The sequence below is a fragment of the Leifsonia sp. EB41 genome (genome assembly GCF_041262565.1).
Taxonomy (GTDB): domain Bacteria; phylum Actinomycetota; class Actinomycetes; order Actinomycetales; family Microbacteriaceae; genus Leifsonia.
On record NZ_JBGCCJ010000001.1, the window covers coordinates 2636715 to 2691927 of the forward strand.

General features: G+C 71.9%; 53 protein-coding genes and 1 pseudogene (2 of these 54 only partly in view). 30 read left to right on the plus strand and 24 right to left on the minus strand.

Annotated features, from left to right (window positions below; all coding sequences use genetic code 11):
• The 5 genes in view from ABH923_RS13010 to ABH923_RS13030 are tightly spaced (each overlapping or abutting the next) and all read right to left on the minus strand, a layout consistent with a single transcriptional unit that may run on beyond the window.
• On the minus strand, positions 1-918 hold the 5' portion of the coding sequence (locus ABH923_RS13010) for a lysylphosphatidylglycerol synthase transmembrane domain-containing protein (RefSeq protein ID WP_370057361.1). 72 nt of this gene lie to the left of the window's left edge; the window shows 918 of its 990 coding nt (coding positions 1-918); the start codon lies at positions 916-918; its stop codon lies off the left edge, out of view.
• The gene (locus tag ABH923_RS13015) at positions 915-1766 is read right to left on the minus strand and encodes an SAM-dependent methyltransferase (RefSeq protein ID WP_370055797.1); all 852 of its coding nucleotides are present in this window, start codon (positions 1764-1766) and stop codon (positions 915-917) included. The genes ABH923_RS13010 and ABH923_RS13015 overlap by 4 nt, the downstream gene beginning before the upstream one ends.
• Positions 1763-2824: a glycosyltransferase family 4 protein gene (locus ABH923_RS13020; RefSeq protein ID WP_370055798.1), complete on the minus strand. Its 1062-nt coding sequence runs from the start codon at positions 2822-2824 to the stop codon at positions 1763-1765. The genes ABH923_RS13015 and ABH923_RS13020 overlap by 4 nt, the downstream gene beginning before the upstream one ends.
• Positions 2821-3219, minus strand: coding sequence for a 6-pyruvoyl tetrahydropterin synthase family protein (locus tag ABH923_RS13025; RefSeq protein WP_370055799.1), 399 nt, complete (start codon positions 3217-3219; stop codon positions 2821-2823). The genes ABH923_RS13020 and ABH923_RS13025 overlap by 4 nt, the downstream gene beginning before the upstream one ends.
• On the minus strand, positions 3219-4202 hold the full coding sequence (locus tag ABH923_RS13030) for a zinc-binding alcohol dehydrogenase (protein WP_370055800.1): 984 nt from the start codon (positions 4200-4202) through the stop codon (positions 3219-3221). Before ABH923_RS13030 ends, ABH923_RS13025 begins: the two co-directional genes overlap by 1 nt.
• Before the next feature lie 124 nt (positions 4203-4326).
• Here ABH923_RS13030 and ABH923_RS13035 point away from each other — a divergent pair, with 124 nt between their 5' ends.
• From ABH923_RS13035 to ABH923_RS13045, 3 genes are all read left to right on the plus strand, one after another.
• Positions 4327-5061 (plus strand): CDP-alcohol phosphatidyltransferase family protein, encoded by a 735-nt coding sequence (locus ABH923_RS13035; protein WP_370055801.1) that lies wholly within the window; start codon positions 4327-4329, stop codon positions 5059-5061.
• A gap of 136 nt (positions 5062-5197) precedes the next feature.
• Positions 5198-6451, plus strand: a complete 1254-nt coding sequence (locus ABH923_RS13040) for an ATP-binding protein (RefSeq protein WP_370055802.1) — start codon at positions 5198-5200, stop codon at positions 6449-6451.
• 79 nt (positions 6452-6530) lie between these two features.
• Positions 6531-7094 carry a YbhB/YbcL family Raf kinase inhibitor-like protein gene (locus ABH923_RS13045; RefSeq protein ID WP_370055803.1) on the plus strand — a complete coding sequence of 188 codons (564 nt, stop codon included), beginning with the start codon at positions 6531-6533 and terminating at the stop codon, positions 7092-7094.
• 51 nt (positions 7095-7145) lie between these two features.
• On the opposite strand, the gene ABH923_RS13050 is transcribed toward ABH923_RS13045, so the two are convergent.
• Complete coding sequence (locus tag ABH923_RS13050; protein ID WP_370055804.1) at positions 7146-10025, minus strand: alkaline phosphatase family protein; 2880 nt, start codon at positions 10023-10025, stop codon at positions 7146-7148.
• Positions 10026-10297: 272 nt separating this feature from the next.
• Between ABH923_RS13050 and ABH923_RS13055 the strand changes: the two genes are divergently transcribed.
• Positions 10298-10516, plus strand: a complete 219-nt coding sequence (locus ABH923_RS13055) for a hypothetical protein (RefSeq protein ID WP_370055805.1) — start codon at positions 10298-10300, stop codon at positions 10514-10516.
• Between the two features lie 47 nt (positions 10517-10563).
• Here ABH923_RS13055 and ABH923_RS13060 read toward each other — a convergent pair whose 3' ends face one another.
• Positions 10564-11124: a hypothetical protein gene (locus tag ABH923_RS13060; RefSeq protein WP_370055806.1), complete on the minus strand. Its 561-nt coding sequence runs from the start codon at positions 11122-11124 to the stop codon at positions 10564-10566.
• A gap of 202 nt (positions 11125-11326) precedes the next feature.
• Between ABH923_RS13060 and ABH923_RS13065 the strand changes: the two genes are divergently transcribed.
• Complete coding sequence (locus ABH923_RS13065; RefSeq protein WP_370055807.1) at positions 11327-14353, plus strand: FAD-binding and (Fe-S)-binding domain-containing protein; 3027 nt, start codon at positions 11327-11329, stop codon at positions 14351-14353.
• A 217-nt stretch (positions 14354-14570) separates the two neighbouring features.
• Positions 14571-14834, plus strand: a complete 264-nt coding sequence (locus ABH923_RS13070; protein ID WP_370055808.1) for a DUF1905 domain-containing protein — start codon at positions 14571-14573, stop codon at positions 14832-14834.
• Positions 14835-14843: 9 nt separating this feature from the next.
• On the opposite strand, the gene ABH923_RS13075 is transcribed toward ABH923_RS13070, so the two are convergent.
• Positions 14844-16250, minus strand: a complete 1407-nt coding sequence (locus ABH923_RS13075; protein ID WP_370055809.1) for an MATE family efflux transporter — start codon at positions 16248-16250, stop codon at positions 14844-14846.
• A gap of 57 nt (positions 16251-16307) precedes the next feature.
• Positions 16308-16778, minus strand: coding sequence for a MarR family winged helix-turn-helix transcriptional regulator (locus ABH923_RS13080; RefSeq protein WP_370055810.1), 471 nt, complete (start codon positions 16776-16778; stop codon positions 16308-16310).
• A 61-nt stretch (positions 16779-16839) separates the two neighbouring features.
• On the opposite strand from ABH923_RS13080, the gene ABH923_RS13085 reads away from it, so the two are divergent.
• Positions 16840-17766, plus strand: a complete 927-nt coding sequence (locus ABH923_RS13085) for a LysR family transcriptional regulator (protein WP_370055811.1) — start codon at positions 16840-16842, stop codon at positions 17764-17766.
• Positions 17767-17787: 21 nt separating this feature from the next.
• On the opposite strand, the gene ABH923_RS13090 is transcribed toward ABH923_RS13085, so the two are convergent.
• Genes ABH923_RS13090 through ABH923_RS13105 form a run of 4 tightly spaced genes read right to left on the minus strand, consistent with a single transcriptional unit; the run spans position 17788 to position 21642 of the window.
• Positions 17788-18708, minus strand: coding sequence for a flavodoxin family protein (locus ABH923_RS13090; protein WP_370055812.1), 921 nt, complete (start codon positions 18706-18708; stop codon positions 17788-17790).
• Entirely contained in the window at positions 18705-19508 is an 804-nt protein-coding gene (locus ABH923_RS13095; protein ID WP_370055814.1) for an ATP-binding cassette domain-containing protein, read from the minus strand. Before ABH923_RS13095 ends, ABH923_RS13090 begins: the two co-directional genes overlap by 4 nt.
• A gap of 1 nt (position 19509) precedes the next feature.
• Entirely contained in the window at positions 19510-20604 is a 1095-nt protein-coding gene (locus ABH923_RS13100) for an ABC transporter permease (protein WP_370055815.1), read from the minus strand.
• 27 nt (positions 20605-20631) lie between these two features.
• A complete protein-coding gene (locus tag ABH923_RS13105) occupies positions 20632-21642 on the minus strand; it encodes a sugar ABC transporter substrate-binding protein (protein WP_370055816.1) in 1011 nt (336 codons plus the stop codon).
• Between the two features lie 202 nt (positions 21643-21844).
• Here ABH923_RS13105 and ABH923_RS13110 point away from each other — a divergent pair, with 202 nt between their 5' ends.
• Together ABH923_RS13110 and ABH923_RS13115 are read left to right on the plus strand one after the other, a co-directional pair.
• Positions 21845-22399, plus strand: a complete 555-nt coding sequence (locus tag ABH923_RS13110) for a quercetin 2,3-dioxygenase (RefSeq protein ID WP_370055817.1) — start codon at positions 21845-21847, stop codon at positions 22397-22399.
• Positions 22400-22424: 25 nt separating this feature from the next.
• Complete coding sequence (locus ABH923_RS13115) at positions 22425-23198, plus strand: alpha/beta hydrolase fold domain-containing protein (RefSeq protein WP_370057363.1); 774 nt, start codon at positions 22425-22427, stop codon at positions 23196-23198.
• A gap of 114 nt (positions 23199-23312) precedes the next feature.
• On the opposite strand, the pseudogene ABH923_RS13120 reads toward ABH923_RS13115, so the two are convergent.
• A pseudogene (locus ABH923_RS13120) lies at positions 23313-23987 on the minus strand (IclR family transcriptional regulator); the annotation flags it as partial.
• 42 nt (positions 23988-24029) lie between these two features.
• On the minus strand, positions 24030-24584 hold the full coding sequence (locus ABH923_RS13125) for a carboxymuconolactone decarboxylase family protein (protein WP_370055818.1): 555 nt from the start codon (positions 24582-24584) through the stop codon (positions 24030-24032).
• 50 nt (positions 24585-24634) lie between these two features.
• Between ABH923_RS13125 and ABH923_RS13130 the strand changes: the two genes are divergently transcribed.
• The 6 genes from ABH923_RS13130 (at position 24635) to ABH923_RS13155 (ending at position 30276) form a co-directional block, all read left to right on the plus strand.
• Complete coding sequence (locus ABH923_RS13130; protein ID WP_370055820.1) at positions 24635-25522, plus strand: alpha/beta hydrolase fold domain-containing protein; 888 nt, start codon at positions 24635-24637, stop codon at positions 25520-25522.
• 105 nt (positions 25523-25627) lie between these two features.
• On the plus strand, positions 25628-26425 hold the full coding sequence (locus ABH923_RS13135; RefSeq protein WP_370055821.1) for an SDR family NAD(P)-dependent oxidoreductase: 798 nt from the start codon (positions 25628-25630) through the stop codon (positions 26423-26425).
• 26 nt (positions 26426-26451) lie between these two features.
• Entirely contained in the window at positions 26452-27234 is a 783-nt protein-coding gene (locus tag ABH923_RS13140) for an SDR family NAD(P)-dependent oxidoreductase (protein ID WP_370055823.1), read from the plus strand.
• A gap of 38 nt (positions 27235-27272) precedes the next feature.
• Positions 27273-28142, plus strand: coding sequence for a fumarylacetoacetate hydrolase family protein (locus ABH923_RS13145; protein WP_345837299.1), 870 nt, complete (start codon positions 27273-27275; stop codon positions 28140-28142).
• A complete protein-coding gene (locus tag ABH923_RS13150) occupies positions 28139-28990 on the plus strand; it encodes a fumarylacetoacetate hydrolase family protein (RefSeq protein WP_345837298.1) in 852 nt (283 codons plus the stop codon). Before ABH923_RS13145 ends, ABH923_RS13150 begins: the two co-directional genes overlap by 4 nt.
• Positions 28987-30276 carry a glycoside hydrolase family 1 protein gene (locus tag ABH923_RS13155; RefSeq protein WP_370055824.1) on the plus strand — a complete coding sequence of 430 codons (1290 nt, stop codon included), beginning with the start codon at positions 28987-28989 and terminating at the stop codon, positions 30274-30276. The genes ABH923_RS13150 and ABH923_RS13155 overlap by 4 nt, the downstream gene beginning before the upstream one ends.
• A gap of 26 nt (positions 30277-30302) precedes the next feature.
• Here ABH923_RS13155 and ABH923_RS13160 read toward each other — a convergent pair whose 3' ends face one another.
• Complete coding sequence (locus ABH923_RS13160; RefSeq protein ID WP_370055825.1) at positions 30303-30794, minus strand: TetR/AcrR family transcriptional regulator; 492 nt, start codon at positions 30792-30794, stop codon at positions 30303-30305.
• 286 nt (positions 30795-31080) lie between these two features.
• Here ABH923_RS13160 and ABH923_RS13165 point away from each other — a divergent pair, with 286 nt between their 5' ends.
• The 4 genes from ABH923_RS13165 to ABH923_RS13180 all read left to right on the plus strand — a co-directional run bounded on the left by ABH923_RS13165 (position 31081) and on the right by ABH923_RS13180 (position 36933).
• A complete protein-coding gene (locus tag ABH923_RS13165; RefSeq protein ID WP_370055827.1) occupies positions 31081-33774 on the plus strand; it encodes a family 78 glycoside hydrolase catalytic domain in 2694 nt (897 codons plus the stop codon).
• Between the two features lie 61 nt (positions 33775-33835).
• The gene (locus tag ABH923_RS13170; RefSeq protein WP_370055828.1) at positions 33836-35113 is read left to right on the plus strand and encodes an MFS transporter; all 1278 of its coding nucleotides are present in this window, start codon (positions 33836-33838) and stop codon (positions 35111-35113) included.
• A gap of 114 nt (positions 35114-35227) precedes the next feature.
• Positions 35228-36121, plus strand: coding sequence for an ABC transporter ATP-binding protein (locus ABH923_RS13175; protein WP_370055829.1), 894 nt, complete (start codon positions 35228-35230; stop codon positions 36119-36121).
• Positions 36118-36933, plus strand: coding sequence for an ABC transporter permease (locus ABH923_RS13180; protein WP_370055830.1), 816 nt, complete (start codon positions 36118-36120; stop codon positions 36931-36933). The genes ABH923_RS13175 and ABH923_RS13180 overlap by 4 nt, the downstream gene beginning before the upstream one ends.
• Positions 36934-36940: 7 nt before the next feature.
• On the opposite strand, the gene ABH923_RS13185 is transcribed toward ABH923_RS13180, so the two are convergent.
• Positions 36941-37786, minus strand: a complete 846-nt coding sequence (locus ABH923_RS13185; protein WP_370055831.1) for a sulfurtransferase — start codon at positions 37784-37786, stop codon at positions 36941-36943.
• Between the two features lie 17 nt (positions 37787-37803).
• Positions 37804-37962, minus strand: coding sequence for a DUF1059 domain-containing protein (locus ABH923_RS13190; RefSeq protein WP_185275210.1), 159 nt, complete (start codon positions 37960-37962; stop codon positions 37804-37806).
• A 49-nt stretch (positions 37963-38011) separates the two neighbouring features.
• On the opposite strand from ABH923_RS13190, the gene ABH923_RS13195 reads away from it, so the two are divergent.
• A complete protein-coding gene (locus ABH923_RS13195; protein ID WP_370055833.1) occupies positions 38012-38767 on the plus strand; it encodes a BTAD domain-containing putative transcriptional regulator in 756 nt (251 codons plus the stop codon).
• 64 nt (positions 38768-38831) lie between these two features.
• On the opposite strand, the gene ABH923_RS13200 is transcribed toward ABH923_RS13195, so the two are convergent.
• A complete protein-coding gene (locus ABH923_RS13200; RefSeq protein WP_370055834.1) occupies positions 38832-39863 on the minus strand; it encodes an NAD-dependent epimerase/dehydratase family protein in 1032 nt (343 codons plus the stop codon).
• A gap of 133 nt (positions 39864-39996) precedes the next feature.
• Between ABH923_RS13200 and ABH923_RS13205 the strand changes: the two genes are divergently transcribed.
• The gene (locus ABH923_RS13205; RefSeq protein WP_370055835.1) at positions 39997-41070 is read left to right on the plus strand and encodes a helix-turn-helix domain-containing protein; all 1074 of its coding nucleotides are present in this window, start codon (positions 39997-39999) and stop codon (positions 41068-41070) included.
• Positions 41009-42979 (plus strand): Na+/H+ antiporter NhaA, encoded by a 1971-nt coding sequence (gene nhaA, locus ABH923_RS13210; RefSeq protein ID WP_370055836.1) that lies wholly within the window; start codon positions 41009-41011, stop codon positions 42977-42979. Before ABH923_RS13205 ends, nhaA begins: the two co-directional genes overlap by 62 nt.
• Here nhaA and ABH923_RS13215 read toward each other — a convergent pair.
• On the minus strand, positions 42883-43296 hold the full coding sequence (locus tag ABH923_RS13215) for a tautomerase family protein (protein ID WP_370055837.1): 414 nt from the start codon (positions 43294-43296) through the stop codon (positions 42883-42885). The genes nhaA and ABH923_RS13215 overlap by 97 nt on opposite strands.
• A gap of 123 nt (positions 43297-43419) precedes the next feature.
• Between ABH923_RS13215 and iolC the strand changes: the two genes are divergently transcribed.
• From iolC to ABH923_RS13250, 7 genes are all read left to right on the plus strand, one after another.
• Positions 43420-44388, plus strand: coding sequence for a 5-dehydro-2-deoxygluconokinase (iolC, locus tag ABH923_RS13220; protein WP_370055838.1), 969 nt, complete (start codon positions 43420-43422; stop codon positions 44386-44388).
• A complete protein-coding gene (locus tag ABH923_RS13225; RefSeq protein ID WP_370055839.1) occupies positions 44375-45295 on the plus strand; it encodes a class I fructose-bisphosphate aldolase in 921 nt (306 codons plus the stop codon). The genes iolC and ABH923_RS13225 overlap by 14 nt, the downstream gene beginning before the upstream one ends.
• Before the next feature lie 43 nt (positions 45296-45338).
• Positions 45339-46889, plus strand: a complete 1551-nt coding sequence (locus tag ABH923_RS13230) for a CoA-acylating methylmalonate-semialdehyde dehydrogenase (RefSeq protein WP_370055840.1) — start codon at positions 45339-45341, stop codon at positions 46887-46889.
• Between the two features lie 11 nt (positions 46890-46900).
• Positions 46901-47803: a 5-deoxy-glucuronate isomerase gene (gene iolB / locus ABH923_RS13235; RefSeq protein WP_370055842.1), complete on the plus strand. Its 903-nt coding sequence runs from the start codon at positions 46901-46903 to the stop codon at positions 47801-47803.
• Complete coding sequence (gene iolD, locus ABH923_RS13240) at positions 47800-49737, plus strand: 3D-(3,5/4)-trihydroxycyclohexane-1,2-dione acylhydrolase (decyclizing) (RefSeq protein ID WP_370055843.1); 1938 nt, start codon at positions 47800-47802, stop codon at positions 49735-49737. Before iolB ends, iolD begins: the two co-directional genes overlap by 4 nt.
• Positions 49738-49804: 67 nt before the next feature.
• Positions 49805-50749 (plus strand): sugar phosphate isomerase/epimerase family protein, encoded by a 945-nt coding sequence (locus ABH923_RS13245; RefSeq protein WP_370055844.1) that lies wholly within the window; start codon positions 49805-49807, stop codon positions 50747-50749.
• A 48-nt stretch (positions 50750-50797) separates the two neighbouring features.
• On the plus strand, positions 50798-51823 hold the full coding sequence (locus tag ABH923_RS13250; protein ID WP_370055845.1) for a Gfo/Idh/MocA family protein: 1026 nt from the start codon (positions 50798-50800) through the stop codon (positions 51821-51823).
• Between the two features lie 84 nt (positions 51824-51907).
• Here the strand turns inward: ABH923_RS13250 and ABH923_RS13255 are convergent, their stop codons facing one another.
• Together ABH923_RS13255 and ABH923_RS13260 are read right to left on the minus strand one after the other, a co-directional pair.
• Entirely contained in the window at positions 51908-52666 is a 759-nt protein-coding gene (locus ABH923_RS13255) for a GntR family transcriptional regulator (protein ID WP_370055846.1), read from the minus strand.
• 83 nt (positions 52667-52749) lie between these two features.
• Entirely contained in the window at positions 52750-53379 is a 630-nt protein-coding gene (locus tag ABH923_RS13260) for a LysE family translocator (RefSeq protein ID WP_370055847.1), read from the minus strand.
• Between the two features lie 31 nt (positions 53380-53410).
• Here ABH923_RS13260 and ABH923_RS13265 point away from each other — a divergent pair, with 31 nt between their 5' ends.
• Complete coding sequence (locus ABH923_RS13265) at positions 53411-54073, plus strand: class I SAM-dependent methyltransferase (protein ID WP_370055848.1); 663 nt, start codon at positions 53411-53413, stop codon at positions 54071-54073.
• A gap of 118 nt (positions 54074-54191) precedes the next feature.
• Here ABH923_RS13265 and ABH923_RS13270 read toward each other — a convergent pair whose 3' ends face one another.
• Positions 54192-55187, minus strand: a complete 996-nt coding sequence (locus ABH923_RS13270) for a sensor histidine kinase (protein ID WP_370055849.1) — start codon at positions 55185-55187, stop codon at positions 54192-54194.
• A protein-coding gene (locus tag ABH923_RS13275; protein WP_370055850.1) for a response regulator transcription factor crosses the window boundary here: on the minus strand, positions 55184-55213 show its 3' portion. 636 nt of this gene lie beyond the right edge of the window; only the last 30 of its 666 coding nucleotides appear in the window; its start codon lies beyond the right edge, outside the window; the stop codon is at positions 55184-55186. The genes ABH923_RS13270 and ABH923_RS13275 overlap by 4 nt, the downstream gene beginning before the upstream one ends.

Sequence of the window (55213 nt, forward strand, 5' to 3'; positions counted from 1 at the left end):
GAACGCCAGCACGCCGTACAGCGTGGCAGCCGAGACGCCGGCCGCGGCGCCGAAGCCCGCCATCGCGAACGCCCACCCGGCCGCGCCCTCCCGCGGACCCCAGCCGCCGAGGTTGAACGGGATGGAGGCCGCGATCAGCACCACCATCCCGAGCGCGAGCAGGCGCAGCGGCGGCACGTCAGCGCCGACGGCGACGGCCGCGATCGCGAAGGTGCCGAGGTGACACGCGCAGACGACCACGGACGCGACGACCGCCTTGACGCAGACCGACACCGAGCCGAGGCCCTCCCTGACCTCCCGCCACTCGTGCGCCAGCGCCCGCCGGACGCGCCTGCTTGCCGACGCCGTGACCGCTCCGCCGACGATCACTGCTGTGAGGGCGACGCCGAGCACCGGCAGCAGGACTCCCTCGAACTCCATCCCGACGATGCCGAGGACGACGACGGCGAGCACGAGCTGCACCGCCTGGCCGACCAGTCGCTCCAGCGCGACGGCCCGTGCCGCGGCGCCCATCCGGTCGGCGGTCCGGCCGTGATCAACCGCGCGCTGGACGTCGCCGACCACACCACCGGGCAGCACCGTGTTCACGAACTGCGAGCGGTAGTACGCGCCGATCGCCGTGGACCAGCGGATCCCGACGCCGAGCCGTCCGGCGATCAGGCGCCAGCGCCACGCGGCCGCGACCGTGGCGATCGCGGTCAGGGCGAACGCGGCGATCACCGTCGGCACGTCGAGGCTGAGGAGGCCGTGCAGGAAGGGGCCGGCGCCGACGCGGGCGACGATCGCGACCAGGATGGCGACGGGGACGAGCACGCGGAGGGTGATCCGGAGCCAGGGACGGCTGAGGACGCGGCGGAGTCCCGGCGACGTCGCCGTCGGCGTCGCCTCCTCCACCGCTGGGTTCAGCCGGACGGTCATCGCGGCCACGCCAGGACGTCGAGGTGGTACACGACGGCGGACAGCCCGCCGCGTCGCTGCTGCTCGCGGCGCAGCTCCCGGTAGCCGGCGGCCTGGTCGAGCAGCGTGCGGTCGCGGTCGACTTCCGCCTGCTCCACGGCCGCGTCCGCCCAGCCGTCGAACCACTCGCCCAGCAGCACCGGGTCGCGACGGTCGAGCCGCCACGTCGTGAGCGCCGTGCGGACGTGCCAGCCCGCGCGGGTGAAGAGCCCGCGCACGATCGGCGCGCCGAATCTCCCGAGCAGGCGGCGGCCGTCGACCTCCCGTCGCTGGTGCTCGTTGAAGGCGCGGGCGACGCGGATGTCGCGCGGGTCCCAGGGCCGCAGCTCCACGTCCCCGGTCACGCTGAGCGGCAGGAACGCGGGAGCGCCGGCGGCCAGGCACGCGTCCACGATCGCGTGCGCCTCCCGCGCGGTCACGACATCGAGGAGGGCGGAGGCCGTCACAAGGTCGGCGCCGTCGAGGTCGGCCGGCGAGAGCCGGTCGAGCGGGGTGACCCGGGAGGCGACCGCGATCGGCCGCCCGGTGCGGTCGAGTGGAGGCCGCGCCTCGGTCGCGTGGGCGGTGAGGTCGGCGTTCCAGTCGTGAAGGACCCAGCTCTGCGGCCCGGGGAGCTGCGGCGCGAGCCAGCGCATCATCGAGCCGGTGCCGCTGCCGAGGTCGTGCACGGTGACCGGTCGGGCGCGCGAGGGGACGTCGGCGCCGACGAGTGCCGCCGCCAGGCGCGCGAGCCGTCGCGACCGCGCACGCCCGTCCTCCGCCTCACGCAGCGCGAGCCAGTCGGCGCTGACCTCCAGCATTCCGGTCATGAGGGCACCGCCTCCGGGCGCAGACCCTCCACGGCGGCCTCACGCAGTGCGGAGGCGACCACCGCGATCGTGTCCTCCCAGCGCCGGCCGGGCTCCCTGGCCTCCAACGCCGCCGCCTTCAGAGTGTCCCGCCGCGCCGCGCTCGCCCACCACTGCTGCAGCACGACGCGCAGCGCCCAGGCGTCGTCCGGCGGCACGATCATCGCGGCGTCCTGGCGCGCGATCGCCTCGGGGATGCCGCCGACGCCGGTCGCGAGCACCGGGACGCCGTGCGCGATCGCCTCGGCGACGGCCATCCCGTAGCTCTCGCTGCGCGACGGCAGCACGACGAGGTCGGCCTCCCCGTACGCCTCCGAGAGGGCGCGCGAGTCCAGGACGCCCGCGAACCGGATCCGCCCGGCGAGGCCGGCGGCATCGATCACGGCGGTCAGCGCCGCGACGAAGTCCGGGTCGACCGTCAGCGAGCCGACCAGCGTGCAGGTCCAGTCGTCGCGGTCGGCGAAGCCGGCGAGGGCGCGCAGCAGGAGGTCCTGGCCCTTGTGCGGCGCGACTGCGGCGACACACAGCAGGCGGCCGCCACCCGCGGAGGCCGCCGTCGCGGGTGCGGGGTCGACGCCCGGGTGGGAGATCACGATCCGGTGCGGGTCGGCGGCGTCCTGTTCGAGGAGCTCGGAGCGGGTCCACGCGCTCGTCGCCACGATGCGGCGGACGGAGCGCAGGGCGGCCAGGTCGTCGTCGTCGAGCGTCCCGTCGCCCGAGGCCGTCGGCGCCGCGACCATGTGCGCCAGCACCACGATCCGCAGCCGCGACCGGTGCGCGACGATCGCCTCCGGCTCCCGGGACACCAGCAGTCCGTCGACCAGCGCGAGCGCCCCCTCGGGCAGCGCGGTCAGGGCGCGAGCCGTCCAGCCCGTGCCGCGGCCGGTGACCAGGAGCATGTGCACCGTCCAGCCCTCGGCCCGGAGGCCGTCACGGACGCGCTGGTCGTAGCGGTTCCCGCCGCTCACCCGCTGCGGGTCGTCGATGGTGTCCGGCACCACGAAGTACACCTCGCTCATAGCGGCCTCGAGTAGCTCGCCCACGCGATGTGGGACTCGTGGAGGGTGACGGCGATCGACGTCAGGCCGGTCGCGCGGCCGAGGGACCCGGCGGCCGCGGCGTCCGCGAGCCGGTCGGCGATCACCCGGCAGAGCACCTCCGTCGTGGTGTTCATCCCGGTGAAGGCGGGTTCGTCGTCCAGGTTGCGGTAGGTGAGCGAGCCGGTGATCTCCGCGAGCGCGGCCGTCGCCCGGCCGATGTCGACCACGATGCCGTCCTCGTCGAGCTCGTCCGCGCCGAAGGTCGCGTCCACGACGAAGGTCGCGCCGTGCAGTCGCTGCGCGGGACCGAAGGTCGCGCCGGTGAAGCTGTGGGCGACCATGAGGTGGTCGCGGACCGTGACCGTGAACGGCATCAGGCATCCCTCCAATCGATGCTGTGGCAGAGCTCGGAGCCGGGGTCGGCCGCCAGCCGTGCGAGGACCTCCGGCAGCTCCCGCCACGACGACGACCCGGTCAGGAGGGCGTCGAACGCCGGGTCCCGCAGCAGATCGAGGGCGAGCGCCAGCCGGTCGGCGTGGCTGCGCCGGTCGCGGCGGGGCGACACGCTTCCGACCTGGCTCGACCGGAGGGTGAGCCGGCGGGAGTGGAAGTCCTCCCCGAGCATCAGCGTCACCGGCCGGTCGCCGAACCAGCTCGCCTCGATCACCTCGCCGTCGGCCACGACGGTCTCGAGCGCGAGGCGCAGGCCGGCCTCCGATCCGCTGGTGTGGATGACGAGGTCGCGGTCGTGCGGGTCGGACGGGATGGCCGACGGCTCGGCGAAGTCCACGCCCAGCCGCTCGGCGACCTCCCGCCGCGACGGGTCGACGTCGATCAGCGTGACCTCCACGCCCGGGATGCCGTGTGCAAGCCGGGCGACGCAGCAGCCGATCATCCCGGCGCCGATCACCGCGATCCGGTCGCCGATCAGCGGCGCGGCATCCCACAGCACGTTGACCGCGGTCTCCACCGCTCCCGCGAGCACGGCTCGCTCGGCCGGTACGCCCTCCGGCAGCGGGAACACCGCGGCGGGCGGGACGACGAACGCCGACTGGTGCGGGAACAGCGAGAACACGGTGCGCCCGACCAGCTCGGGAGGCCCCTGCTCGACCACGCCCACGTTGAGGTAGCCGTACTTGACCGGACCGGGGAAGTCGCCCTCCTGGAACGGCGCCCGCATCCGGTCGCGCTGGCTCGGCGGCACCCGGCCGGCGAACACGGTCGCCTCGGTGCCGCGGCTCACCCCCGTGCGCAGCGTGCGGACGAGCACCTCCCCGTCGCGGGGCTCCCGCAGCGGCTCGGACCGCAGGGCGCCGACGCCGGGCTCCACGATCCAGAAGGCGGTGGCTTCTCGCATGTCCAGCTCCTCTCGCGGTGGTCGCTCGGTGGGGCGGACCCCTGTGAACCATCCGTGCACACGCTGCGTGTTAAGGCAAGATGCGGCAGCGCACGGTGCCGTTCCCCAAAGACACGAGGCTCACGTGAAAAGGGTTCAACTCGCAGCGGTCGGCTGGGCCGGCGCCGGCGTCGCGCTCGTCCTCCTCATCGGGCTGCTCACGGTCGAGTGGTGGATGACGCCGCTGCCCGCCTCGGGCTGGGCGGCGGCCGCGGCGTACCTCCTGGTCTCGAACGTGCTGCTGGTCCGCGGCCTCCAGCGCCGCCGCACGGAACGCTTCGGCCCCGCCAACATCGTCACCTCGATGCGCTCGACGCTGGTCGGGCTGGTCACGGGACTGGTGGTGGCGTCGTTCAGCGCGGCGGTGCCCGTCCCGCTGCTGGTCGGCCTGGTCATCCCGGCCCTCGCGCTCGACGCGGTCGACGGCTGGGTGGCGCGGCGCACCGCCAGCACGAGCGAGCTGGGCGCTCGGTTCGACATGGAGGTGGACGCGTTCCTGCTCCTGGTGCTCAGTGTCTACGTGGCGCCGGTGCTCGGGCTCTGGGTGCTCGCGATCGGGGTGCTGCGGTACGCGTTCGTGGTGGCGGGGTGGCTGTTGCCGTGGATGCGGGCGACGCTGCCGTACCGCTACTGGCGGAAGGTGGTGACGGCGTACGCGGGGGTGGCGCTCGCGGTGGCGTGCACGGGGGTGCTGCCCGCGGTCTCCGCGGTGCTGGTCGCGGGAGCGCTGCTGCTGCTCGGGGAGTCGTTCGGGCGGGACGTGCTGTGGTTGGTGCGGGAGCGGATGCGGGAGGGCCGCACTGTGCCGTTGGAGAGGTGACTCTTTGGCGGCCATTTCTACGAAATAAGGATGGCCATTTCTACGAGACAGTAGTGGCCATTTCTACGAAACAGTGGTGGCCATTTCTACGATCGACACGCGACGAAATCGACATTCCGCTGATACCGTAAGGGTTATGGCGCTGATCGACCGGAACGTCTTCACCTTCGCTGACTCCATTGCCGGAGCCTTCCCGGCGCTCGTCATCCAGGGTGCGCGTCAGGTAGGTAAGAGCACTCTTGCCGGCCAGCTCGCTCGCGGCAGGGATGCGCAGATCCTCACGCTCGATGACGAGCAGACCCGGGCTGCAGCGGTCGAAGACCCGACCGGTTTCGTCGAACAGAATCCTGACGGCATGCTCGTGATCGACGAGATCCAGCGGCACCCCGAGCTCACACTCGCGGTCAAAGCTTCGATCGACCGTAATCGGCGCCCTGGTCGATTCATCTTGACCGGTTCTAGCGACCTTCTCCGCTCACGACGCGCGACAGACAGTCTCGCGGGGCGCGCGATATCCGTCTCGCTGCGATCGTTCTCGCAAGGGGAACTCCACGGAAGGAGGGAGGATTTCGTCCGGGCCGCTCTCGGTAGCGCACTCAAGGCGACTGTGAAATCGGAGCTGACTCGCAACGATTATGCGCGGATGATCGCCTCTGGCGGTTATCCGGATGCGCACGACCGGACCGCCCGGCTTCGTAGCATCTGGTTCGACGGTTACGTCGATCGCCTCGTCCGTCGCGATGCTCGCGAGCTCATCAACATCACCGACCCCCACCGGTTGAAGAGCCTGCTCCGCCTTATCGCGGCGAACCAGTCCGGCGAGCTGGTCAAAGCACGATTCGCTCAGGACGCCGCTATCCCTCCGACCTCGATCACGGCCTATCTCGACACGTTGGAGATGCTGTTCCTCGTGGATCTCCTCCAGCCCTGGTCGCCTAACCTCACCTCTCGCGAGACGGGGCGAGCGAAGGCGACGATCTCGGACTCCGGTCTCGCCTCCCGGCTGTCACGCGTGACCGAGGGCCAACTCACGCCGGTCGATGGGAGTGCACACCACATCGGCGCCCTCATGGAGGGGTTCGTCGTCGGTGAGCTCTTGAAGCAGCAGACCTGGTCCGACGAAGAGTTCGAGCTCTTCCACTACCGGACGAAGAGCGGGGTCGAAGTCGACATTGTGATCGAGTTGGCCGACGGCAGCGTGCTGGCGATCGAGGTCAAGTCTGGGAGCACCTTCAAGACCGATCATTTCCGAGGGTTGCGCTATCTGCGCGACAGGCTCGGAGATCGATTCATCGCGGGGATTGTTCTCAACACGGGTCGGACGGGGTACCGCTATTCCGACCGGCTGTGGGGTCTTCCGGTCGCTTCGTTGTGGGAGCTTCCGGTCTGACGACGGCCGCCTACCAACCTCTCTGGTCGGCGTCATCTAGGCTGGCCCTCACACCCACCCCTCCCCGAAAGGCCCCACCATGCCGAACCCCATCGGACGGGCGCTGCGCGATCGGCGTGCCGGCCACGACAAGGTCGTCTGGCTGCGGGACGGGTTGCAGGCTCCCGAGTCGTTCGTGCTGACCAGCCCGGCTTTCGCCGACGGGGCGCCCATCCCCGCGCAGTACCGCGGACGGCTGTTCGGGCAGGACCTGTCCCCGGCGCTCGAGTGGACGGCGCCGCCCGTCGCCGCCGAGGAGCTGGTGCTCATCGTGGAGGACCCGGACGCTCCGCGCGCCGAGCCCGCCCTCCACACCATCGCGCGCGGCATCGACCCGACGCTCGGCGGGCTGCCGGAGGGCGGCCTCGCGCGGAAGGCCGCAGCGCCCGGCATCGCCTACGGCCGGGGGTCGCTCGGCTCCCGCGGCTGGCACGGGCCGATGCCGGTGCCGTCGCATGGGCCCCACGCCTACGTCTTCCAGCTCTTCGCGGTGGATCGCCGGCTGGACCTCCCGGCCTCGTTCGGCCTGGACGACGTCGTGCGCGCGATGAGCGGTCACGTCATCGCCCGCGCCCGGCTCGACGGCACGTACGAGAACCCGTAACGACGAGAACGCCCCCGCCCACGAGGGGCAGGGGCGTCCGCGCTCCGACGGCTACTGGTCGTCGTGGTTGATCGATCCCGGGGCGATCCCCGGCACGTCGTCCGGACCGTAGATCTTCGCGTCACCCGGGTAGGGCGACGTCCAGTGCTTGGTCTGGTACCAGGTGTAGCGGTTCATCAGCAGCGGGTTGTCGTAGTCCGGGATGGCCGGATGGCCTGCCGTTCCGGTGAAGTGCTGCTTGCCTGCCCATTTCTGCCACTCGGCCGCGACCGACTTCTCGGACGCGGGCACGGCGGTGTCCTTCTCGGCCTGGGCATTCACCGCGGCGGCCGCGGCTCCGGTCTGGCCGAGGGTGTCGAAGCCGCACGCGGGCTTGGTCGCCACGCCTTCCGTCAGCGGGATCTGGTTGGGGACCGCGGTGTACGGCGTCAGGTCCGGCTTGTTCGTGAACGCGTCGACCATCGGGGTTGCCGCGGCGATCTTCTGGTTCAGCGGCTGGGCGCCGAGGATCTGCTCGATCGTGCGGACCATGCTGATCTGCGAGTAGTAGGTGCTCACCGTCTTGCCGTGCGCGGCGTACGGGCTGATGACCTGGATGGGCGCGCGGTGTCCGTCGACGTGGTCGGCCGAGTCCTGGCTGTCGTCCTCCGCCACGAAGATGGCCGAGTCCTTCCAGTACGGCGAGTGCGAGATCTCGTCGACGATCTTGCCGAGGGCGAGGTCGTTGTCGGCGACCATCGCCTTCGGGTCGGCGGTGCCTCCGGTGTGGTCGCTGGAGAGCCAGACCATGTTGAAGTTGGACGGCCCGTTCTTCTCGAAGTCCTGCTTCCAGGTCTCGTACCGGTAGATGTCGGGCACCGCGAGGTCGAACGGCGCCGCGTTCGGGTCGGAGATCGCGTTCAGCGACGGGATGACCGAGCCGGCGTTCCACTTGATGGACGGGTCGAAGAGCTGCGCGGCCGAACCGCCGCCCATGACGCTCGTGGCGGCGCAGTAGTACTGCTGCCAGGTCGCGCCGGCCGGCTTGCCCTCGCCGTACTCGAACTCGCCGAAGTTCTTCGCGCTCTTCCCGGCGGACTGCACCGAGTTCCAGAGGAAGCCGCTGCGCTGGTGGCCCAGCACATCCTCCTCGGTGTCATAGGAGCGGGTGTACTCTCCGGCACTGGTCTGCGTGTAGGCGGTGTTGTCGCCCTGCATCAGCCAGTTGTGGCCCTCGGCCGAGTTCGTCCCGATGTCGTACGTGTTGTCGTACAGGCCGAACTGGGAGGCGAGGGCGTGCTGGTTCGGCGTTACCGTCTGGCCGAACTGGGTCAGCGACGGGTCGCCGTTGCCCTGCTTCATGTCGCCGTAGAGCTGGTCGTAGCCGCGGTTCTCCTTGACGACGAGGAACACGTGCTTGATCGCCGACGGGTCTCCCAGCCGCTTCGGGATGGCCACCGACGCGTTATCGCTCTGGTCGCCCTGGGCCTGCTTGAGGGAGTTCTCGGTCCAGCCGTTCTGCGCGAACACCTGAGCGGTCGCCTTGCGGATCGCCTGGTCGCTCGGCAGCGCGAACTTGGTGAGCGACGCCGTGGTCGAGTGCGTGCCGTGCCCGGTCACCACCGGGACGCCCGCTCCCTTGTTGACCGTGATCCCCGGTCCGCGCGCGTCGATCCCGCGCGTGTTCGTGACGACGATCGAGCCGTTCACGGCTGCGACGTTCTCGGGGTAGTAGTCGGTCGGCAGGAGGCCGATGAGGCTCGCGGGGTCGCGCGGGTCGGCGGGGTCGACCTTGTAGACGGCGATCGCGTTGGCGTTGCCGAGGGACACCAGCAGGTGGTCGCCCTGCAGGGTGACCGCGGTCGGCTGGTACCCCGTCTTGGACGACGCCCACGGCTGGGTCGCGATCGTCTGGACGACGGCGCCGGAGCGCGTGTCGATCACCGAGACGGTGTCGCTGTTCGTGTTGGCGACGTACAGCGTCGTGCCGCTGAGGTGCATCGCGGTCGGGTGGAGCTGGACCGGGATGGAGCCGACCGCGGCCGACGGGTTCGCCGTGTCGATGACGCTGACCGTGCCGGTCGTCGACGTGCCGAGCGTGGTGTCGGCGGGGACCTGCGTGCCGTACGAGCCCATCGTGGTCTCGCCGGGGAGGGCGTAGCGGCCGCCCTCGTTGGAGACGTAGAGCTTGCTCCCGACGAACGTCAGCTGGCGCGGCGCGATACCGACGGCGACGGTCTGCTTGATCGTGGCGGCGGCCGGGTCGATCGCGACGACCGTGTTCTGGCCGTTGACCGCGGCGTACAGGGTCGAGCCGTCCGGGGAGAAGGTCATCCCGGCGGTCAGCGCCTCCTGGCCCGCGGCGGAGTTCGGGATGGGGATCGCGGTGCCGGCGCCGAGCGAACCGTCTGCGTTGAACGGGTACCGCACGATGCCCGTCGCGACCGGAGCGAACAGGAACTTCCCGTCCGGCGAGAAAACCGGGCCCTCCTGGCCGACGGTGCCGTCCGAGATCTTGAGGTATTTCATCGAGCCGTAGCCGGCGTTGGACGCCGCGGTCGCGAACGAGGTCGCCGAGAGCGTGCCCGCCGCCGCGACCGGCTTGTAACCGTTGAGGTCGAAGACCTGGAGGTCGACGGAGCGGTCGGCGCTGGTGCCAACGAGGAAGCGGCCGTCGGGGCTGACGGTCGACCCCATGAGCTTGCCGAACGGCGTCATCAGGCGCGTCCCGGCCGGCTGGAGCAGCTGGTCGGACGAGATCTGCTCGCCGCCGGCGTAGTTCACGCCGACCTGCTGGTTTCCGAAGGCGAGGGTGGAGGCGGTGGCGATGCCGCCGCCGAGGACGACGAGCGCGCAGGTCGCCGCGGTGACCGCGAGGACGCGCTGCCGGGGCGTGAGGGAGGAGAAACGGCGCCTGCCGGATTTCTGGCGCCGGGGGGTGTTGCGAGGCATGGGGCGAGACCTTTCCCGAAAGTGGAGGAGCTGAGAAGGCGAGGGACCTCATAGCGAGGTCACAGACAAGACACTGGTTGTCCCTCGTCGGGGGGTCAACCAAACGGTTCATGAATGCGAGGTGACGGCCGACGTGCGGTGCCGGGCGTGTCGGCGGCGGCATCCCAGACGGCGGGCGCGAAGCGCAGGTGAACGCGGGCCGGGCGGTGGGCGGGTCGTCTGTCAGGACTCTCAGGTGCCCGCACCGCCTCCTGCGGTGGGACGATGGCGGCATGGACAATCTGGAGACCGCCGAGGACGCCATCCGCCGGGCACGCGCGAGCCTCGCGTCGGCCGCGACGGCGGGAGGCGCTGCCACCGCCGCCTGGGCCGAGCCGCTGCGGCTCGCGATCGACGCGATCGAGAGCGCCATCGCCGAGCTCAGCGAGCTGCGCGATCCGCCGCTGGAGAGCTCAGGGGAGACCGGGCCGGACGCCTCCTACATCCGCTGAGCGCTGTCATCCGCTGAGCGCTGTCATCCGCTGAGCGGACGCCCCGTTCAGCCGCCGAGCGCGGCGACGACGGTCTGCGCGTCGCCCCAGTACTGCGCGTAGTAGCCCGGGTCCGCGTTGACCTGCACCGCATGTGCGGCCTCCGTCGGCGTCATCGACTGCCAGCCGGGGAGGCGCGCAAGCTTGCGGAAGAAGTTCGTCTCCGCCGTGTACGGGTCCATCCGGTCGGCGAGGGTGCCCCACGCGCCGTTGTCCCGCTGCTGGAAGAGCCCGCGGCTGTCGGGGCCGGCCGCGTCGCCGTAGTCGAGGTTGCGGAGGCCGGACTCGCCGATCGCGGTCATGACCCCGATGGTCTCGCCGTACTGCCCGACGCCCTGGTCGCGGGCGGCCTGGAGGATCGTCGCGGCCATCGCGAGCTCCGGCGCGCAGAACCCGGCGACCGGTCCCTTCGGCACCGCGCGGCCGGCCACCGTGGTCGCCGTCGCGTCGGCGCACGGCGCGGGCAGGGCGGCGACGATCGCGGGCGCGGACACGAGCCGGGAGGCCGCGAACAGCCCGCCGGCCACGACGAGGGTGGCCACGAGGAGGGCGACGACCGCCTTGCGCATCCCGCTCCTCCCGCCCGCTCGCCTCGCGCGGACGTCCCACGCGGACCACCACCCTAGGAGCGCGCGCTTTGCGCCCCCTGAGCGCCTCCTGACCAACCTCTGGACGCTCCACCGCCTGGTGAATCCGTTCTGCCTCTTGCGCTCGGAGGCCCCAGGGCATTCCATCCGAGGAGAGGCGTCGGACGACAGGAAGGGCACCATCATGTCGAGCACCATCACCTCCGGCGGGATCGACGTCCGCACGCTCGCCGCCGCGCTCGCCGACCGGGTGGACGGGGAGGTGCGCTTCGACGACGGCAGCCGCGCCGCCTACTCGACCGACGCCTCCAACTACCGGCAGGTGCCGATCGGCGTCGTCATCCCGCACACCGTGGAGGCCGCGGTGGAGGCCATCGCCGTCTGCCGCGAGTTCGCCGCCCCGGTCTTCAGCCGCGGCGGCGGCACCAGCCTCGCCGGCGAGTGCACCAACCACGGCGTCGTCATCGACTGGAGCAAGTACTGCAACCGGGTGCTCTCCCTCGACCCCGATGCACGCGTCGCCGTCGTCGAGCCCGGCATCGTGCTCGACGACCTCAACGCGCTGCTCGCCCCGCACGGCCTCCAGTTCGGCCCGAAGCCGGCGACGCACTCGCACTGCACCCTCGGCGGGATGATCGGCAACAACTCGTGCGGCTCCAGCGCGCAGGCCTACGGCAAGACGGACGACAACGTGCGCCGGCTGGAGGTGCTGACCTACGCGGGCGACCGGTTCTGGGCGGGGCCGACCTCCACGGCGGAGTTCGAGCGCATCCAGCGCGAAGGCGGCCGGGTCGCCGAGCTCTACACCGCGATGCGCGATCTCGCCGAGGAGGACGGCGACCTGATCCGCGAGCGCTACCCGCGCATCCCGCGCCGGGTCTCCGGCTACAATCTCGACTCGCTGCTGCCCGAGGCGGGTTTCGACGTCGGCCGGGCGCTGGTCGGCTCGGAGTCCACCCTGGTCACCGTGCTGCATGCCGAGCTGGACCTGGTGCCGCTGCCGCCGGCGCGAACCTTCCTGATGCTCGGCTTCCCGAGCATCGAGGACGCCGCCGACGCCGCCCCGACGATCGCCGAGCACGACCCGCTCATGATCGAGGGCATCGACAGCGTGCTGGTGAACGACCAGAAGACCAAGCGGCAGAACGTGGAGGCGCTGCACCTGCTCCCCGCGGGCGACGGCTGGCTGGTCTGCGAGTTCGGCGGCGACAGCAAGCACGAGTCCGACGCGAAGGCGCAGCGGACGGTCGCCGCGCTGCGCGAGCGGGACGTCGTGCCGGACGACCGCGTCTTCGACGATCCCGCGCAGCAGAAGGAGATCCTGGAGGTGCGCGAGGCCGGCCTCGGCGCCACCGCCTGGATGCCCGGCCGGCCCGACACCTGGGAGGGCTGGGAGGACGCCGCCGTGCCGCCGGAGCGCCTGGGCGACTACCTGCGCGACTTCGGCCGGCTCCTCCACGAGTTCGGCTACGAGAACGTCTCCCGCTACGGCCACTTCGGGCAGGGCTGCGTGCACTGCCGCATCCCGTTCGACCTGGTGACGGAGGAGGGGATCGCCCACTACCGCGCGTTCATCGGCCGCGGCGCCGAGCTGGTCGCGCAGTACGGCGGGTCGCTCTCCGGCGAGCACGGCGACGGTCAGGCGCGCGGCGCACTGCTGCCGATCATGTTCGGCGAGGAGGTCGTCCGGCTGTTCGAGCGGTTCAAGGCGCTGTTCGACCCGTACGACCGGATGAACCCCGGCAAGGTCGTGCACCCGTACCTGGCCACCGAGAACCTCCGGCTCGGCGCCGGCTACGGCCCGAAGGTCGACGTGGAGCTGCACTTCTCCTACCCGAACGACCGCGGGCAGTTCGATCGTGCCGCCCTGCGCTGCGTGGGCGTCGGCAACTGCCGCAGCCACAGCGGCAACGTCATGTGCCCGTCGTTCCGCGCCACGAACGAGGAGGAGCACTCCACCCGCGGCCGGTCGCGGCTGCTCTTCGAGATGCTGGAGGGGCAGTACCGGGAGAGCCCGATCGCCGACGGCTGGCGCTCCACCGAGGTGAAGGACGCGCTCGACCTGTGCCTGTCGTGCAAGGGCTGCAAGACCGACTGCCCGGTGAACGTCGACATGGCGACCTACAAGGCCGAGTTCCTGTCGCACCACTACGCGGGGAGGCTGCGCCCGGCCGCCCACTACACGATGGGCTGGCTGCCGGTCTGGGCGCGGATGGCGAGTGTCGCTCCGTCCCTCGTGAACCGGCTCGCCCGCCTCCCCGGCGTCGCCCGCGTCGCGAAGCGCTTCGGCGGCGTGGAGCCCGACCGTCCGGTGCCGCGGTTCGCGCCGCAGCGCTTCACCGACTGGTTCGCCGCCCGCGCGCCGGCGCCTCCCGCGCCGCTCGGTGACGTGATGATCTGGCCCGACACCTTCACCGACAACTTCCACCCGTCCATCGGACGCGCGGCGGTGACGGTGCTGGAGGACGCCGGCTACCGCGTCGTCCTGCCGCCGGGGCACCTCTGCTGCGGGCTGACCTGGATCTCGACCGGGCAGCTCGCGACGGCCGGGAGGATGCTCGCGCACACGGCGGCGGCGCTCGCCGCGGCGCTGGGCGACAGCGTCCCGCTGGTCGGGCTGGAGCCGAGCTGCCTCGCAGTGTTCCGCTCCGACGCGCCGGAGCTGCTCCCGGCCGACCCGAACGTCGCCGTGGTCGCTAAGCGGGCGACCTCCTTCGCCGAGCTGCTGCAGCGGACGCCCGAGTGGTCGCCCCCGCACGTCGGCGGCCGCGCGGTCGTGCAGCCGCACTGCCACCAGCACGCGGTCGGCGGCTTCGGGGCGGACCAGGCCATCCTCGACGCGGCCGGCATCGAGACCGACACCGTGGAGGGCTGCTGCGGCCTCGCGGGCAACTTCGGCTTCGAGGCGGGCCACCTCGATGTGTCGGCGGCGGCCGCGGAGCACGCGCTGCTGCCGGCCCTCCGGGAGGCGGGCTCCGACGCGCGCGTGATCGCCGACGGCTTCAGCTGCCGCACGCAGGTGGAGCAGCTCGCCGACACTCTCGGGCCGGGTCAGCGACCCTTGCACCTCGCCGAGGTGCTCGCGCTGCAGCTCGGCGAGCGCCGTGGCGTCCCTGTGCGCGTCGACCGTCCAGGCCGCGCCGCCGAGCGCATCCCGGCGGCGGCGGTCGTGCGCGCGCTCGCTTCCGACCGGGTGCGGCAGCGCTCGTGAGCGGAGGCCGGTCGTCCCGGGCTCCCAGACCAAGGCGGGGACGAGGTCCCGAAACACTCGTCCCCGCCGCCTGGTCGCCCCGACTGGCATCGCCACAGTGCCGCGGGGAGGTCGGCGTTTATGCGCAGTGTCATCCGATATGCGCAGAAAGTCGATGCCCGAACCGCGGATTCGCTAGCATCGTGGCCATCCGCGCACGCGAGCAGTGGGAGGTCCGATGACCGTGTTCCGTACCGTCCTGGAGGCGACGGGTGGCAACAACGTCGGCATCGTCGTGCCGGAGGAGGTCGTGCTCGGTTTCGGCCGCGGCAAGCGCGTGCCGGTCATCGTCACCATCGACGGCGGCTACACGTACCCGAACACCATCGGCGTGATGGGAGGCCGCTACCTGGTCTCGTTCAACGCCGCGACCCGCAAGGCCACCGGCCGCGGCGCGGGCGACGAGGTCGAGGTCGAGCTGGTCGCCGACCCCGACCGCTGAGCCAGCGGCTCAGACCGCAGTCAGGGCCTCCTGCGCCTGGCTCGCCGCCTCCGCCGACGGCGCCGCCAGCGCGCGCCGCGAGCGGGCGAACAGCACCGCGCCGAGGGCGAAGCACAGCAGCTCGGTGACGGTCATCGACCAGATCACGCCGGTCATCCCGAACAGCGCGTTGGCCGCGAGCACGATCGGCACGAACAGCACGCCCTGCGCGACCGACATGATCGTCGCGTTCCGCATCTGCTCGGTGGCTTGGAAGACCGCGATGATCAGCCCGGTGAAGCCGTTGAACAGCGTGGAGACGAGCATCGCCGTCAGGATGAGCGTGCCGTCCGCGATCACCGACGGGTCCGCACTGAACAGGGCGAACACCTGGTCGCGGAACAGGAACACCACGGTCGAGAAGACCGCGACGATCCCCGCGATGGCGATCGCGCTGCCCGTGATGGCGGACTTCAGTCTGGCGTGGTCGCGGGCGCCGAAGGCGTAGGCGAAGAGCGGGATCGCGCCCATGAAGACGCCCATCGCGATCATCTCCGGGAGCTGCGAGATCCGCAGGGCCACGCCCATCGCGGCGAGCAGGGAGGCTCCGTAGCCGATCGCGATCCAGTTCATCACCAGGGTGGTGACGATGAGGAACGACGACATCAGCAGCTCGGAGACGCCGACGCCGAACACGGTCGTCAGCATCGTGCGGTCGGCGCTGAAGTGGCGCGGCGCGAGCGAGATGGTCTCGCTGCGGCGGGTGAGCCACCACACGTAGTAGCCGACTGTGACCAGGTTGGAGAGCCCGAGCGCGATGCCGGCGCCGAGCACGCCCCAGCCGAGGACGAGGATGAACAGCACGTCGAAGACGAGGTTCGCGACGGTGGAGGCGATCAGCCCGGTCATCGACGCGACGGCCGCGCCCTCCGAGCGGACGAGCTGCTCCAGCGCGAAGGCGGCGACGTAGACCGGGGTGAAGGCGAACATCGCGCCGATGTACAGAGCTGTGGGCGCGAGGGCGGCGCCGGACGCGCCGACCGCGACGGCGAGGGGCGTCGCGAAGATCAGCCCGAGCACGCCGATGACGGCGCCGGCGAGCAGTGCGCCCCAGAGCGTGAACGCGGAGACCTGCTTGATGCGTTCGGCCGCGGCCGCGGGGTCCGCGTCCTCCTGGTCCTGCGACCCGAGCAGCCGCGACACATAGGTGCCGCCGCCGACGCCGAAGACACCGCCGATCGCCATGAGCAGCGCGAAGACCGGCAGCGAGAAGGTGAGCGCTGCGAGCAGCGGAGTGGAGTGCAGCGAGCCGACGAAGCCGGCGTTGATGATGTTGTAGACGCTGCCGATGGAGAAGCCGGCGATCATGGGCACGCAGAGGTGCACCAGGGAGCGCCAGATGGGCGCCGAGGCGAGGTAGTTGCGGTTCGAGGACATGACGGTACCTCCGTTCCGTGAACGGCTTTCTGAAGTGGGTGAAGTGAAGGGGAGGGGTCAGCGACGCGAGCGTGGGCCGTTGCCGGGAGGCCGACCGGCCGAGGGGTCGGCGGCGACGACCTTCTCGAGCAGGCCGAGGAGCTGGTCCTGTTCGCTGTCGTCGAGCCCGGCGAACAGCGTGCGCTGCTCGGCGGCCATCGACTCGTCGAAGCCCGCCACGACGCGCGCGCCCTCCGGGGTGACCCGGACGACCTTGATGCGGGCGTCGGTGGGGGAGGAGGTGCGGGTGACGTAGCCGCGCTCCTCCAGCCCCTGCAGGAGGCTGGTGACGCTGGCGGCGGTGGTGCCGGACATCTCGGCCAGCTCGCGGGCGATCACGTCGCGATCCTGGTGCTGCTCGAGGTAGCCGAGCGTGAAGGCCTGCTGCCGGGTGAGCCCGCTGTCGCGCACCCACTCCTCGGCCGCCGCGCGCCCCGCGAAGGCGACGGTGCGGACGAGCTCGGTCAGTCGCTCGGTCTTCGATGTCATAGTTAGAACTCTAATAGTTAGAACTCGAACTGTCAAGGACGGAGCGGGAGGCGGCACTAGGGTGAGCCTGACGATCGACGAGGACCTCATGGACGTGCCCATCCACACCCTCCGCTACTTCTGCGTGCTCGCGGAGGAGCTTCACTTCGCCGCGGCGGCGGCCCGGCTCAACATCGCGCCGCCGTCGCTCAGTCAGGCGATCGCGCGGCTGGAGTCGACGGTCGGGGAGCCGCTCTTCGAGCGCACCTCGCGGGCGGTGCAGCTCACCGAGGCGGGGGAGGCGCTGCTCCCGCACGCGCGGCGCGCGGTGGAGGCGCACCGCGACGTCATCGACTGGATCGGCGCCCGGCACAGCACGCCGGCCCCCGTCCTGCGGATCGGCGTGGTGGCCGCGGGCGCCGGGCCGTTGACCTCGCGGGCGATCGCGAGCGCTGTGCAGCGTATCCCGGGGCTCCGGCTGGAGATGCGCAAGGTCGGCTTCTTCGACCCGCAGGTGGAGCTCACGGCGGGCCGCGTGGACGCCGTGTTCGCGCCTGCCCCGTTGAACGTGGACGAGGAGCTGGTCACCGCGACGCCGCTCTGGACGGAGCCGCGCGTCCTGGTCACTCCGGCAGGCCATCCGTTGGCCGGGCGCGACGCGATCGGCATCGACGAGACACGCGAAGAGACGTTCGTGGCGGTGTCGGGCGGCGATCCGCGTGCCGTGGCCTGGTGGCTGGTCGACCCGCGGCCGGACGGCAGCCACCCGCGCGTCGGCCCGGTCGCGCAGGACATCGACGGCATCCTGGCGCTGGTCGGGGCCGGGATGGGCGTGAACATCGCGGCGGCGTCGGCGGCCACGCACTACCGGCGTGCGGAGCTGGCCTTCGTGCCGATCACCGACATCGAGCCGGCGACCATCCTGCTCTGCACGCGCCGCCGCCGCGAGCCGGTCGTCGCCGCGTTCGTGGAGGTCGTGGAGGCCGAGGCCCGCTCCGCCCGCCCCTGAGCCTCCGATTGCCCCTCGGCGTCAGCCGGGTGGGCGGAGGGAGGGGATGGTGCCGTAGGTGGCGGCGCGCTCGCGGATGATCTCGGCGAACGGACGCTGCCGCGCGGCGGTCTCCTGCACTTCCGCGAAGTGGTCGCGCTTCTCGGCGGGCGTGAGCACCGACTGCGACCTCCCGGCCTCCGGGAACAGCGCGCGCACGCGGCCGTCCTCGACCACCAGTTCGCCCGCCGCGCCGCAGGTCGCGCACTCGATGCCGTCCGCGCGGATCACCACCGCGTCCAGGTGGCACAGCGGACACACGCCCGGCGAACCCCGGTAGCTCGCGTCCTCGTACGCGACGCCGGCCTGCGCGGCCACCGCCCGGCCGAGCGAGGCCGCCCGGGCCAGGGCCGCGTCGTCCAGCACGATGGAGGACGGCCCTCCCGCTCCTGCGAACACCGCCTGATCCACCACCGCGATCTGCATGGAGGCCGTCAGCGTGTGCATGAGCGGCAGCGCGAGCGTCTTCCAGCGGTCGGGCAGCGACCCGCCGACCGCGATGAAGCCGGCGACGCGCGGGCGGAGCACGCGCTCGTCCACCGGGAAGTCCACGGCGATCTCCGCGCCGGACGCCCGCAGGCGCAGCAGTTCCTCGGTGAAGGCGACGTCGGCCTGCGGTCCGGAGATCTTGTCGCCGAGTAGGCGCAGCGCTCCGGGGACGGTCCGGCTGTAGATCGGGGTCGACACGATGAGCGCGTCGGCCTCCAGGAGCTGCTCCCAGAACCATCCGGCGTCGTCCGGCCCGGAGGCCGCCGCCGGGCCGCTGCGCAGATCGAGGTCGTCCACGCGCACCAGCCGCACCTCGCAGCCGGACTCCCCGGCCGCCCGCAGCGCCTCCGTCAGCAGGATGTCGGCGCTGCCGAGCGGGCTCGCACCCGCCGTGAGCCCGAGGAGCACGCTCATGCCGTCGCGACCAGTCCGGCCTGCGGCGGCCGCGCCCCGGTGATCCAGCCGACCACCGCGTCGTTGTCCGTCTCGTGCGTCGCCACGTCGGCGACCTTACGCCCGCGGTTCAGCACCACGATGCGGTTCGCGACCTCGAACGCGAGCGGGAGGTTGTGCGTCACGACCACCACGGCGATGCCGCGGCCGGCCATGCGCGTGATGAGGTCCGCCACCTGGCGGGTCTGTGCGTAACCGAGCGCGGCGGTCGGCTCGTCCAGGAGCAGCACGCCGCGCCCGCGCGCGGTGGCGCGGACGGCCGACCGGGCCAGCGCGACGACCTGGCGCTGGCCGCCGGAGAGCATCTCGACCGGGCGGGTCACCGGCGCCGTCGTGACGCCGAGGGCCTCCAGCTCGCGGGCGGCCTCCCGGCGCATCGCGCGCTTGTCGAGGAAGCCCAGCCAGCCGAGCGGGCCGCGGCGCACCGGCTCGCGGCCGAGCGTCAGGTTGGTCGCGATGTCCGCGGCGTCGACCAGCGCGAGGTCCTGGTACACCATCTCGACCCCGGCGTCGGAGGCGTCGCGCGGCGAGCGGAACTCGTGCGCCGCGCCGCTCACCTCGATGGTGCCCTCGGACGGCCGGTGCGCGCCGGACATGACCTTCAGCAGCGTGGACTTGCCCGCGCCGTTGTCGCCGACCAGGGCGACGACCTCGCCGGAGGCGACCTCGAAGTCGACGCCGTCGATGGCGCGGACGAACCCGTAGTTGAGGGCGATCCGGTTCAGGCGGAGGCCGGGGGCCTCCGTGGTGGTCTCGGGCATGTCAGGCCTCCTGCGCAGGGATGTGGGTGGTGGACGCGCCGTCGAGCGTGGCGCGCGGCGGCGGCGCGAGCCGGGCGGACACCGCGCGCGACATGATCCGCTCGAAGCCGAGCGCGAGCACCAGCAGCACGCCGGTCGCGATCGTCGCCCAGTAGGGCGCGATGCCGCGGATGATGAGCGCGCTCGCGATCGTCGCGATGATGAGCGCGCCGACGAGCACGCGCGGGAGGCTGCCGCGGCCTCCGGTCAGCGGCATCCCGGACAGCGCGACGGCGGTCAGCGCCGAGAACAGCAGGTCCGTGCTCGGGTTGGGCGAGGCCTGCGTCGTCGTGGCCATCACGAGGAGGCCGCCGATCGCCGAGCAGACGCCCGAGAGCACGAAGCCGAGGATGCGGTACCTGTCGGCGCCGATGCCGACCCGGCGCACGGCGTCGATGTTGCCGCCGACGCCGAGCAGCCGCCCGCCGGCGCGGGTCTGGGTGAGGAACAGCCAGCCGAGCAGGTAGACGATCGCGACGACGAAGATCGGGGCGGGGATGCCGAAGTACGAGCTGCTGCCCATCCAGCTCAGTTCGGTGACGCCGCTGATCGGCACGCCGGCGACAACCTGCGCGAGACCGGTCAGCACGGTCAGTGTGGCGATCGTCACCACCAGCGGATTGAGCCCGCGGAGCACGAGGGCGCCGTTCACGCTGCCGACGGCGATGCCGACGACGATCGCGGCGAGGATGCCGACCCAGGCCGGCGCTCCCGCTTTGATCACCACGGCCGCGACGACCGCCGCCATCGTCGCCGAGCCGGGGACCGACAGGTCCAGGGCGCCGCTGAGGATGCCGAAGGCGACCGCCGCGGCGAAGATCGCGGTGAGCGCGGCCGCGTTGGCGACCAGCGCCGCGTTCGCCAGCGTGAAGAAGTAGGGGGACGCCCAGAAGGCGAAGATCGCGACGAGCAGGATCCAGAGGACGATGATGCCGCGGTCGCGGAGGAAGACGAGGGCGCGCACGCCGGTGGCGCCGTCCCCCGCCGGCGCACCCGCGGGGGGTGCGACGGCGGGGACGGTGCCCGGCTGCGACGCGTGAGCGTCGTGGATGGTCATGGTGTGCGGTCCTTCCGGTTCACGCCATCACTTGGTGATGACGGTGATCGGCGTCGTGAGCTGCGTACCCTTCGCCGAGGGGTTCGCGGCGAGGGTGTGGAGCTGCTTGAGGTTCTGCATGAGGTCGGCCTGGAAGTCGAACGCGAGGTCGGCGTAGATCTTGCCGCTCTTGACCGCGGCCTGCGCCTCGGTGTTGCCGCCGGCGCCGACGACGCACGTCTTGGAGGCGTCCTTGCCGGCCTGGGTGAAGGCGTCGAGCCCGCCGAGCGTGGACTCGTCGTCGGTTCCTACCACCGTGTTCGCGTCGGGCGCGCCCTGCAGCGCGCTGGAGATGATCTGCTGCGACTTGAGCCGGTCTCCCGCGTCCTGCTGGTTGACGATCTTCGTGTTCGGGGACTTCGCGGCGAGGGTCTTCTTGAACTGCTCGTTGATGGCGCTCGTGCTCTGGGCGCCGGTCGGGCTCTGCAGGAAGATCACCTTCCCGTTGCCGCCGAGGTCCTTGTCGATGCACTCCGCCGTGAGGGTGCCGAGCTTGGTGCCGTAGTCGGCGTTGTCCACGTTGGTGAACGTGATGCCGGGCTGCTTCCCGCTGAAGCCGTAGTCCGACGGGATGCCGGAGGCGATGACGACGATGCCCTTCCCGGTGGCCTGGGACAGCACGGGAGCGACGGTCTTCGCTGCGGAGGGGATGACCCAGATCGCGTCGACCTGCCCGAGCTGCACCCACTGCTGGAGCTGCTGGAGCTGGGTCGACGGGTCGCCCTTCGGGTCGGCGGTGAGGACCTTGTCCCCTTGCGCGGTCGCGGCGGCGGTGAGTCCGTCGGCGAGGCCCTTGAGGGCGGGGACCTGCATGGTGAACGGCGAGAAGCCGATCCGGAGGGACTTGGTGGCGGAGCCGGTGGCTCCGGCGGAGCCGCTGGCCGGGTCTGCGGGCGAGCTCGCACTGCAGCCGGCGAGGCCGAGCCCGACGGTCACGGCGAGGGCGGCCGCGGCCAGCAGGGGTCGCCGCGAGCGGCGGGAGTTGGCTGTGTTGGTCATTGCGTGCACCTTTGCGTCGCGATCGGCACGGCTGCCGATTCTTTCGACGGTTTTAGCACGATCCGAACAGAAATGAAAGTAACTTTTGTGGAATGAAAGTTCATGAGGTTGCGCCTATCGCGCGGTAGGGAAGACGTACTGGCTTTCCGTCGCGCGAGCGCACAGGCTGCTGGAGACGCGACTCAACGAGGAGGTTGACCTGATGTCACTGGACGAGACCACGCGGTCCGATCACCCCCACGCCGGGATCCTGCCCGGCACCCCGAACCCGTTCTTCCTCGACAAGGGGGAAGGCGAGAAGAGCGTGGTGTTCGACACCCTCTTCACCGTCCTGCTCACCGGCGACGAGACCGAGGGGCAGTACGACGTCTTCACGACGGAAGGCAACGCCGGCGACATCATCCCGGCGCACATCCACCCGTACACGCACGAGATCTTCTTCGTCATCGACGGCGCCGTGCACCTCTGGATGGACGACGAGAAGGGGTTCAAGGACGACCGCGTCCTGCGGGCCGGCGCGTTCGGCTACGTGCCGAAGGGCACCATCCACGCGTTCCGGATCGAGTCCACCGCGCGGGTGCTGGGCGTCAGCTCGGGAGGCTTCGCGCGGTTCTTCCACGCGATGGGAACCCCGACCACTACGCCGGGCATCCCGCAGCCGTCGGAGTTCTACGTGCCGACGTTCGACCAGATGCGCGCCGCGGGCGAGTTGTACGGCACGGTGTTCCGGCCGGACTACAAATTCCTCGACGACTGAGCCCGTGGCCGGAACGACTGCGTCCGTGCCGACAGAGCACGACTTCTCCGAGCACGGTCTCCGCCTCGATCTTCACCTTCCGGAGGGGGCGGCCCCGCTCGGGACCCCGCCGCCGGTCGTCGTGTTCGTGCACGGCGGCGGCTGGCGGGCGGGGAGCCGCGACGTCTTCGTGCCGACGATGCGGGACGAGCCCAGCCCGTTCGCCCGCATCGCGGCGGCGGGGGTCGCGGTCGCGTCCGTCGACTACCGGCTGAGCGGCGATGCGGTGTTCCCCGCGCAGGAGGATGACGTCCATGCCGCGCTCGATTGGCTCCGCGCCCACGCGGACCGGCTCGGCGTCGACACCTCGCGCGTCGTGCTCTGGGGCGAGTCGGCCGGCGCGACGCTCGCCGCGCTCGTCGCTCTGGCGCCCGATTCGGGCGTCCGCGGGCTGATCGACTGGTACGGGCCGTCCGACCTGGAGGCGCTCGCCGCGGCCCTCGGTCAGTCGGACGACCCGACGACCCGGGAGGCCGGCTGGCTCGGGCATGCCGTGTCCGCCGACGCGGAGCGGGCCAGGGCGGCGAGCCCGCGGCATCGGGTCCGCCCCGGTGCGCCGCCGGCGCTGATCGCGCACGGCCTGGCCGACGCGGCGGTGCCGCCGTCGCAGGGCGAGCTGTTCGCCGCATCCCTGGCCGGGGTCGGCGCCGAGGTCGAGCTGACCCTCGTCCCTGGCGCCGGGCACCTCTGGCAGGGCGACGTGGACCGCGAGGCGCTGCTCGACGCCGCGATCGCGTTCTGCGTACGCGTGCTGGGCTGATCGTGGGGCGGTCAGGCCGAGCGCAGGCGCAGCGAGATGTCGGCGGCCGTGGCGCGCGCCTGCTCGAGCAGGGGGCCGCGCAGCGAGGTCAGGTCGTGGCGGGGTCGTGTTCACGGCGATGTTGATCGCCGCCGCGGGCCGGGCGTCGCGTCCGAAGACGGGCACGGAGACCGAGCGGAGACCGGGCGCGACTTCCTCGTCCTGCAGCGCGTAGCCCTGCTGCCGGATGGTCGCGAGCCGTTCCTCCAGTTCGCGCACCGAGTGGACGGCGTTCGGTCCGGCGGCGACGAGGTCGGCGCCGGCGTAGAGGTCGCGGAGCTCGGCGGGGGTCAGGTAGGACAGCAGCAGCTTGCCCATCGAGGTGAAGGCCGCCGGCAGCGTGGACCCGACCTGGATGTTGGCCGTCACCAGGTCGGCGTTGCGGATGCGCGCCAGGTAGAGCACCTGGTCGCCGAGCAGCACGCCGAGATTGACGGTCTCCCCGGTGGCCTCCGCGAGCTGTCGCAACGGCTGCTCGCTGAGCTGCACGAGGCTGGAGCCGCGGAGCGCGGCCGAGCCCAGGGTGAGGACGGCGACGCCGGGCTGGATCGTGCCGTCGTCGAGTCGCTCCAGGAAGCCGCCCTCCTCGAGCGTCGCGACGACCCGGAACGCCGTCGGCATCGGGATGCCGGTGCGGTCGCAGATGTCGCGCAGCTTGAGCGCGGTGGTCGACTCGTCGAAGAGACTCAGCACGTCGAGTCCCTTGGCGAGGGCCTCGATGCGGTAGCGGTTGCCGTCCGGAGCTTTCATGGAGTGAAACCGTATCTCAGCGGGCCGGGGATCGCAAGGCGCTCAGTCGACCCGGAAGACGCGCAAGTGCAGCGCGAGCATCCCGTAGTAGCCGACCAGCGTGCCGACCTCGAAGACGCCGGCCGCGCCGATCGCGGTCTCGGCCTCCCGCCAGCCGTCGTCGTCGAGGTCGCCGGCGAGCAGGGCGAGCGTCAGCCGGGCGATCGCGCCCTCCGTTCCGGCGAACCCGGCGATGTCGCCGTCGCGCAGGGCGGCCAGCTCACGGTCGAGCAGCCCGGCCGCGCGCCCGACGCCCTCGTGCGCCTCCCGCTCGAACGCGCTGTCCCAGTGCTGCGCGACGAGCAGGATGACGATCTCCCGCGCCCGATCGGGGAGGTCACCGCGGTAGCGCAGCGCCGCCCCGAGCGCCTGCACCGCGTCGCCCAGCGCGGGCGCGAGCAGGAAGGCGTTGAACGGTCCGCGCAGCGCGCCGTCCTGGGATGTGAGCGCGAAGTGCTGCGGACCCGCGGCGCGCGGGCCGCCCGCGATGGCTTCGTAGAGGCGTGCCTGGTCCGGGTCGAGCGCCTCGGGGACGAGCGCCGGGATGCGGGAGGTCATCGTCGTTTTCCCTCCATCGGTCGATCACTAATGAAAGTGAGTTTCGAAGAATGAATGACAATATCGTACTCGACGCAGCGGGGTTCGCGTTCGGCGTCCGGGTGTACCGCGCGCCGGAGCCCTGCGGCGCTGCCCTGGTCTGGCTGCACGGCGGCGCGTTCATGTTCGGCGACCTGGACATGCCGGAGGCCGACGCTGTCGCGCGAAGCCTCGCCGGCCGGGGCATCAGCGTCGTCTCCGTCGACTACACGCTCGCCTCGCTGGAGGGCGCGGTCGGCCTCCCCGGTCCCGAGGAGTTCGAGGGGCTGGACGAGGTCGGCGGGCTGCCCGACCCCGGCGAGGCGTTCCGGGTCCGCGACGACCCGCGCGCGCCGTTCCCCGTTGCGTCCCTCCAGACCGTGGCTGCGTTCGACTGGGCGGTGGCCCAGGCTGCCGAGCTCGGCGCCGACCCGATGCGGATCGCGCTGGGCGGGGCGAGCGCGGGCGGAAACCTCGCCGCGGGCGCGGCCCTGCGCCTGCGCGACCGCGGCGCGGTGACGCCGAGCGCTCTGCTCCTGGCCTACCCCGTGCTGCACGCGCAACTCCCGCCCGCCGACGCGTCGCTGCTGGCCGCCCTGGAGGGCATCCCGGTGGCGCTGACCTTCCCGCCCGAGTCCGTGGCCGCCATCAACGCCAACTATCTGGCCGGCGCGGATGCGGGCGATCCGTACGCGTTCCCGGCCGGTGGCCGGCTGCATGGCCTCCCGCCGACGCTGCTGCTCACGGCCGAGCGCGACCGCCTGCGGAGCTCGGCGGAGGCCTTCGCCGCCCAGCTCATCGACGCGGGCGTCGACGCCGCCGTGACCCGGGCTCCCGGCGCGCTGCACGGCTTCCTCAACGAGCCGGCGAGTCCCGCGTCGGCGCGGGCCGTCGACCGCATGGTCGCCGCGGTCGCTTGACATCCCGGGTCGCGGCGACGTACATTCATCCAACGAAAGTGACTTTCACAAGATGAAGTCCCGTCCACCCGGACGTTGCCGACACGAAGAAGTGAGGAGGCCGACATGACGATCCAGACCAGCGCCGCGGAGGCGCCTGCGCGCACCCCCGACTGGCTCGGGCTCGACGGTGCCCGCGTGATCATCGCCGGAGCCGGCGGAATCGGGACCACCTGCGCGTTGCGCTTCCTCGACGCCGGGGCGCGCGTGATCGTCGTGGACCGCGACGAGCGCCGCCTCGCCGAGCTCGCCGGCGACCCGGCCTTCGGCGGTCGCGGCGGCCGCACCCTCGCCGCCGACCTGACCGCGCACGGTGCCGCGGCCGGCGTCGTCGCCGACGCGGTCGAGACCCTCGGCGGACTCGACATCGTGCTGCACAGCGTCGGGATCAACGACCGCCGCCCGCTGCTCGACTTCAGCGACGACGAGTGGCAGCGCATCATCGACGTCAACCTGACGACGCTGTTCGCGCTCGGCCAGGCAGCGGGGCGCTGGATGACGGAGCAGGGCCACGGCCGCATCGTCGCGCTCTCCAGCGTCTCCGGCCTGCTGGCGCACGAGAACCACGGGCCGTACGCCGCCTCCAAGGGCGGCATCAACCAGCTCATCCGGGTGATGGCACGGGAGTGGGCGAAGGACGGCGTGACCGTCAACGCCGTCGCGCCCGGTTACGTCGAGACGCCGCTCACGAGCGGCCACCTCGCCGAGGGCGGCAACCGGGAGAAGCTCGAGCTCCAGGTCCCGGCGGGCCGGCTCGGCACTCCCGACGAGATCGCCGGTCCCGTGCTCTTCCTCGCCTCCCGCCAGGCCGGCTTCATCACCGGCCACGTGCTCTACATCGACGGCGGCCGCACGCTCGTCTGAGCCGGCGCCCACGGAAAGGACATCGCATGAACGCACAGATCTTCCCCCGCTTCGCCGGGCAGACCGTCCTGGTCACCGGCGCCGGCACCGGCTTCGGCGCCGAGATCGCCGTCCGGGCCGCCCAGGAGGGCGCGCGCGTCGGCGTGCACTACAACCGGTCTGAGGCCGGCGCGTGGAAGACCGCCGAGCGCATCGAGGCCCTCGGTGGCGAAGTCTTCGTCGTCCAGGCCGACATCTCCGACTGGGAGGAGGTCAAGCGACTGCGCGACGAGGTGTTCGAGGCGGTCGGCACGCTCGACGTGCTCGTCAACAACGTCGGCGACGTCGCCACCGACCTGATGTCGTGGCGCGACCTCACCCCGGAGACGCTCGACCGGGTCGTCGACGTGGACGTCAAGGGGACGCTCACGATGGTCCACGAGTTCGGCGGCCGCATGGTCGAGCAAGGCCACGGCGCCATCGTCAACATCGGCTCGACGGTCATCGTGCGCGGCAGCGCCCGCGCCCCGGTGTACGCCGCAGGGAAGTACGCCCTCCTGGGCATCACCAAGTCCTATGCGGCCGCGCTCGCGCCCGCGGTGCGGGTGAACATCTTCGCGCCCGGCTTCATGGAGACGGAGGCGACGCTCGCCCGCCCGGACTGGCAGGGCGGCCGCCGCGAGAAGCTCATCTCGCAGACCCCGCTCGGCACCATCCCGGCCCCGGAGGTCGTGGCCGGGACCGCGCTCTTCCTCGCCAGCGACGACGCGTCCCACATCACGGGCGCGTACATGCTCGCCGACGGCGGCTTCAACATGGTCGGCGCCTGACCCGCCGGCACTCCCTTCAGAGATAAGGAACAGTTCCCATGAAGCTCATCACCTTCGACGAGGGGCGGGTCGGCCGCATCGACGGCGACGACGTCGTCGAGCTCGACATCCCCTCCACCAAGGCGTTCTTCGAGGCCGAGGGCCGCGTCGGCGAGACCGGCGCGGTCCTCCCGCTGGCGGACGTGCGGCTGCGCGCGCCCATCGTCCCCAAGAAGTTCTTCCACACCGCCGGCAACTTCGCCGCGCACCACGAGGAGCTGCAGAAGGTCAACTGGTCGCACCCGGTGCACAAGGGCATCGTGTTCTTCCAGAACGTGGACGCGATCATCGGCCCGGACGACCCGATCGTCTACCCGGAGCACCTCACCTCGGAGCTGGACTACGAGCTGGAGCTCGCCGTCGTCCTCGGCAAGCCGGGCAAGTTCTTCAGCCCGGAGGAGGCCTGGGACCACATCGCCGGCTTCACCGTGTTCAACGACATCACCGCGCGCGACATCCAGCGCCGCGAGATGAAGTCCGGCGTCTTCTCGTTCAGCAAGGGCATCGACACCTTCTGCCCGATCGGCCCGTGGATCGTCACCAAGGACGAGATCGACGACCCGCAGAAGCTCGCGATGGAGCTGCGCGTCAACGGGGAGGTCCGCCAGCGCGGCAACACCGATCAGATGCTGGTCACCCTGCCGCACCTGGTCGCCTACCACTCGCCGCAGATCTTCAGCGCGGGCGACCTCATCACGACGGGCACCATCTCCGGGGTGGCGGCCATCCAGCAGAACCCGTTCGACTTCTACCTGCGCCCCGGCGACGTGGTGGAGGCCGAGATCCAGGGCGTCGGGACACTGCGCAACCCGGTCGTGAGCTGGCAGGACGCCCACGGCGTGCCCGCGCCGGCGAAGGTCGACTGGTGAGGCTGGCGAATCTCGACGGGCGGTCGACGGTCGTCCACGCCGACGGAACGGCGACGGACGTCGCGACGGCGTCGGAAGGGCGGTTCGGGCCGGACCCGATGGCGGCCTTCTCCGAGTGGGAGGCCTTCCGGTCGTGGGCGTCGACGCTCGACGGGGTGGGCCCGGTCGCCGTCGACCCGGCCCGTCTCGGCCCACCCGTGCCGCGCCCTCCCCAGGTCTTCGCGATCGGCGTCAACTACCGCGAGCACGCCGACGAGGCCGGCTACCCGCCGGACAGCCTCCCGGTGACGTTCACCAAGTTCCCGAGCAGCCTCACCGGCGCGGACGCGACCGTCGAGCTGCCGGACGGCGACGTCGACTGGGAGGTCGAGCTGGTGGTCGCGATCGGCGTCGGCGGCCACCGCATCCCGCGCGACGAGGCCTGGCCGCGCATCGCCGGCGTCACCGTCGGCCAGGACCTGTCCGAGCGCGCCGCGCAGCTGGAAGGCACCCGGCCGCAGTTCTCCCTGGCGAAGTCGCACCCCGGGTTCTCGCCGACGGGACCGTGGCTGGTGACGCCCGACGAGCTCGCCGACCCGGCCGACCTCGCCATCTCGTGCGCACTCGACGGCGAGGTGCTGCAGGACTCCCGCACCTCCCGGATGATCTACGACCTCCCGGAGCTCGTCGCCCGGCTGTCCGCCGTGGTGACCCTGCTGCCCGGCGACCTGATCTTCACCGGCACGCCCTCGGGCATCGGCAACGCACGGACCCCGAAGCGCTTCCTGCGCGCGGGGGAGACCCTCGTCTCGACCATCGAGGGCGTCGGCAGCATCACTACACGATTCACGGAACGGAGCAACGCATGAGCGCGGACACCACGGACTTCCCCGACGGCTTCCTGTGGGGGGTCGCCACCGCCGGGCACCAGGTCGAGGGCAACAACGTCAACAGCGACGTCTGGTTCCTCGAGCACCTGCCCGGCACCATCTTCGCCGAGCCCTCCGGCGACGCGATCGACCACTACCACCGCTACCGCGACGACATCCGGCTGATCGCCGAGCTCGGCTTCGGCGCGTACCGCTTCTCGCTGGAGTGGGCGCGCATCGAGCCGGAGGAGGGCCGGTTCTCGACAGCCGAGCTCGACCACTACCGGCGGATGCTGGAGGCGTGCCGCGAGCACGGGCTCGCCACCGTCGTGACCTTCAACCACTTCGTCAGCCCGCGCTGGCTGCTCGCCGCCGGCGGCTGGGAGGACGCGGAGACGCCCGCCCGGTTCGCCCGGTACTGCGAGCGCGTCATGGCGCACCTCGGCGACCTGATCGACGTCGCATGCACGCTCAACGAGCCGAACCTGCCTTGGCTGCTGCGCTCCCTCGGGTTCGGCGGCGAGGAGCCGGAGCAGCGCGCGGCCGTCCCGCTCTGGGCGGCGGCGGCCGAGCGGCTGGGCATCGAGCCGTCGCGCGTCGCGCCCTCCCAGTTCACGGTCTCGGACGCCGGCTTCGACGTGAAGCTCGCCGCGCACCGGCTCGGCCGGGACGCGATCCGGGCGGCCAAGCCCGGCATCCCGGTCGGCTGGACGCTCGCGAACTCCGACATCCAGGCCGTCCCCGGGGGCGAGGAACGCGCCGACCGGGTGCGCCGCGAGGTGAACGAGCGCTTCCTGGAGGCCTCCCGCGGCGACGACTTCGTCGGCATCCAGACCTACGGGCGCACGGTGTTCGACGCGGACGGGCAGGCCCCCGCGCCGGCCGCCGCGATCGTCAACCACATGGGCGAGGAGATCTACCCGCAGGCGCTGGAGGCCACCATCTGGCAGGCGGCCGCGATCGCGGGCATCCCGGTCTACGTGACGGAGAACGGCCTCGCGACCGACGACGACGCGCTGCGGATCGAGTACCTGCGCGCCGCCATCGCCGGTGTCCGCGCCTGCCTCGCCGACGGGATCGATGTGCGCGGCTACATCGCCTGGACGGCGTTCGACAACTTCGAGTGGGTCTTCGGCTACGGGCCCAAGTTCGGGCTGATCGCGGTCGACCGCGCGACCCAGGAGCGCACGCCGAAGCCGAGTGCGCACTGGCTCGGGGAGGTCGCCCGCACGGGCGGCGCCGCGGCCGAAGAAGGGGCGCAACACGCCGTTCCGGCGCCTGCGTAGCGGCGAGTCGTGACCCCGCAGGGCCGCTAGGCGGCGGACGCCGAGAGGTCGACGGGACCTGCGGCCACCAGGATGGTGGGCGCCAGGCGCTCGAGGCTGCTCTTGGTCAACGCCACGAGGTCGATGCCGCCGCGCGAGAGCACCCACTGCAGCTGGAGGCCGTCCGCGAGGGCGATGCACTCGCGCGCGACCCCGCGGTAGTCGACGTCGGCGCGCAGGTGGCCGGCCTCCACCGACGCCAGGAACAGCGCCTCCAGCTCGCCGATCACGCGCTCGTAACGTGCCGCATACAGCTCGTGCGCGGGCGAGCCGGGGTCGGCGGCCTCCGCCGAGAGGAGCACGAACAGCTCCATGAGTCCGGGCTGGGACTGGAACATGCCGGAGAGCTGGAGCATCAACCGCAGCGGCCCGAGCCCGTCGGTGTCGGCCGGCGCCGTGAGCGCCAGCTCCGCCGCGAGGTCGAAGCGGCGTTCGGCGACGGCGAGGAGCAGGTGCTGCTTGGACGGGAAGTGGTGCATCAGCCCCCGGGGTGGTCAGCCCGACGTCCTGGGCGATGCGGGCGAGCGACGTGCCGGAGTAGCCGGACTGCGCGAAGCGCTCGGTGGCGATGTCGAGGATCTGCTCGCGCCGGGCCCGTCCGACGGCGTAGCTGCCGCGCTTAGGCGCTGTGGTTCCGGTCTCCGATGCCATGCGTTCACGGTACTGGAAGGGTCGCAGAATGAAAACCTTGTGCATAAGGTTTTCGTCGCCTAGACTCGCAGCACCCCGCACCCGACGGGCGAGACGAGCTGCGAAGGAGCCGCTGTGGACCAGGGACGTTGCCGCGACCTCCGGGTGGAGTACCTCCACGAACCCACCGGAGTCGGCACCGCGCGCCCGCGCTTCGGCTGGATCGCCGAGCACGAGCAGAGCGCCTACCGTCTGATCGTCGCCGCTGCCGATGGACGCACCGTGTGGGACTCCGGGCGGGTCGCGAGCGCCGAGACCTCCCTGATCGAGTACGCGGGCGAGCCGCTGGCCTCCGACGCCGCCTTCACGTGGAGCGTGCAGAGCTGGGGAGCCGCAGACGCCGACCCCCTGGCCGCCGCCTCCCGGTTCGAGACCGCCGTGCTCGACCCGTCCACCTGGACGGCGTCCTGGATCACCCCGCAGCAGCGGCCGACCGCGATCGAGCGCTGGACCCTCCTCGACTGGATCCGCGGTGCGCAGCCCGAGGGCGCACCGACGGAGCGGCTGCGCCCGGTGCAGCTCCTGCGCCGGCGCTTCACGGCAGGCGACGACATTGTGCGAGCACGCCTGCACGCCACCGCGCGCGGCGTCTACCTCGCGTACCTCAACGGCGCCGTCGTCGGCGACGAGGTGCTCGCGCCGGGCTCCGACTCCTACCGGCGCCGGATCGCGGTGCAGGCTTACGACGTCACCAACCTCATCCGCGCGGGGGAGAACGTGCTCGCGGTCGCCCTCGCGGACGGCTGGTGGGCCGGCCGGATCGGGATCACGGGCTCCAGCGCGCAGTACGGCGACACGACCTCCGTGTTCTGGCAGCTCCATCTCGACCACGCCGACGGCACCCGCACCGTCGTGGGCAGCGACGGCGACGCGGTGAGCGCGACGGGGCCGTGGGTGTACGCCGACCTGTTCGTCGGCGAGCGGTACGACCGGCGCCTGCTCGACCCGGGCTGGACCCGGGTCGACTTCGACGACGCGGCCTGGCTGCCGGTGGAGGCCGTGCCGGGCAACACCGCCGCGCTCGTGCCGTTCACCGGAGAGCCGGTGCGCCGCGTGCGGACGCTGGCGGCGGCCTCCCTCGTACCCGACCCGGACGGGGACGGCTGGATCGTCGACTTCGGCCAGGTGATCGCCGGGCGCGTGCGGCTGACCGTCCGCGGTCTCGCGGCCGGCGACGAGGTCGTCGTCGAGCACACCGAGGCGCTCGCCGCCGACGGCTCCTGGTTCGTCAACATCCTCGGCATCAACACCGAGCAGACCGACGTGTACGTGGCGGCGGGGCCGGAGGAGGACACCTGGGAGCCGTCGTTCACCTTCCACGGCTTCCGTTACGCCCGCCTGACCGGGCTCCGCGATGCGCCGCGCGCGGAGGACGTCGTCGCGGTCGTGCTGTCGAGCGACCTGGAGCAGACCGGGTCGTTCCTAAGCTCCGACGCGCGGTTGAACCGCCTCCACGAGAACGTCGTCTGGAGCCAGCGCGGCAACTTCGTCTCTATCCCCACCGACTGCCCGCAGCGCGAGCGCGCCGGGTGGACCGGCGACATCCAGGTCTTCGCGCCGGCGGCGACGAACAACGCGCTGGTTGCGCCGTTCCTCGACCGCTGGCTGCGGAACCTCCGCGCCGACCAGCGGGCCGACGGACGAGTGCCGATCGTGTCGCCGCGCTCGCCCTTCGACGACGAGGCCGCCGCCTCCGCCCAGGGGATCGGCGCGATCGTCGCGGCCGCAGGCTGGGGCGATGCGATCGCGTTCGTGCCGTGGGCGCTGTACGAGCGCTACGGCGACGTGCGGGTGCTGGAGGAGAGCTTCCCGGCGATCCTGGCCTGGATCGACCACCAGGCCACGGACGAGTACGCCGACGGCGACCACTTCGGCGACTGGCTGGCGCCGAGCACGCTGGAGGGGAGGCCGTTCCACGAGGCGATCGGCGTCGCGCCGGCCCTCACCGGCCGGCTGGTCGCGCCGATGTTCCGGGCGCAGACGCTGACCGTCGCGGCGGGCATCGCACAGGTGCTCGGCCGGGCGTCGGACGCAGTGCGTCTCGGCGAGCGCGCCGCCGAGGTCCGCGACGCCTTCGCTGCCGAGCACGTCGCAGCCGACGGCTCGCTGCCGGTAGAGCTGCAGGGCGTCTACACGCTCGCGCTCGCGTTCGGGATGGTGCCGGAGGACCGCATCCCGTCCGCCGCCGCGCGCCTCGCCCGGCTGGTGACGGAGCGCGGTGACCGGCTCGACACCGGCTTCCTCTCGGTGCCCTATCTGCTGGACGTGCTGTGGGACCACGGCTACCCGGAGCTCGCGCGCCGCGTGCTGTGGCAGCCCGCGCAGCCGTCATGGCTGTATGAGGTCGACCACGGCGCCACGACCATCTGGGAGAACTGGGACGCCGTCGCGCCCGACGGCACGACGCGCCCGACCTCCCTCAACCACTACGCGTTCGGCTGCGTCGACGACTGGCTGTACCGCCGCGTGGCGGGCCTGCGATCCACCGCGCCGGGCTGGCGCCACGCGGTCGTCGAGCCCGACCTCGACGCGGGCGTCGACGAGGTGGCGGCGCACGTGACGACCCCGTACGGCCGGCTGTCCGTGCACTGGCAGCGCTCGGGCGACGACGCCCGGATCACGGTGGAGGTGCCGCACGGCCTCGCCGCCGAGCTCGTCGTCGGAGGGCGCCGCCTCCCGCTCCCGCCCGGCGCCACCGAGCACACCCTCCCCCTCCCCGCCCCACTCGACGCCGAAGGGCACGTAAACGCCCTCATTCCGCGCGTTTAGGGGCGCTTACGTGCCCCTCGACCACCACCCGATACCCGAACCCCGACGAAGGAGTCGTCCCATGACCGCATCGCTCGAATCGACGGCAGCGCCGGTGGCGGGAGTCCGCACCGGACCCCGCCGCGGCTTCCTCTTCTTCCTGGGCGCCGCCGTCGCCACCGTCAACGGCGCCCTGCTCGCGACCGCCGTCCTGACGCTCTCGCTGAAGGCCGCGCAGCTCGACCCGAAGAACGCCACGACGGTCCTCTCGGTCGTGATCGGCATCGGCAGCGTCGTGGCGCTCATCGCCTACCCGCTGATCGGTCGGCTCAGCGACCGCACGCTCTCGCGCTTCGGCCGCCGCCGACCGTACCTCGTGCTCGGCGCGATCCTCCTCGCCGCGGGCGCCCTGCTCACCGTGGCGGCCTCCAGCACAGCGCTGCTCACGCTCGCGTACGTCGTCACGATGGTCGGCGCCGTCTGTGCGCTCGTCGCGTGCAGCGCGATCGTGCCGGACCAGGTCGAGCCCTCCCGCCGGGGCACTCCGTCCGCCATCGTCGGCCTCGGCGCGCCTATCGGCGCGGTGCTCGGCATCTTCCTGGCGCAGACCGTCCAGCCGAACCTGGCCGCGATGATTCTCCTCCCGGCCGGCGTCGCCGTCGTCTTCACCCTGGTGCTCGCGGTGTTCGTCTCGGACCGCCCGCTCGCGCGCGAGGAGCGCCCCGCGTTCGCGCTGCGGGAGTTCTTCCAGACGTTCTGGGTGAACCCGGCGAAGAGCCCCGCGTTCGCCTGGGCCTGGTGGAGCCGGCTCCTCATCTTCTTCGGCGTCGCCGCCGTCAACGCCTACCAGGCCTTCTACCTGATCCTCGTGCAGCACGTGAACCCGGCGACCGTGGGCACCTCCCTGTTCGTCGCCTCCCTCGTCGGCACCGGCGTCTCGCTCGTGTTCGCGCCGCTGATGGGCAAGCTGTCGGACAAGGTCGGCCGCCGGAAGCCGTTCGTCATCGCCGCCGCGCTGATCTTCGGGGTCGGCCTCGCGCTGGTCGCGTTCGCGCCGAGCTTCCCGACCTTCCTGATCGCCATCGCGGTGATCGGACTCGGCCAGGGCGTCTACTTCGCGGTGGACTTCGCGCTCGTCACCCAGGTGCTGCCTGACCCGGAGAACCCGGCGAAGGACCTCGGCATCATGAACCTGGCCAGCAGCCTCCCGTCCTCCATCGTCCCCGCGATCGCCCCGGCGCTGCTCGCGCTCGGCGCCTCGGCCGCGCTGCCGCAGAACTTCGGCGCGCTGTTCCTGGCCGGCGCGATCGCGGCGCTGCTGGGCGCGGCGGCCATCCTGCCGATCCGCGGCGTCAAGTGAGCACGGGCGGAACGCCGACCCGGTCGTCCGCGGCCACCGAGGCCGCGCCGGAGTTCCGCCTGCCGTTCTGACGTCGGTGCTGCGGATCCCCACGCCGCGCGGCATGATGGGCGCATGAATGTGCGTCCTCCCGCCGTGGTCGTGCGCGGCCTCCGCAAGTCGTACGGCTCCTTCGAGGCCCTGCGCGGCGTCGACTTCGAGATCGCCGACGGCGAGACGTTCGCGCTGCTCGGGCCGAACGGCGCCGGGAAGAGCACGACCATCGAGATCCTGGAGGGCTACCGGGACCGGTCGGGCGGCGAGGCGAGCGTGCTCGGGGCCGACCCCGGCAAGGCCGGCACCGCGTGGAAGGCGCGGCTCGGGATCGTGCTGCAGTCCGGCGCCGAGGCCGCGAACGTGACCGTGCGCGAGCAGCTCACGCAGTTCGCCCGCTACTACCCGCACAGCCGCGACGTCGAGGAGGTCATCGCTGCCGTCGGGCTGGAGGAGAAGGCGAAGGTCCGCATCCGCAACCTGTCCGGAGGCCAGCGCCGGCGGCTGGATGTCGCGCTCGGCGTGATCGGGCGGCCCGAGCTGCTCTTCCTCGACGAGCCGACGACCGGATTCGACCCGGAGGCCCGGCGGCAGTTCTGGGAGCTGGTGCGCACGCTGAAACGGGAGGGCACCACCATCCTCCTCACCACCCACTACCTGGACGAGGCCGCGCAGCTCAGCGACCGGGCCGCCGTGATCGCGCACGGCGCGCTGCTCGACATCGGCGCGGTGGACGCGATCGGCGGGGCGGCCGCGAAAGTCCCGATCGTCCGCTGGCGGGACTCCACCGGTGCGCCGCACGAGGAGCGCACCGACGCGCCGGGCGCGCTGGTCGCCCGGCTCGCCGCCGAGGCCGGCGGGGAGCCCCGCGACCTGGAGGTCATCCGCCCCAGCCTGGAGGACATCTACCTCGCGCTGGTGCGGGAGGCGGACGAGCGGGCCGGCGCGGCCTCCGGCCAGGAGGTGGCCGCATGACCTCGGTCGCGCTGGGCTGGTCCCGGATCCGCTACGAGGTGGTCGTGTACTTCCGCCAGGCGGACACCATCTTCTTCACCTTCCTGTTCCCGGTGGTCATGCTCGGGATCTTCTCCGTCGCGTTCCAGGGCCTCGGCAAGGTCGGCGCCGCGCCGGACGGCAGCGGCGGCATCTCGCAGGCCGCCTACTACCTGCCCGGGATGATCGCCGCGGGCATCCTCCTCAGCGGCGTTCAGAACCTCGCCGTCGACATCGCCGTGGAGAAGAGCGACGGGACGCTGAAGCGCCTGGGCGGCACTCCGCTCCCCGTGGTCTCCTACTTCCTCGGCAAGATGGGCCAGGTCATCGCGACCAGCATCCTCCAGATCGGGCTGCTGCTGTTCGTCGCCCGGGTGCTGTTCGGGGTGGCGCTGCCGACCGACCCGGAGGCCTGGCTGCGCTTCGCCTGGATCTACCTGCTCGGCATCGTCACGTCCGCCGTCCTGGGCATCGCGCTCTCCGCGGTGCCGCGCACGGGCAAGAGCGCGACGGCGGTCATCATCCCGATCGTGCTGGTGCTGCAGTTCATCTCCGGCGTCTACCTGGCCTTCAACCTGCTGCCGACCTGGCTGCAGAACATCGCCAGCCTGTTCCCGGTCAAGTGGATCGCGCAGGGCATGCGGAGCGTGTTCCTCCCGGCGAGCTTCGAGGCCGCCGAGCCGAGCGGGAGCTGGCAGCTCGGCTGGATCGCGGTGGTGCTGCTGATCTGGCTGGTGGCGGGGCTGATCGCGTGCCGGCTGTCCTTCCGGTGGATCCGGAAGGACGGTCAGTGACGCGGTCTCACGCGATCGGCGTGTCCGGGTCGTGCCCCCACTCCGCCCACGACCCGTCGTACACGCGTGCGTTCGCGTGCCCGATCAGGTACCGGAGCGCGAACCAGTCCGCCGAGCCGCGGTTGCCGATCGTGCAGTAGGTGATCACGTCCGTGCCGGGGTCGATCGCGGCGAACATGCCCGCCAGGGTGTCGCGGTCGCGGAACCGGCCGCGCTCGTCGAACACGCCGGCCGCGTCCACGTTCACCGCCGACGGGATGCGGCCCGCGCGGCCTCCCGGCTCCGGTGTCCCGGACGGCCAGAAGCGCTCGCCGGTGTACTCCGAGGCGCTCCGGGCGTCCACGATCGTGGTGCCCGGGCGGCCGATCGCCGCGCGCACGTCGGCGGCGGTGGCCCGGATCGTGTCGTCCGGAGCGGGCAGCGGATAGCCGGAGGGCGCTACGTCCGGCGTCTCGGTCGTCCACGGCAGGCCGGCCTCCTGCCAGACCGCGCGTGAGGTGTCGAGGATGCGCACGTCCGCGTGCCGGTACAGCTTCATCAGCCAGAACCCGAGCGACGGGGCGTAGCCGTAGAAGACGACGGTCGCGTCCGGCGTGATGCCGGAACGTTCGAAGAGGGCGCGGATCGCATCGTCCGCGACGGGCCGGTAGTCCGGGCCTTTGAGGTCGGCGTACGGGTTCCAGAGCACTGCGCCGGGGAGGTGGCCCGACGTGTAGGCGGTGGCGTTCACGTCGACCTCGACGACGCGGACGCCGGGGTCCGCGAGGTGGGATTCGAGCCAGTCCGGCCCGACGAGGGGCGCGTCCGTGACGCGCAGGTCCCGGGCGTCGGCCCGGGTGGTGGTGGAGCTCATGGTGGCCTCCTTGCGGCTCACTCCAACTGGATCCAGCCGAGCAGGTCCTCCCGCGCGACTGCCTGGAAGAGGGCAGGATGGTCGGACCTCATGTGGGCGCTGATGTCGTCGACGACCTCCGCGTCCGTCTCGCCGCGGGCGATGTAGCCGCATTCGCACCGGATGATCCTGGTCATCTCGTCCTCCCTCATAGTTCTACGCAGGGCCCGTTGGCAGAATGTTGGCATGACGTTGGCGTCCGGTGGGGTCCGGGTTCAGCTCTGCGGGACACTGCACCTCGAAGTGGCCGCTGAGCGGCTGGAGGACGGCCTCCCCGGCCGCCAGGGACGGCTGCTGTTCGCGTACCTCGTGCTCAACCGGCACCGCCCGTGCACCCGCGACGAACTCGCCGAGGCGGTCTGGCCGGGCGCGGTCGCCGTCCACGGCGCCGGACTGAACCCGCTGGTGTCGAAGCTGAGGCGGCTGCTCGGCGCGGACGCGCTGGAGGGCCGGTCGGCGCTGCGGCTGGAGCTGGGCGAGGACGCCCACGTCGACGTCGAGTGGGCGGAGCAGGCCGTCCACCGCGCCGAGTCGCAGGTCGCCCTCGGGCACTGGGCGGCGGCCTGGGGTCCCGCGATCGGAGCGATGCTGGTGGCCCAGCGCGAGTTCCTGCCCGGCGAGGACACCGGCTGGATCGACGAGGAGCGTCGCGTGCTCGCCGACATCCTCGTGCGCGCGCTGGACGCGTACGCGGTCGCGAGCCTGGAGATGGGCGGCACCGAGCTCCCCGCTGCCGTGCGCGCGGGGCGCCGCCTGGTGTCGGTCGCACCGCTGCGCGAGACCGGATACCAGGTGCTCATGCGGGCGCTCCAGCGGCAGGGCGATGTCGGGGCGGCCGTCGCGGTGTACGGCGAGCTGCGCGCGCTGCTGCGCGACGAGCTCGGCGTCTCCCCGAGCCCCGCCACGCAGCACCTCTACACCTCGCTGCTCGCCGACCCGTGACCGCCGAAGGGCACGTAAACGCCCCTAAAACACGGTTTTAGGGGCGTTTAGGTGCCCCTCGATGTCAGGCGACCCCTTTGGCGAGCATGCTTTCGGCGGCAGCGACCACGGCCTGCTGCCAGGGGCGCGGCTCGAAACCGAGCACGCGCCGCGCCTTCTCGGTCGAGACCTTCTTGCGGTACCCGAGTTCGGCCGCCATCGGCCGCATCCCCGGGTTCGCCTCGGCTGCGGCGCGCACGGCGGCATCGGGAAGCAGCGCCGTCGCCGGAGGCACCCGGCTCGCGCGCTCGCCGAGCTCGTCCCGCAGCACCCCTCCGACCTCCGCGAGCGGCACCGCGTCCTCCTGGGACGCGAGCAGGAAGCGCTCGCCCGCCGCGCCCACCGCGCTGATCGCCGCGACGTGCGCTGCGGCGACATCCCGCACGTCCACGAACGGGACGGCGAAGTCCGGATACGCCGGCAGCTCGCCCGTGAGCACGCGTCGCACTATGTGGTTCGCGCCCGAGAGGCCCGTGCCGATCAGCGGGCCGACGACCGCGACCGGGAGCATCGTGACCAGCTCGGTGGAGCCGCCGTCGAGCAGCTCCCACGCCGCGCGCTCGGCGAGCACCTTGCTGCGCCCGTAGGCGTCCATCCCCGGGCCGTCGAGCGGCGACCAGTCGGCCTCCGTGAACGCGCGGTCGAGAGGCGGATGGCCGAACCCGACCGCATGGAAGGCAGAGGTGAGCACGACCCGCGGCACCCCCGCGTCCCTGGCGGCGCGCAGCACCCGCAGCGTTCCCTCCCGCGCCGGCACGATCACGTCGTCCTCGTCGTCGACCGGCCCGAGGTGGACGGGGGAGGCGACGTGCAGCACCGCGTCGGCGCCGTCGACCGCCTCGGCCCAGCCGGTGTCGTCCAGGAGGTCGGCCGCCACGAAGTGCAGCGCGTCACCGTTCGCCATCCCCGCCTCGGCCAGTTCGGCGCGCGCGGCGTCCTCGCGGTCGAGCGAGCGGATGGTGGCGCGGACCTCGTGACCGCTGCCCAGGAGTTGCAGGATGATGTGCCCGGCGATGAAGCCGGAGCCGCCGGTGACGAGGATGCGCTGGTCTGCCATGCTCGGTCCTTTCGGTTGGTCGGGTGCTGACCTTTCGATGGTTCCCCCGCCCGCCGGAGACATCCAGCCCCCTGCGCACACTGGTAGTGCGAGGGACACCCTGCCCCGCCCGTCTCCGCGTAGCGTGGACCGCATGAACGTCGAGCCCGAGGGGCCGGGCAATCTGCTGGGGGAGTTCCTGCGCGCCCGCCGGGAGCTGGTCTCGCCCGAGAGCCTCGGCATCCCCGTGCTCGGCACGCGCCGGGTGGCCGGCCTCCGCCGCGAGGAGGTCGCGATGCTGTCCGGCATCAGCGCCGAGTACTACCTCCGGCTGGAGCAGGGCCGCGACCGCAACCCGTCGGGGCAGGTACTGCGCTCGATTGCGCGCGTGCTCCAGCTCGACGGGGAGGCCACCGCGTACCTGCTCGCGTTGCCGGACAGCGACCGGGCGCCCCGCCGCCCGCGCCGCCCGCGGGCCGAGACGCTTCCGGAGAGCCTGGCCGCACTCGTGCCGCAGCTTCCGTTCCCGGCGTTCGTGGAGGGCCGCTACCTCGACGTGCTCGCCGCCAACACCCTCGCCTCCGCGCTCTCGCCGCGGTTGGTGCCCGGCCGCAACCGGATGCGCGACGTGTTCCTCGACCCGGCCGAGCAGGCGCTCTTCCCCGACTGGGAGGCCGCCTCGGCCGTGCTGATCGCGGGCTTCCGGCGCTCGGTCGGCGCCGACGCCGACGACGCGCGCGTGGTCGAGCTGGTCGGCGAGCTGTCGATCGCGAGCCCGGTGTTCCGGAGGCTGTGGAGCCGGCACGACGTGCGCGAGCGCCAGGGCGCGACCTTCGCGTTCCAGCATCCCGAGGTCGGGCCGCTCGCGGTGCACCGCGAGAAGCTGCAGGTCACCGGCACCGACGGGATCATGCTCGTGCTCTACCACGCCGCCACCGAGGCCGACGCGGAGAAGCTGCGGGCTGCTTGCCGCGCTGGCCGACACAGCGGAGGAGGCCGCGGCCGAGCGATCGAGCTTGTAAGGTGGAGTGATCCACGGGGGACTCGCCTATCGGGGCGACTTGTCTGGTTCGATTTCCAGAGTCCTCCACCACAGTGTCCGCGCGCCCAGGGGTCTGGAGCTCTCGGGGTCTGGCGCTCTCGCGCCGAAAGCGCTGAGATGGACCATGACGAACCTGACCCTGATCCAGCGCTCGCCGGATCCGGAGGACGTCGGCGCCTCCCGTGACCGGCGGCCCACCCTGGCCGAGCGGTTCCGGGCGATGGGACGCAGCCGCATCGGTGCGCTCCTCCTGCTGCTCGCGACGCTCATCGCCATCGTCTGGGCGAACATCTCCTTCACCGGCTACGAGCACTTCTGGGAGACCCACCTCACGCTCGGGCTGGGCGACCTCCACCTCGACTTCACCCTTCACGCGCTGGTCAACGACGCGCTCATGGCGATCTTCTTCTTCACGGTGGGGCTGGAGGTGCGGCGCGAGTTCGCGATCGGCGAGCTGACGAGCTGGTCGCGTGCCGTCGTCCCCGTCGTCGCGGCGATCTTCGGGCTGGCCGTCCCCGCGGTCATCTTCGTGCTGTTCGCGATGGGGACAGGGCACGCCAACGCGTGGGGCGTCGTGATCTCGACCGACACGGCGTTCCTGGTCGGCGGCCTGGCGCTGATCGGTCCTCGCGCGGTCGGCCGGCTGCGGGTGTTCTTGCTCGCGCTCGCCGTGGTGGACGACATCGGCGCGCTGAGCATCATCGCGCTGGTCTACACCAAGGACTTCAACCCCGTTCCGCTGATCGTCGCGGCGGTCGGCTTGGCCGGCGTGTACTTCACCCGCTACCTGCGCGGCGGGCGTGGACCGGTCTACGGCACGCTCGCCGTGATCGTCTGGCTGGCGTTCCTCGCCTCCGGCGTGCACCCGACGCTGGCCGGCGTCGCGATCGCGCTGCTGATCCCGGTGTACCGGCCCAACCGCCGCGACGTGGAGCACGCGCTCGACCTGGCGAGGACGTTCCGGCAGTCTCCGAACACCGAGTACGCCCGGGCGGCGGCGAACAGCCTCCGGGAGTCCATCTCGATCAACGAGCGACTGCAGTCGGCGTGGTCGCCGTACGTCGCGTACGTGGTGCTCCCGCTGTTCGCGCTCGCCAACGCGGGAGTGCGGCTGAGCGGCGACATCCTGGTCGGCGCCGTGGTCTCGCCGTTGGCGTGGGGCATCGTCGCCGGGCTCGTGGTCGGCAAGTTCGTCGGCGTGTTCGGCTCGACCGTGCTGCTGCGGGCGTTGCGCATCGGAGAGTTCGGCCCGGGCCTCACCGTGGATCGGCTGGCCGGCGGCGCCGCACTGTGCGGGATCGGCTTCACCATCTCGCTGTTCATCGTGGACCTCGCCATCCCGGAGGAGGCCGCCCAGAACGCGGCCAGGGTCGGGGTCCTTGCGGCGACCGTGATCGCGTTCGTCGTCGCGACGATCGTGTTCCGCCTCTCGGACGCGCGCCGGCCCAAGGAGGAGATGGGGCTCACGCTCGTGCGCCCGGTCGACCCGAAGCGCGACCACATCTTCGGCGACCTGAACGCACCCTTCACGATCGTGGAATACGGGGACTTCCAGTGCGGCTTCTGCCTCAAGGCGACCGGATCGGTGGAGGAGGTGCGCCGGGAGCTCGGCGACAACCTCCGCTACGTCTGGCGGCACGCCCCGCTGACGCGGTTCCATCCCAACGCGCTCGCCGCGGCCGAGGCGTCGGAAGCCGCCGCCCGGCAGGGAAAGTTCTTCCCGTTCGAGCGCAGCCTGTTCGCCGACCAGGAGCACCAGCTCCCGTCGGACATCATGCGTCGAGCCGAGGAGCTCGGTCTCGACCTGCCGCGCTTCGAGGCCGACCTGGGGTCGCCCGAGGTCACGGCGCGCGTCAGGGACGACATGCTCGACGCGGAGGCGATGGACATCACCGCCGTGCCGACGTTCTACATCAACGGGCCGCCGCCACGTCGGCCCGTACGACGCGCAGTCGCTCATCCGGGCGTTGCAGGCGAGCGTCGCGGCGCCCTGATGGATCAGGCCACCTGCGCGCCCGGCACGGCGAGCTCCCCGGTCAGGTACTGCGACCTCCCGAAGCCGAACGACCAGTCCTCCGGGCCGTTCTCGACATAGCCGATGAAGACGTCCTCCCCGGCCACGTCGACCTCCCCGAGGCGGCGGGAGATCTCGGCGAACAGGCTCTGCTTGGCCTTAGTCGAGCGGCCGCGCTGCGTGAAGATCTGGATGACGACCACGCCGTCGCTGCGCTCGAAGCCGAGCCCGGCGTCCTCAGCGATGATCGACCCGGCCGGGCGCTCGGTGACGATCTGGAACCGGTCGCGCCGGGGGATGCGGTACTCGCTCACGATGGCGTCGTGGACGGCGTCGGCGATGGCGCGGACGGCGGCGGCCGGACGCCCCTCCTGGAGTTCGATGCGGACGAGGGGCATGGGGTCCTCCGATGGTCTCGAGAGAAGGGATCGTCTCGATTGTGCAGATTGATAGTTTGTCCTGTCAAATGATACGCTTCTGACAAGCACCACAGCACGACCCCGACGAAGGAGTTCCACGACATGACCCAGCATGGGGAGCCGTTCGACCTGATCACCATCGGGCGCATCGGTGTCGACCTCTACCCCCTGCAAGACGGGGTGGGGCTGGAGGACGTCGAGACCTTCGGCAAGTTCCTCGGCGGCAGCGCGACCAATGTGTCGATCGCCGCCGCTCGGCACGGTCTCCGCTCGGCGGTGGTCACCGCCACCGGCGACGACCCGTTCGGCCGCTACGCCCACCGCGAGCTGCGCCGGCTGGGAGTCGACGACCGGTTCGTCGGCACGGTCGACACCCTCAAGACGCCGGTGACCTTCTGCGAGATCTTCCCGCCCGACGACTTCCCGCTGTACTTCTACCGCGACCCGCTCGCGCCCGACCTCGCCATCACGGCGAAGGACCTCGACCTCGACGCGATCAGCCGGGCGCGCATCTACTGGTCGACCGTGACCGGCCTGTCCCGCGACCCGAGCCGCACCGCGCACCACGTGGCGTGGGAGGCGCGGGGCCGTCGGCCGCTCACCATCCTCGACCTCGACTACCGGTCGATGTTCTGGCCGAGCGGGGCGGCGGCCACGGCCGAAGTGGAGCGCGCGCTCGGCCACGTCACGGTCGCGGTCGGAAACCGCGAGGAGTGCGAGATCGCGGTGGGCGAGACCGAGCCGCTGCGCGCGGCAGACGCCCTCCTCGAGCGCGGCGTCGAGCTGGCCGTCGTCAAGCAGGGCCCGCGCGGCGTCCTTGCCAAGACGCGCGAGGAGACCGTGGAGGTGCCTCCCTACCTCGTGGAGGTCGTCAACGGCCTCGGCGCCGGCGACGGCTTCGGCGGCGCGCTCTGCTACGGCCTGCTGCAGGACTGGTCGCTCGAGCGGGTCATCCGCTTCGCCAACATCGCCGGAGCCATCGTCGCCACGCGCCGCGAGTGCTCCACCGCCATGCCGACGACCGCCGAGGTCGAGTCGGTGCTGAAGGAGCTCCAGAATGTCCCCAGCTGACCTGATCGCCGGCCCCGTTCCGATCATCGACGCGGCCGCCTTCGAACGCCTCCGCTCCCGCCGGCACACCAGCCCCGACGATGTCGCGACCGTGCTCGCCTCCCGCACCCGGCGCCCGCTGGTCCGCGACGACGGCCGCCTGTTCATCGTCGCGGCCGACCATCCGGCCCGGGGCGCGCTCGGCGTCGGCGACGACCCGATCGCGATGGCCGACCGTTACGACCTCCTGCAGCGGCTCGCGCTCGCGCTGTCCCGGCCGGGGGTGGACGGTGTGCTCGGCACCCCCGACATCATCGAAGACCTGGCGCTGCTCGGCGCCCTCGACGACAAGATCGTCGTCGGCTCGATGAACCGCGGCGGCCTCCGCGGCGCCGTCTTCGAGATGGACGACCGCTACACCGGTTACGACGTCGACGCGATGGTGCACGACGGCGTGGATGCGGCCAAGCTGCTCGTCCGCGTCAACCTGGAGGACGCAGGCACGGCGCGCACGCTGGAGGCGACGGCGAAGGCCGTCACCGCGGCCGCCCGGGCGCGGCTCCCGATCCTCCTCGAGCCGTTCATGAGCCGCTGGAGCGACGGCCGCGTCGTCAACGACCTCACGGCGGACGCGGTCATCCACTCGGTGGCCATCGCCTCCGGCCTGGGCGCCTCGTCGGCGTACACCTGGCTGAAGCTCCCGGTCGTGCCCGAGATGGAGCGCGTCATGGCCGCGACCACGCTCCCCACGCTCCTGCTCGGTGGCGACACCGACGTCGCGCCTGAGAAGACCTTCGCGTCGTGGGAGGCCGCGTTGACGCTCCCGGGTGTGCACGGCCTCGTCGTCGGGCGCACCCTCCTCTACCCGAAGGACGGGGACGTCGGCCGCGCCGTCGACATCGCCGCCTCCCTCGTCCACGGCCGCTGATCCGGCCGCTCACCCGCACGTAGCACCTCGAAGGAACAACACCATGACCAGCACCGACACCACCACCGCCCGCGTCGCCGCGGGCGAGCTGCCGACGATCCCGCACTGGATCGACGGCGCCGAGCGGCCCTCCACGAGCGGGCGCACCGCTCCGGTCTTCAACCCGGCCCTCGGCGTCGCGACGGCGAACGTCGCCCTCGCCGATCAGGCCGAGATCGACGAGGCGATCGCCTCGGCGCAGCGCGGCTTCGAGGTGTGGGGCCAGTTCTCGATCGCCAAGCGGCAGACGGTGCTCTTCGCGTTCCGGGAGCTGCTGAACGCGCGCAAGGGCGAGCTGGCCGCGATCATCACGGCCGAGCACGGCAAGGTGCTCTCCGACGCGATGGGCGAGATCCTGCGCGGCCAGGAGGTCGTGGAGCTGGCGACCGGGTTCCCGCACCTGATCAAGGGCGCCTACTCCGAGAACGCGTCGACCGGCATCGACGTGTACTCGCTGAAGCAGCCGCTCGGCGTGGTGGGTGTCATCTCGCCGTTCAACTTCCCGGCGATGGTGCCGATGTGGTTCTTCCCCGTCGCCATCGCGGCCGGCAACGCCGTCGTGCTCAAGCCGAGCGAGAAGGACCCGTCGGCGGCGCTGTGGCTCGCTCGGCTCTGGAAGGAGGCCGGCCTCCCGGACGGCGTCTTCACCGTGCTCCAAGGCGACAAGCTCGCCGTCGACGGCCTCCTGAACAGCCCGGTCGTCCAGTCCATCTCGTTCGTCGGCTCTACCCCGATCGCGCAGTACATCTACGAGACGGCGTCGAAGAACGGCAAGCGCGTCCAAGCGCTCGGCGGCGCGAAGAACCACATGCTGGTGCTGCCCGACGCCGACCTCGACCTGGTGGCCGACCAGGCGGTCAACGCCGGATACGGCGCGGCGGGCGAGCGCTGCATGGCCGTCTCGGTCGTGCTGGCGGTCGAGCCGGTCGCCGACGAGCTGATCGCGAAGATCACGGAGCGCATCGGCAGGCTGCGCATCGGCAACGGCGCGGGCGACGGCCAGGGCGAGCCGGACATGGGGCCGCTGATCACCGGGGTGCACCGCGACAAGGTGTCCGGCTACGTCGACATCGCCGAGGCCGACGGCGCGGACATCGTGGTCGACGGCCGCGGCTTCACCGTCGAGGGCCACGAGGACGGCTTCTTCTTCGGCCCGACCCTCATCGACAACATCCCGATCAGCTCCGCCGCCTACCGCGAGGAGATCTTCGGGCCGGTGCTGTCCGTCGTGCGCGTGCAGACCTTCCAGGAGGGTCTCGACCTCATCAACTCCGGTCAGTTCGGCAACGGCACCGCGATCTTCACCAACGACGGCGGCGCCGCCCGGCGGTTCCAGAACGAGGTGCAGGTCGGCATGATCGGCATCAACGTCCCCATCCCGGTCCCGGTCGCCTACCACTCGTTCGGCGGCTGGAAGGCCTCCCTGTTCGGCGACGCCAAGGCGTACGGCGTGCACGGCTTCGACTTCTTCACCCGCGAGAAGGCGATCACCAGCCGCTGGCTCGACCCGGCGACGCACGGCGGCATCAACCTCGGCTTCCCGCAGAACACCTGAGGATCGGGGACGTGGCAGAGCACAACGAATGGTTCTTCCCGCGCGGAGCGCTGAGCGACCGCTGGTGGGAGTCCGTGGTCGACGACTCCCTCGACGGCTGGCAGCACACCGGGCTCCGGGTCGCAGAGCTCGCCGGCAACGCGGTCGAGCTGGAGGCCGGCGACGTCGAGCGCATCGTCGTCCCGCTCGCCGGTGCCTTCGCGGTGGAGCACGAGGGGACGACGACCCACCTGGCCGGCCGGTCCAGTGTCTTCGACGGGCCGACGGACGTGGTCTACATCGGAGCGGGAAACGGCCTGAAGGTCACCGGCTTCGGCCGGGTGGCCGTAGCGGAGGCCCCGACACGTGTGCGCAAGCCGTCGGTCTACATCGCGAAGGATGCGGTGCCCGTCGAGCTGCGCGGCGCCGGCCGGGACAGCCGTCAAGTGCACAACTTCGGCACTCCGGGAGCCGTGGATGCCGCCGCGCTGATCGTCTGCGAGGTCATCACGCCGGCCGGCAACTGGTCGTCGCATCCCGCGCACAAGCACGACGAGGACGTGCCGGGCCACGAGTCCCGGCTCGAGGAGATCTACTACTTCGAGTCGGCTCCCGTGCGCGGCGCGAACGCCCCGGCGACGGCCGACGCCTTCGGGAGTTTCGCCACCTACCGCTCGGCCGCCGGCGACATCGAGACCAACGCGCTCGTCCGCACCGGCGACATCGCCCTGGTGCCGTTCGGCTACCACGGCCCGGCGGTCGCGGCCCCGGAGTACGACCTCTACTACCTCAACGTCATGGCTGGGCCGGGGGAGGAGCGGGCGTGGCTGATCAGCGACGATCCGCGCCAGGCCTGGCTGCGCGACACCTGGACCGCCCAGGACACCGACCCTCGCCTTCCCTACGTCTCGACCACGCAAGGAGCCGCGCAATGATGACCAACACGGCGACGACCCGCAGGATGACGGTGGCCCAGGCGCTCGTCGAGTTCCTCGCCAACCAGTGGACCGTCGACGGCGACGTGCGCGAGCGCACCATCCCCGGGATGCTCGGCATCTTCGGGCACGGCAACGTCGCCGGCGTCGGCCAGGCGCTCAAGCAGGCGAACGTGCAGGACCCGAACCTGATGCCGTACTACCAGGCGCGCAACGAGCAGGCGATGGTCCACCAGGCGGTGGGCTACGCCCGCATCCACCGCCGCCGGGCCACGCTCGCCTCGACCGCCTCGGTCGGCCCGGGCGCCGCCAACATGATCACCGGCGCCGCCCTCGCGACGGCCAACCGCCTCCCGGCGTTGCTCCTGCCGTCCGACACGTTCGCGACACGCGTCGCCGACCCGGTGCTGCAGCAGCTGGAGCACCCGCACGACCTCGGCATCCAGGTGACCGACGCGTTCCGCCCGGTGTCACGCTTCTTCGATCGCGTCCAGCGACCCGAGCAGCTCTTCTCGATCGCGCTCGCGGCGATGCGGGTGCTGACCGACCCGGCCGAGACCGGCGCGGTGACCATCGCGCTGCCGGAGGATGTGCAGGCCGAGGCGCTCGACGTCCCGGCGGAGTTCCTCGCCCCCCGCGAGTGGCACGTCCGCCGTCCGGTCCCGGAGGGCTGGGCGCTGCAGGCAGCCGTCGACGCGATCCGCAGCGCGCAGCGTCCCGTGATCGTCGCGGGCGGCGGCGTGCTGTACTCGGGCGCGGAGGACGCGCTGCGCGCGTTCGTGGAGGCCACCGGCATCCCGGTCGGCACCACGCAGGCCGGCGGCGGCTCGCTGAGCTGGGACCACCCGCAGTACCTCGGCGGCGTCGGCGCGACCGGCACCACCGCCGCCAACCGGGTCACGGCGCAGGCCGACCTCGTCCTCGGCGTCGGGACCCGCTACAGCGACTTCACCACCGCCAGCCGCACGGTCTTCCAGAACCCGGACGTGCGGTTCGTGAACCTCAACGTCGCGCCGTTCGACGCCTACAAGCACGGCTCGCAGCTCCCTCTGATCGCCGACGCGCGGGAGGCGCTCACGGCGCTGACCGCGGCCCTCGACGGGTACACCGTGCACCCCGGCTACGCGACGTGGATCGCCGAGGAGAAGACGGAGTGGGACGCCGTGGCCGACGAGGCACTCGCTCCCACGGCTCTCGACGGCGAATCCTCGCTCATCGGTCAGCCGCAGATCATCGGCGCCGTCCAGCGCGCCTCCGGCCCGCGCGACGTCGTGGTGCAGGCGGCGGGCTCCCTCCCCGGCGACCTCCACAAGCTGTGGCGCGTCCGCGACCCGCTCGGCTATCACGTCGAATATGCGTTCTCGTGCATGGGCTACGAGATCGCCGGCGGGATGGGCGTCAAACGCGGGCTCGACGCCGCCGACGATGACCGCGACGTCATCGTCCTCGTCGGCGACGGCTCCTATCTGATGCTGCACACCGAGCTTGCAACGGCCGTCGCCGAGGGCATCAAGATCGTCGTCGTGCTCATCCAGAACCACGGCTACGCCTCCATCGGCCACCTCTCCGAGACGGTCGGCTCGCAGCGCTACGGCACCCGCTACCGGTATCGCGACGAGGCCGAGCTGAACTTCGAGCGCGGCGACTTCCTGCCCGTCGACCTCGCCGCCAACGCGCGCAGCTTCGGCATCGACGTGATCGAGCTCGCGCCGGGTCCCGACGCCGCCGCGCGGCTCGAGGAGGCCGTCAGAGCGGCCAAGGCGTCCACGACCTCCACGCTGATCCACGTCGACTCGGACCCGTTCGTGTACGCGCCGGACGGCGAGGGCTGGTGGGACGTCCCAGTCGCGGAGACCTCCGAGCTGGAGAGCACGCAGACCGCCCGCACCGACTACCTCCGGCAGCGGAAGCAGCAGCGGCCCCTGCTCGGCTGAGCGCGCCGCGCCGAACCACCCCGACCACCTCGACCATCCCGACCACCACAGTCACCGAAGGACGACGATGACCGACACCGCCACCCACCACCGCCCGGCCGAGGCGCACACCTCCGGCCTCCGCATCGGCACCGCGCCCGACTCGTGGGGCGTATGGTTCCCGGAGGACCCGCGGCAGACCCCGTGGGACCGCTTCCTCGACGAGGTGCAGGCCGCCGGGTACCACTGGATCGAGCTCGGGCCGTACGGCTACCTCCCGACCGATCCGGCGCAGCTCCTGGACGAGCTCGCCAAGCGCGACCTGCGGATCAGCGGCGGCACGGTCTTCACCGGTTTCCACAAGGGCGCCGACCAGTGGGACCGCGCCCTCGAGCAGGTCGAGAAGGTCGCCGCACTCACCCGTGCGGTCGGCGGCGAGCACATCGTCGTCATCCCGGACCTCTGGCGGTCGGACGCCACCGGCGAGACGCTGGAGCCGCGCACGCTGACCGACGAGCAGTGGACGTCACTGGCCGCCGGGCACGACCGCCTCGGTCGTATGCTGCTCGAGGAATACGGGCTCCGCCAGCAGTTCCACTCGCACGCCGACTCCCACGTCGGCACGCAGCGCGAGGTCGAGCGCCTGCTCGCGGAGACCGATCCGCGCTACGTGAACCTCTGCCTCGACACCGGCCACTTCGCTTACTACGGCGGCGACAGCGTCACGCTGATCCAGGACCACCCCGAGCGCATCGGGTATCTGCACCTCAAGCAGATCGACCCCGAGTTCCGATTCGAGGTGCTCAAGAACGACATCGCGTTCGCGGACGCCGCGATCGACGTGATGGTCGAGCCGCCGGCGGGCATCCCGGACTTCGCGCCGATCATCGAGGCGGTCGCCGCCATCGACCCGGAGACCTTCGCGATCGTCGAGCAGGACATGCCCGGCATCGACATCGACGTCCCGCTCGGGATCGCCACCCGCACCCGGCAGCACATCTTCGGCTGCTCGCCGCTCACCCGCACCCGCTGACCACCGCTCGCTGACTCCCTCCGCCACGCACAGAAAGAGCCGCACCGAATGACCACCAGCAACCAGGACCTCCGTGTCGGCGTCGTCGGCGCCGGGCAGATGGGCGCCGACCACATCCAGCGCATCACCGGCACGATCAGCGGCGCGACCGTCTCCGCGATCGTGGAGCCGGACGCCGGCCGGGCGGAGGCCGCGGCAGCCGCGGCGCCGAGTGCGCGGGCGTTTGCGAGCGTGGAGGACGCCCTCGACGCGTCCGCGCTCGACGCAGTGATCATCGCGACGCCCGGCCAGTTCCACGAGCCCGTGCTGGTGCCCGCGCTGGAGGCGAAGCTCCCCATCCTGTGCGAGAAGCCGCTGACGCCGGACAGCGCGTCGTCGCTGCGCATCCTGGAGCTGGAGCAGAAGCTGGACCGCCCGCACATCCAGCTCGGCTTCATGCGCCGCTTCGACGACGAGTACCGCGCGCTGCGCGAACTGATCGTGGGCGGCGACGCAGGGGAGCTGCTGATGCTGCGCGGCGTGCACCGCAACCCGTCGGTGCCTGACAGCTACACCCAGTCGATGCTCATCACCGACTCGGTCGTGCACGAGTTCGACGTCATGCCGTGGCTCGCCGGCTCGCCCGTCCGCAGCGTCGAGGTCAAGTACCCGCGGCGCAACGACCTCGCGCCCGAGCGGCTCCGCGAGCCCATCCTGGTGCTCATCGAGCTGGAGAACGGCGTGCTGGTCGACGTGGAGATGAACGTCAGCGTGCGGTTCGGCTACCAGGTCGGCACCGAGGCGGTCTTCCAGACCGGCACCGCGCGCATCGGCCAGCCGTCCGGCTTGCAGCGCTGGTCCGACGCCGCGTTCTCGATCGCGGAGCACACGACCTTCAAGACCCGGTTCGCCCGCGCCTACGATGCGCAGGTGCAGGCGTGGGTGAACGCTGTGCGCGACGGTTCGCTCATCGCCGGGCCGAACGCGTGGGACGGCTACCTCGTCGCCCTCGCGTGCGAAGCCGGCGTCCGCGCGCTGGAGCAGTCCGGCCCCGTCCCCGTGGCGACGCCCGCACGCCCCGCCTTCTACGCGTAACCCTTGCCGCCGAGGGGCACGCAAACGCCCCTAACACGCTGTTTTAGGGGCGTTTACGTGCCCCTCGACAGGTGGACGACGGGGTCAGCGATCGACGAGGGTGAGCTCGAACGAGTAGAGGTCGGGCCGGTACACGTGCCGACCGAACTCCACCGCCCGGCCGGAGTTGTCGAACGCGGTGCGCGACATGGTGAGCAGTGGCGACCCGCGACGGATCTCCAGGAGGTCGGCCTCGTTCGCGTTCGCGGCGCGGGCGCCGATCCGCTGGTTGGCGACCCGGATGGCCACGCCGCGCGCCTTCAGGAGCTGGTAGAGGCCGCGCGCCTCCAGATCCTCGCGCGAGATGTCGATGAAGTCTTCCGGCAGCGTGTTCTCGAGGATCGCCAGCGGCACGCCGTCCGCCGACCGCAGCCGGGTGAGCTCCAGCACCGGGTTGCCGTACGGGACGCCGAGCTCCTTCGCCGCGGCCTCGTCCGCGATCCCGATCTCGTACGAGATGACGCGAGTGGTCGGCGTCTGCCCGGACTGGCCCAGGTCCTCGTAGAGGCTGGTCAGCTCGACGTTGCGGGTCACCCGGCCGTGGACGACCTGCGTCCCGATGCCGCGCCGGCGGACCAGGAGGCCCTTGTCGACCAGCTCCTGCAGGGCACGGCGGATGGTGGGACGCGACAGCCCGAGCCGGTTGCCGAGCGAGATCTCGTTCTCGAGGCGCGATCCCGGAGGAACCGTCTCGGACCGGATCGCCGCCTCCAGCGCCGTCGCGAGCTGGTAGTAGAGCGGCACCGGGCTGCCCTTGTCGAGGCTGTCGAAGAGGTCCACGGGCAGCGGGTACTCGGCTTGCATCCGCGTCCTCCACAGGTCGATCCAAATGTCAGAACAACCGTACACCTTGTAGGTGTTGTCAGCCCGTCAGCGCGGCCGCAGCGCTATTCGGCGGCGCTCAGCGCGATGGTGCCGACGCCGAGGGCGGCGAGGATCGCGGCCGAGATGCGCTCGAGCGTCTTGGCCACCGCCGGCCGTTTGAGCCAGAGGATCGCGCGCGACGCGAGCAGCGCCACCACCGTGAGGTACGCCGCGGCGACGACCGCGTCGATCGCACCAAGCAGGAGCGTGTTGCCGATCGTTGCGCCGTCGTGCGGGACGAACTGCGGCGCGATGGCGAGGAAGAAGAGGCCGACCTTGGGGTTCATCACCGTGGACAGCACCCCGGCGAGGAAGCCGGAGTGGAGGCTGGTCGTCCGCACCCGCGCCTCCGGGCCCTGGGCGGCGTGCCGGCGGCTGGCGATCAGCGCGGAGACGCCGAGATAGATGAGGTAGAGGCCGCCCGCGATCTTGACGACCCGGTAGACCTCGGCGGACTGCTCCAGCAACGCGGCCAGCCCGAGCGCGACGGCGAGCGCCCACAGCATCGAGCCGACGGCGGACCCCGCCGACGCCGCGAGGCCGGCGCCCGGGCGGGCCAGGCTGTAACGGAGGACGAGGAAGGTGTCGGGGCCGGGTGTCACCGCCAGGATCACGCAGAGGCCCGCGAAGGCGAGGAGGGCGGGGGCTGTCATGCAGCAAGTGTAGGGGGCGTAGGCTCCCGCCATGACGGACGACCTCCTCGCCGCGGTCCGCGCACGCTTCGACGGCCGCGCCGCGGAGTACGACACGAGCGAGATGCACCGGCAGCTCGCCGCGGCGGTCGCCGACTTCGCGGACCTCGACGGCGTGCGGGACGTGCTGGACGTCGCCACCGGGACCGGCCTGGTGCTGCGAGCCCTCCACTCGCGCGACCGTTCCCTGCGGCTGAGCGGCATCGACCTGTCGGGCGGCATGGTGGAGGTCGCGCGGGGCGAGCTCCCGGATGCTGTGCTGGTCGAAGGCGACGCGACGGTGCTCCCGTTCCCGGATGACGCGTTCGACCTGGTCACGTGCGTGACGGGCCTGCACCTCTTCCCCGACCCGGACGCCGCGGTCGCCGACTGGGTGCGCGTCCTCCGGCCGGGAGGCCGCGCGGTCACCGCGACCTTCGGCGACGTGGACACCTCCCAGCACGGCGGCCGCCCCGGCGCGGCCGTGCCCGACCCCGCGCACGGAGCAGGCCACCACGGCGCCGAGCCGCCGCCCTATCCCACGTACCACGAGCGGTTCCGTACCCCCGAGCTCCTCGCCGAAGCCGTCGCCCCGGCCGGCCTCACCCTGACCCGGCACGCCTGGTGGACCCACGGCCACGACCGCGTCCTCCTCGCCGAATTGCGCCCCGCCTGACTTCCCCCTACCCGTCGCCAACGGAGGACTTCCGGCCCCAATCGTCCCCGATCTCCTCCGGTGACTGCTATTCAGGGCTCCCCGCGCGCGAATCTCCTCCGTTACCCACGCCAGTGGTTCAGCGGGCCAGGAGCCGCAGCTCCAGGGCGGTCCCCGCGGGGCCGGTGGAGGCCACGCGGACCTCGCCGCCGTGGCGCACCGCGACCTCGCGCACGAGTGCGAGCCCGATCCCGAAGCCCGAGCGCGAGCGGCCGGCGGCCGAAGCGGCCGCGGGGGCGGCGCGGGCGAACCGGTCGAAGATCCGGGCCGGGTCGATGCCCTGGATGCCGGGCCCCTGGTCCGCCACGGTCAGGTAGGCCGAGCGCCCTTCGCGCCGGATCGTCGCCGTCACCACGCCGCCGGCGGGGGAGTGGGCGACCGCATTGTCGAGCAGGGCCGTCGCGCAGCGCTGCAGCGTCGTCGCCGGGACCTCGCTCGAAACCTCGTCCCGCACCTCCAGCCGGACCGTCACCCCGGCCTGCTCCGCGAGCACCCCGAGCGACTCCACCGCTCGACGCACCGGGTCGGCCAGCTGCACGGGACCGTCCGATGCCGCGGCGCGCTCGCGTTCGGGGTCGGCGGCGAGCAGCAGGTCGTTGACGACCTCGATCAGCGTCCGGGTGTCGTCGCGCAGCTCCGCCACGGTCGCCGTCGACGGGTCGCCGTCGGGGAGGCCGCGCTGCAGCACCTGGAGGCGCGCGTCGAGCACCGCGAGCGGCGTGCGCAGTTCGTGGCTGGCGTCCGCGACGAAGTCCCTTTGCCGCCGCAGCGCCTCACCGAGCGGCCGAACGGCGCGCCGGGTGACCACCACGGCGAGCACCCCGGCGACGATCACCGCCAGCACACCGACGACGATGAACGCGATCATCGCGTCCACGGTGTCGATGTAGATCTTGTGCTGGCCGGGGCGCGGGGCCTCCGAGAGCTCCTTCGGCTGGAGCTGGTCGAGCACGAAGAAGAACGCCACCCCGATCGCCGCGACGACCAGCGCGCCTGACGCGATGGTGAGCTGGAGGCCGACCGTCCGGGAGGCGCGGCGCACCTCCCGGAAGTCGACGTCGTCGCGCCTGGTCACAGTTGCCCCAGCCGATAGCCCTCGCC

Bases quoted from the DNA above. Each gene is read 5' to 3' on its own strand.
- ABH923_RS13015 (WP_370055797.1), bottom strand. From the start codon at position 1,766: ATGACCGGAATGCTGGAGGTCAGCGCCGACTGGCTCGCGCTGCGTGAG.
- ABH923_RS13020 (WP_370055798.1), bottom strand. From the start codon at position 2,824: ATGAGCGAGGTGTACTTCGTGGTGCCGGACACCATCGACGACCCGCAG.
- ABH923_RS13025 (WP_370055799.1), bottom strand. From the start codon at position 3,219: ATGCCGTTCACGGTCACGGTCCGCGACCACCTCATGGTCGCCCACAGC.
- ABH923_RS13030 (WP_370055800.1), bottom strand. From the start codon at position 4,202: ATGCGAGAAGCCACCGCCTTCTGGATCGTGGAGCCCGGCGTCGGCGCC.
- ABH923_RS13040 (WP_370055802.1), top strand. From the start codon at position 5,198: ATGGCGCTGATCGACCGGAACGTCTTCACCTTCGCTGACTCCATTGCC.
- ABH923_RS13045 (WP_370055803.1), top strand. From the start codon at position 6,531: ATGCCGAACCCCATCGGACGGGCGCTGCGCGATCGGCGTGCCGGCCAC.
- ABH923_RS13050 (WP_370055804.1), bottom strand. From the start codon at position 10,025: ATGCCTCGCAACACCCCCCGGCGCCAGAAATCCGGCAGGCGCCGTTTC.
- ABH923_RS13055 (WP_370055805.1), top strand. From the start codon at position 10,298: ATGGACAATCTGGAGACCGCCGAGGACGCCATCCGCCGGGCACGCGCG.
- ABH923_RS13060 (WP_370055806.1), bottom strand. From the start codon at position 11,124: ATGCGCAAGGCGGTCGTCGCCCTCCTCGTGGCCACCCTCGTCGTGGCC.
- ABH923_RS13065 (WP_370055807.1), top strand. From the start codon at position 11,327: ATGTCGAGCACCATCACCTCCGGCGGGATCGACGTCCGCACGCTCGCC.
- ABH923_RS13070 (WP_370055808.1), top strand. From the start codon at position 14,571: ATGACCGTGTTCCGTACCGTCCTGGAGGCGACGGGTGGCAACAACGTC.
- ABH923_RS13075 (WP_370055809.1), bottom strand. From the start codon at position 16,250: ATGTCCTCGAACCGCAACTACCTCGCCTCGGCGCCCATCTGGCGCTCC.
- ABH923_RS13080 (WP_370055810.1), bottom strand. From the start codon at position 16,778: ATGACATCGAAGACCGAGCGACTGACCGAGCTCGTCCGCACCGTCGCC.
- ABH923_RS13090 (WP_370055812.1), bottom strand. From the start codon at position 18,708: ATGAGCGTGCTCCTCGGGCTCACGGCGGGTGCGAGCCCGCTCGGCAGC.
- ABH923_RS13095 (WP_370055814.1), bottom strand. From the start codon at position 19,508: ATGCCCGAGACCACCACGGAGGCCCCCGGCCTCCGCCTGAACCGGATC.
- ABH923_RS13100 (WP_370055815.1), bottom strand. From the start codon at position 20,604: ATGACCATCCACGACGCTCACGCGTCGCAGCCGGGCACCGTCCCCGCC.
- ABH923_RS13105 (WP_370055816.1), bottom strand. From the start codon at position 21,642: ATGACCAACACAGCCAACTCCCGCCGCTCGCGGCGACCCCTGCTGGCC.
- ABH923_RS13110 (WP_370055817.1), top strand. From the start codon at position 21,845: ATGTCACTGGACGAGACCACGCGGTCCGATCACCCCCACGCCGGGATC.
- ABH923_RS13125 (WP_370055818.1), bottom strand. From the start codon at position 24,584: ATGACCTCCCGCATCCCGGCGCTCGTCCCCGAGGCGCTCGACCCGGAC.
- ABH923_RS13130 (WP_370055820.1), top strand. From the start codon at position 24,635: ATGAATGACAATATCGTACTCGACGCAGCGGGGTTCGCGTTCGGCGTC.
- ABH923_RS13135 (WP_370055821.1), top strand. From the start codon at position 25,628: ATGACGATCCAGACCAGCGCCGCGGAGGCGCCTGCGCGCACCCCCGAC.
- ABH923_RS13140 (WP_370055823.1), top strand. From the start codon at position 26,452: ATGAACGCACAGATCTTCCCCCGCTTCGCCGGGCAGACCGTCCTGGTC.
- ABH923_RS13145 (WP_345837299.1), top strand. From the start codon at position 27,273: ATGAAGCTCATCACCTTCGACGAGGGGCGGGTCGGCCGCATCGACGGC.
- ABH923_RS13155 (WP_370055824.1), top strand. From the start codon at position 28,987: ATGAGCGCGGACACCACGGACTTCCCCGACGGCTTCCTGTGGGGGGTC.
- ABH923_RS13160 (WP_370055825.1), bottom strand. From the start codon at position 30,794: ATGCACCACTTCCCGTCCAAGCAGCACCTGCTCCTCGCCGTCGCCGAA.
- ABH923_RS13170 (WP_370055828.1), top strand. From the start codon at position 33,836: ATGACCGCATCGCTCGAATCGACGGCAGCGCCGGTGGCGGGAGTCCGC.
- ABH923_RS13175 (WP_370055829.1), top strand. From the start codon at position 35,228: ATGAATGTGCGTCCTCCCGCCGTGGTCGTGCGCGGCCTCCGCAAGTCG.
- ABH923_RS13180 (WP_370055830.1), top strand. From the start codon at position 36,118: ATGACCTCGGTCGCGCTGGGCTGGTCCCGGATCCGCTACGAGGTGGTC.
- ABH923_RS13185 (WP_370055831.1), bottom strand. From the start codon at position 37,786: ATGAGCTCCACCACCACCCGGGCCGACGCCCGGGACCTGCGCGTCACG.
- ABH923_RS13190 (WP_185275210.1), bottom strand. From the start codon at position 37,962: ATGACCAGGATCATCCGGTGCGAATGCGGCTACATCGCCCGCGGCGAG.
- ABH923_RS13195 (WP_370055833.1), top strand. From the start codon at position 38,012: ATGACGTTGGCGTCCGGTGGGGTCCGGGTTCAGCTCTGCGGGACACTG.
- ABH923_RS13200 (WP_370055834.1), bottom strand. From the start codon at position 39,863: ATGGCAGACCAGCGCATCCTCGTCACCGGCGGCTCCGGCTTCATCGCC.
- ABH923_RS13205 (WP_370055835.1), top strand. From the start codon at position 39,997: ATGAACGTCGAGCCCGAGGGGCCGGGCAATCTGCTGGGGGAGTTCCTG.
- nhaA (WP_370055836.1), top strand. From the start codon at position 41,009: ATGACGAACCTGACCCTGATCCAGCGCTCGCCGGATCCGGAGGACGTC.
- ABH923_RS13215 (WP_370055837.1), bottom strand. From the start codon at position 43,296: ATGCCCCTCGTCCGCATCGAACTCCAGGAGGGGCGTCCGGCCGCCGCC.
- iolC (WP_370055838.1), top strand. From the start codon at position 43,420: ATGACCCAGCATGGGGAGCCGTTCGACCTGATCACCATCGGGCGCATC.
- ABH923_RS13225 (WP_370055839.1), top strand. From the start codon at position 44,375: ATGTCCCCAGCTGACCTGATCGCCGGCCCCGTTCCGATCATCGACGCG.
- ABH923_RS13230 (WP_370055840.1), top strand. From the start codon at position 45,339: ATGACCAGCACCGACACCACCACCGCCCGCGTCGCCGCGGGCGAGCTG.
- iolD (WP_370055843.1), top strand. From the start codon at position 47,800: ATGATGACCAACACGGCGACGACCCGCAGGATGACGGTGGCCCAGGCG.
- ABH923_RS13245 (WP_370055844.1), top strand. From the start codon at position 49,805: ATGACCGACACCGCCACCCACCACCGCCCGGCCGAGGCGCACACCTCC.
- ABH923_RS13250 (WP_370055845.1), top strand. From the start codon at position 50,798: ATGACCACCAGCAACCAGGACCTCCGTGTCGGCGTCGTCGGCGCCGGG.
- ABH923_RS13255 (WP_370055846.1), bottom strand. From the start codon at position 52,666: ATGCAAGCCGAGTACCCGCTGCCCGTGGACCTCTTCGACAGCCTCGAC.
- ABH923_RS13260 (WP_370055847.1), bottom strand. From the start codon at position 53,379: ATGACAGCCCCCGCCCTCCTCGCCTTCGCGGGCCTCTGCGTGATCCTG.
- ABH923_RS13265 (WP_370055848.1), top strand. From the start codon at position 53,411: ATGACGGACGACCTCCTCGCCGCGGTCCGCGCACGCTTCGACGGCCGC.